Genomic DNA, 40,986 nt, shown 5'->3' with positions numbered 1-40,986 from the left:
TCCTGGGTGATCGGGCTAGCCGCGACGGGATTGCTGTATGGCCTCGTCGCCAGAAAGCGCCGCCGTGCGCAGTCCGAACATCTGACCATCCCTACCGAATTGAGCCGCTGACGTGCTCGACATAAACAGAGATTCGACGATATGCAAGTACACGATCCCTACCAGGCCCTGCTTCACTGTTTCGCCCGCTTTCCCGACCACGAGGGCCTTGTGTTTCCCGAGACAGGCCGGCGTCTGACGTTCGCGCAATGGCTGCAAGACGTGCACGCGCTTGCGTCCGCGCTGCAACACGCCGGCGTTCGTCCAGGCGAGAGAGTTGCAATCTGGGCGGAGAATCGCATCGAGTGGCCGGTTGCGCAGGTTGCGATCGCAGCGATCGGCGCCGTGATGGTCCCGGTCAACACACATTTCCGCGCTGAAGACGTACGGCATGTGCTGATGCACGCAGGTGTAGCCGCCATCCTCCTGTCGGAGCGGTTTCGGGCCAATGAATATCTGTCGATTATCGAAGACCTTCGACCGCAACTGGAACATTTGCGTGTCGTGGTGAATTTCGACGGCACTACGGCCCGGTCGCCGGATACGCTTTCGTATCAGGTGCTTCTCGACGAGCATAGCGGGCAAGCGGTAGACGTATGGCGGTGGAACATACGCGACTGCGCAAGCATCCAGTACACGTCTGGCACGACCGGCCGGCCGAAGGGCGCGGAACTGTGTTTCGACGGCATGCTGCGCAACGCTCAGGGGACGATCGAGCGTCTAGGTGTCATTCCGGGCGATCGCTGGACTTCGATCATCCCGCTTTTTCATTGCGCGGGTTGCATCATGAACTCGCTCGCGGCGCTGCTCGCCGGGGCGACATACGTAGGTATCAGTGCATTCGACGCGGAACGCATGTTGCAGCTGATCGAGAACGAGCGGTGCACTGTGCTGACTGGCGTGCCGACCTCCTATCTTGCGATGCTGAACCATCCCCGGCGCGCGGATTATGACCTCGGTTCACTGAGAACGGGCACTTGCGGCGGCGCCGATTGCGATCCGGCGCTGCTCGAGCGGTACGCGCGCGAATTCCCCATGCAGGGGCTGGTTCAGGTTTATGGCCAGACCGAAGCGAGCACGCTGATTTCTCTCGACGACGCCGCGAGTCCCCAGCGCATGCGCACGGCCGGACTGCCGCTGAACGGCATGGAAGTGCGTGTCACCGATGTCCATACCCGCGTGCCGCTCGGCAATGGTGAAGTGGGACAGCTCGAAGTGCGCGGCCCGATGGTTATGCTCGGCTATCACGATGACCCTGTCGAGACGGATCGAACCATCGACAGCGATGGCTGGATGCAGACAGGCGATCTCGGCTGCCTGCGCCATGACGGACGGGTCGAACTGGTGGGAGGGCGGCTGCGCGACGTGATCATCCGGGGCGGTGAGAATGTGTACCCGGTCGAGGTCGAGAACCTGCTGAGAGAGCATCCGGACATCCGGGAGATTGCAGTTTTCGCTGTGCCCGATCACTACTACGGTGAGATCGTCGCAGCAGCGATCGAGTCAGACGCTTTGCTGACACCGGCCGATCTCAGGCAATTCTGTCGCGGCAGGATCGCGGGGTTCAAACATCCTGCCAGGGTGTTTTCGGTTTCCGAATGGCCGATGACGTCTAGCGGGAAAATCATCAAACGTCAGCTCCAGGTAGCGGCGAAAGAAGGCCGGCTGAAGGAGCTCACATGAGCAGGGTCGAGGCAGGCCGGCATTTCGCCGGCGAGTACCTTCCGACGGATGCCGATACCGCTGCCTCAATAGGGAACACGGGCGTGGCGGCAGTCTCAACGCCGGCAACGATCGCGTTTGTCGAACAGACCTGCCATCTGAACATCAGGAACGCTTATGAAGTAGGATGGGGTTCCGTCGGCACGTCGGTGGAAGTGAAACACATTGCGGCGGCGTGGCCGGGAATCGCCATGGTCTGCGAATCGACCGTCGAATCCGTGGCAGGCCGCGTCATTCGTTTCGGCGTGCGTGTCGAACAGCGCGAACGCGTGATCATGTCTGGCTGGCATGAGCGGACGCTCGTCGACCTCGCGCGATTTTCCACACCGATAGCGCCTTCAGCCGATCGGACACCGGTCGAATTTTTCTTCGACTTTCACAGCCCGTGGTGCTATCTCGCAATCGACCGCTTCGTGCAGATCGCGGCGAAGCACGGTCGTCAGATTGTCTGGAGGCCGATGCATCTCGCGAACCTGATTGATCGCATCGACGGACGGCGACCGCTGGAGGCGTCCGACGCGTTCGTCCGCTGGTTCATGCAGGACATGCAGGACTGGGCGAAACAGCGGAACCTCGTAATCCGGTATCACCCTGATTTTCCGCTGCGCCCGTCCCGCGCGCTTAGATGTAGTTTTTACGCAGCCGAACAAGGCAAGGCGCATGAGTTTGTGAGGGCGACCATGCGCGCGTACTGGTCGGAAAGCAGTGACATCAGTGATCTGCCGACGCTCGAGAGAATTGGCGAATCTGTCGGCCTGAATGCTCGCGAACTCGCGGCTGCCGCGATTTCATCGCGATACAAGGAATTGATCGAGAAGAATACCGACGATGCGATAGCCCGAGGCGTATTCGGCGCGCCCTCGTTCCTGGCTGATGATCGACTATTCTGGGGCAATGATCGACTTGAGATGTTGGACAATTTTCTCGTTAATTCTATGACGGAAAGCTGATGTGACTCCCGGTGTCAATCGGAATGGGGTTTGCGGTTTCTCTGAGTTCATGTGTTGGAACAAGCGGAAACTGCTTCTTAATAAGAAATGCTGAGGTTTAAGGGTACTGGAGATCAATACGCCGACGACCGAACGACAAGACCTCAGAGTGATACCGCGATATGGGTAGGTCTGGGACGACGTTGTTGGATTCGACGCGAAGGATGTCGCACGCGCGAGCGACTGCGTAGCTTTCGTCCATTCGAAGCTAAGAGACGGAAGGACAGATTCGGGTCGCGCAGAGACACTCGAAACGCTCGGTCCGAGTGCTTAGCGTACGAAAAAATCCGTTTCTTGAGGGCACCCCGACCGTACCAAGCAAACCTTTTAGATAGGCTCGCGAACGCTGTCTCGGTTCAGCGCGCCTGAACAGGCCAGCCAACCTCTCATGCAATTCATCCAGTTCACGTTCCCATGCTTTAGCAATCTCTTTCATGGCCCTATACAAAGTAGTAATACTAACTTAGTATAGGAAAAATAACTACGGCTGTAGTGTTAGAGACGCTCTGCCCAAGCGGGGCTAAAGGTGGTGAAAGGTCGACAAAAGATCGGACGGTCGAGTGTGATCAGAGGGCGTTTGTCCTCACCAGCTCGATGCCCAATCACCGAATCGACTGTATGAGACGTGCGAGGCTTGGCCCGGCTTCCGCTGTCGCTACCGTTTGGTGATTAGGCGGAGCGCCGGGCAACAAGAAGCGCGGACTTGTCCGCGGACCAGACGCGGCTAGGGACGTGTTTTGCCATTTCTGGGTTCTCGTGCGCAGTTGCCGGCTCCTTGGCTATGCCGAGTGAGGGCTGATCTGGCGGAAAATAATAAACAAAGCAACACTTTTCGGCCCGAGAAAGGACGGCTCCTGTAGGAGCGGCAAGGTGACGAGTCCATTAAACCTTGCTTGCTTTATAAAGGCAAGTGCATGCCTTCCCTCGGCCTTCGTCGGAGCACTCGAATGAACTACCCGACCTGCAACAGCGGGACGTTGACGGCATTCCGCGCCGACGCGAACTGCGCCAGTCGGATGAGAGCGGGACCGACGTTACAGCCGGCAGCCTCGTCCATTCATTAGATGCCTAGATACTATGGAAGGGCCGCGGAAGTAAGCCTCCTGGAGTAAAACGAGGATTCCGATACCCGTTTTCCGAGAGGAGTACGCAAATGAATGCGCCTCGCACAGCCCTTCACGGGCAGAATACAACCATCACCGGAACGCTGTATGTCGCCTTCGAGCTGGGCGACAGGAGTTGGAAGCTTTCGCTGGGTGATGGGGTGCGCGCGCCGAGCCGCTACACAGTAGCCGCCGGCGATACGGCCGCAGTCTTCACGGCGATTGCGAAGGTCAAGGTCCGCTGTCATCTGGCCGCCGAGGCTCCGGTGCGCAGCTGTTACGAAGCCGGGCGCGACGGTTTCTGGCTGCACCGCTGCCTGGAGGAACATTCAGATCACGAACCTGGTGGTGGACTCGGCCAGTATCGAAGTGAACCGGCGCAGGCGCCGCGCCAAGACCGACCGTCTCGACAGCGACAAACTGCTGTCGATGCTGATGCGTTACTACGCGGGTGAATGCCGGGTGTGGGCAGTCGCGCGCATCCCGACTCCCGAACAGGAGGATGGCCGGCGGGTACACCGTGAGCTCGATCGCCTGAGGCAGGAACGTACCGCCCACAGCAACCGGATCCGCTCGCTGCTGGTACTCCACAACCTGCGGGTCGAGCGCATCGGTGGGCGTGCGTGGACGCATTGGTGGGCACAGAACGCCACCCGTTTGTTGCCAGGTGTGCGCGCCGAGATCGACCGCGAATGCGATCGGCTGACGCTTGCTGCCAGCCAGATCAGGACGCTCGAGGCGCAGCAGCAGCGTGAGGTTCGCAGCGGCGCTCAACCAGCAATCGCGTTACTCGCGCGCCTTGCAGGTATCGGAGCAGGCAGCGCCTGGACGCTGGTCAGGGAACTGTTCGGCTGGCGACAGTTTCACAACCGCCGCGAAGTGGCCGGCTGCCTAGGTCTGGCGCCAACCCCGTATGCCAGCGGTACCAGTGAAGTTGAGCAGGGCATCAGCAAAATCGGCAACAGGCGAGCCCGATGGCTGATGGTGGAACTAGCCTGGAGTTGGTTGCGTTTCCAGCCCGCTAGCCAGCTAAGCCACTGGTTCAAGGAGCGCTTCGCAGGCGGTGGCAAGCGTGTCCGACGCATCGGCATTGTGGCGCTTGCGCGACGTCTGTCGGTCGCACTATGGCGCTATCTGGAATTCGGTGAGATTCCCCTCGGGGCAACCCTCAAGTCACCGGCAAGTAAGGTGACGGCGACTTGAACAGCCAACGTCGAGCGGTAACAGCGTCTGAAGGTTGAGCGCGCCCGGACAGTAGGTGGGTTACCCATCGGATAACCGTAGTTCTAGATGGGGCGCGTCCATAATGGGGTGGTTCCAGCGCCTTGCGCATGCGGTATGTGGTGCCCGGTCTCGTGCCGGCACGGATAGAAGTTGGTCCGGTCAAATCTCCGGACTTGAGACACCCCAGCCTCAACTGCTGTGAAACGTTCCCTTGATACGATACGGAGGATTCCATAACATCAGACGAGGTGATCCATGGGAGATGACTGACGTAAAAACGGACCGCGAAAAGGCTTGACTTTCAATGCCCCATAGAAGCCTACAGTATCGCTGCATTAGCCGCAAGGCTGCGGCTGATTCTTCATAGCTTTCACTTGCCTTGCATTATTGTCGGAAACAGGCTTTAATGGTGCTGATGCATTTCGAATGTTCAGCCAACTAATCGCTTTCGAACTATAGCCGTGTCTTTTGTCTCGACCTTTCTCATCGCGCCGTTTTCCCTTCCAGCCCAGGCCGGCAGGGGCATCTATCGGCGCACCAAGGCGGAGGCCGTGACAGGCACCCGGAGCCGCGGTGGTCTCGCGGGCAAGTCAGCACTTCCTCCGGCCCGGCTCTTCGCTTAAAAAGAAACAGTACAGCGAAGGCCGGGCTCCCATCTCAGATGGCCGTTCACGACCGTGCGCCGTCGCGCCCTTCATAGAAGGGCCGCGAGCGCAAGCACGTCCGCGTATGCGTAGTCGTGTGCCACATTCGAATCGATACCCGTTGCGCTGCAATTGGGCCGTTTGCTGCGTGCCCGATTCAACGGGGGCTTTCTCTAGCAATTAGGAAAAGCATGGATATCCAAATGAACCGTTCAAAAGAGACACCGATGTTTGGGGCGACACGCGTCATTTCAATCACCGGTCAATCTGCCGGTGAGAGGCGGACCGTAGCTGCCCATTCGAGACGCGTTGAACCGCTCGACTGTTGTGCCGAACACGAAGGCTACCGCCTGAATGCGCTTGCAAGGCCGACGACTGACGAACTCTATGCCGCCGATCTGGTCATCGTTCGGCCGGGGTTCGCATCACGTCATTTTCGCGCGCTGGATCAATTCTACGACGCTACGCAGGCCCTGCGTTATGCGATGAGATGGGGAAGAATCTGGGTCGACCATGAACTGGAAAAGAACGCAAGAAACGTTAGCCGTATGGAGGACTTTCCGCGGCAGCCTTGAAGCGGCCAAGAATTTTTAGCGAGGTGTTTAGTCATGCAAACGATATCAATATTTCCCGGGAACCAGGTCTTGCGCTTCGTGGTTCGTGATCCTGCATGTCCAAGGGCAGCACTGCTGTTCTGGTTGGGCGTAGCTGATCCGTCGCGGCGCGCGAGTTTCAGTGAAGTCACCGAGCACTTCGGCCCGCTTATGCAAGTCGTTTTCCCGGACGAGCGGCCGGGCGCGTTCGTGAACCGTGAGGCTGTGCGCCAAATTGTCGAGGCCGGCGGCATTGACCGCATTATTTTTTTTGACGATTCCTGGCTGGACGTATGGAATGACAACCATTGCACAGACATCTGTAATCTTTATGCCTGCCCGAGACATACGTGTCCCCCGCCTAGATCTATCCGTCCATGACTGTCACATACGGAAGGTATCCCAGCATGTCACGTGTAGCGCCGGGCCTGCTTGTACGGATCACAAATTAGGTATGTTGAAGGACCGGGAGGCAGATGGATCGCGGTCGGGATATTAATCGACTGAATGGCAACGCGTAAATGACGGCAGACAGCGCCGGTTAGCAGGAGCTCGAGATGGATGAAAGGTACATAATTATGGTGATGGGATTCGCGGTCCTGCTGGCGGGCGCCATTTTCATGGTCGCCCACTATCGACGCGAGCATCGGCGGACACAACTGTTACGGCAGATGGACCGTATCCCTTGGCATCGCCCTCACGACGGGAGCTCCACATTCGACTCGGGCGACCGACGGCTTGATCCAGATCGAGCGCTCGCCGTCGCGGGAACCTTGTCAACGATCGGACGAGGATATCGGACTTGGTTCATAAAGCGCCCCGTACGAGTGGACGCTGAGGGCACGGTCTAACGAGAATGAGAGCTTTGGATCTGACGAACCGACGCCGTCTCTCGCAACGAGCAGACGGTACGGTCGTTCCGAAGGCCATCCAAACGTGGACACTTGGTAGGGCACTTTGGAGGGCCAACCGATAAGTCCACCGTGCTCCAATCGCACTCGGTGCCATAGTTATACGCGTCAGTACCGGTCGAAAGCCAAATCCCTCGGCCGCTTGTGATAGTGACGTCCGAGCGCGTCTGCTGTTGTGTCACGCCCGGTCGGGCAACTATGATGGCATTGCCACGAATAACCGCTCTATCATGCCACCGACAATCAATTCCATGTCAGAAGAAAGACAGCCGGACGGAATCCATGATCTGCGCGTCACAAAATACGGTTTCTTGCTTCTCGAGAACTTTTCGCTGATTGCGCTCAGTGCCGCCGTCGATCCGTTGCGAATCGCAAACATGGTTGTCGGACGACGTGTCTACGATTACCAGTTGATCGCACCCAATGGACACGTGGCAGTCTCAAGCGATGGGATACGCGTACTTCCCGATGTCTCGATGTCTGAGAGCGACAACTTCGACGCTGTCTTCGTGGTCGGGCCGAATCCCATTCCGCGCAGAGGCATTGGCTCGGTGCTCGACTGGTTGCGAGTCCGGGCGCGCCACGGCGCGGCGCTCGGCGGTCTCGATACAGGCAGCTTCTTCCTTGCGCGTGCCGGGCTGCTGAACGGCTATCGGTGCACGATCCATTGGGAAGATCAAGACGTTCTGATGGAGCAATTTCCCAAGCTCACAGTGTCGAATCACCTGTATGAGGTCGATCGGGACCGCTATACCTGCAGTGGAGGTATAGCGCCGCTCGACCTGATGGTTCACCTGCTGGGCATGGCGCCGGGTAGCCGCTCACTCGCGGCGCGCGTCCTCGAATTGCTCGTCGCTGAACGGCGGAGCCACGAGCAGCACCAACGCACTTCGTTGCGCCAGTACATGGGTGCCGAACATGCCAAGCTCGATGACGCATTGCAAATGATGGAAAGCAATGTGGAGGAAACGCTTTCGGTAGCCGAGATTGCGTCGTATCTGCGCGTTTCGCAACGGCAGCTCGAACGCTGGTTTCATGAACGGCTTGGCAAGACTCCGGCGCAAGCGTATCTCGAAATACGTTTGCTGCGAGCGCGGCAATTGCTTTACCGAACTGCGAAGCCGCTTGAAGAGGTCTGTGCCCGTACTGGCTTCACGTCGATGACGCATTTTGCCACCCGCTACAAAGCGCTGTTCCAAATCTCGCCTAGCGTCGATCGCCGACGCTATCAAAACGCACTCTAAAAAGCGCACTCAGTACGAACGCACCCGAGATCATTCGGCGCGATGTGTGCTCCGCTACGGGCACACACACTCTTAGGTCAACGAGATAAGTCAGGCCTTCGTGGGCCGTCCGCACGCTCGCTACGGGAGCCGCATTCGCGTACCTCTCTCCTTCTGCTCGCTTCCGCCAAAACCCTGAGCGGGTGCCATGTCATCCGGACATACCCGTATGCGTACTTCCTGTGGTTAACCCTGAATGTCGAAACGGAAAAGGGTCACGTCGAATGGAGAAATGTTCAAATTCGCCTAATCTCTACTATTCGCTCATACCCCCTGTGCTTTTACCAAGGAGCGAGCGCATGAAAATGGAAAGTCTGATTCGCATCGAGAACGGCGAGAAGGTTAAGCACACCTTTTCGGACGCGGAGTACGTCAACCGCCAAGGCAAGCTGCGCGAGTTGATGGCACGTGAGAATATCGACGCCGTGCTGTTCACGTCGTATCACAACATCAACTACTACGCGGATTTCCTCTACTGCTCGTTCGGCCGCAAGTACGGCCTCGTCGTGACGCCGAAAAAGGTCGTGTCCATCTCGGCCAACATCGATGGCGGACAACCGTGGCGTCGCACGGTCGGTGACTACAACGTGGTCTACACCGACTGGCAGCGCGACAACTTCTTCCGCGCGGTGCAAGGCGAGATCGACAACAAGGGTCGCGTGGGCGTCGAATTCGACCAGGTTCCCGTCGAAGTATTGGCCAAACTGAAGGCAGCGCTGCCTTCGGTCGAATTCGTCGATATTAGCGCGCAGACCATGCGTATGCGCATGATCAAGTCGGCGGAAGAAATCGCAGTCATCACGCACGGCGCGAATGTCTGCGACGTAGGCGGCGCGGCGCTTGCAGCAGCGGTGCACGAAGGCGTGCCCGAGCACGAAGTGGCACTTGCGTCAACGCAGGCGATGGTGCGCGAGATCGCCAAGCGTTTTCCGGACTCGGAGTTGATGGACACGTGGACGTGGTTCCAGTCCGGCATCAATACCGACGGCGCCCACAATCCCGTCACGACGCGCAAGGTGCAGAAGGGCGACATTCTGAGTCTGAATTGCTTCTCGATGATTGCCGGTTACTACACGGCGCTCGAACGCACGATGTTCTTCGACCACTGCTCCGATGAGCATCTGCGTCTGTGGAAGGTCAACGTTGAAGTGCACGAGGCGGGCCTCAAGCTGATCAAACCGGGTGCGCGCTGCAGTGATATCGCCCACGAGTTGAACAAGATTTACGCCGAGTACAACTTGCTGCAATACCGCACGTTTGGCTACGGGCACTCCTTCGGCGTACTCTCGCACTACTACGGCCGCGAAGCCGGTCTGGAACTGCGCGAAGACATCGACACCATCCTTGAACCGAACATGGTCGTCTCGATGGAGCCGATGATCATGGTGCCGCAGGGCCTGCCTGGTGCGGGCGGCTACCGCGAGCACGACATCCTGGTGGTCGGCGAGAAAGAAGCGACTAACATCACCGGATTCAAGTACGGTCCGGAGCACAACATCATCAAGGCCTGACGAGGCTACATTTCAGTCCTCCTGCGGCTTAGGCCGCAGGCATCCCATGATGTAGCAGGAGACCGCTTCAATGTTTTCCAGAGAACAAACGATTGCCGGGTTTGATCCGGAACTGGCTGACGCGATGCGCCTTGAGCGACAGCGCCAGGAAGATCACATCGAGCTGATCGCGTCTGAAAATTACACGAGTCCGCGCGTGCTGGAAGCGCAGGGCTCAGTACTGACGAATAAATACGCCGAAGGCTATCCGGGTAAGCGCTACTACGGCGGCTGCGAACACGTCGACGTAGTCGAGTCGCTGGCAATTGGACGGGCAAAGCAGCTTTTTGCGGCTCACTACGCGAACGTGCAGCCGCACAGCGGTTCGCAAGCGAATGCCGCAGTCTATTTGGCCTTAATTACGCCCGGCGATACGATTCTTGGCATGAGCCTCGCCCATGGCGGCCATCTCACACACGGCGCGAAAGTGTCCTTTTCAGGCAAGGTGTTCAATGCCGTACAGTACGGCGTCGATGCGCAAACGGGCCTCATCGACTACGACGAAGTCGAGCGCCTCGCGCTCGAGCACAAGCCGAAAATGATCGTTGCAGGCTTCTCCGCCTACTCCCGCGTGCTGGATTTCGCGCGCTTCCGTTCGATTGCCGATCGCGTCGGCGCGTATCTCTTCGTCGATATGGCGCACGTAGCGGGACTGGTTGCGGCGGGTCTGTACCCGAATCCGGTTCCGTTTGCCGACGTGGTGACGACGACCACGCACAAGACGCTGCGCGGTCCGCGTGGCGGCCTGATTCTCGCACGCGCTAATGGCGAAATCGAGAAGAAGCTGAATTCGATGGTTTTCCCCGGGACGCAGGGTGGCCCGCTGATGCATGTGATCGCGGCAAAAGCGGTGGCATTCAAGGAGGCGCTCGGTCCGGAGTTTGTCGACTATCAGACTCGCACGCTAGCCAATGCGCGGGCGATGGCCGCCGTGTTCGGTGAGCGCGGCTATGACGTGGTGTCCGGTGGGACCGATGATCACCTTTTTCTCGTGAGCCTGATCGCGAAAGGCCTTACAGGCAAGGATGCCGATGCCGCGCTGGGCCGTGCACACATCACAGTCAACAAGAACACCGTGCCGAACGATCCGCAGTCGCCGTTCGTGACGAGCGGTATCCGCATCGGCACGCCGGCCATCACCACGCGCGGTTTCCGTGAAGACGACGCTGCGCAGACCGCCACACTTATTTGCGACGTGCTCGACAACCTGGGCGATGCGCAGGTCGAGGAGCGCGTTCGCGCGCAGGTTGCACAATTGTGCGCCCGGTTTCCCGTGTATATGGGGCTGTGAGAAGCAAGGATGAACGTCAGCACTTTCGACCTCTTCAAGATCGGCATCGGGCCATCAAGTTCGCACACGGTGGGCCCGATGATTGGCGCGTGTCGCTTCGTGGCGCGTATCCGCGATGCAGGCATGCTCGATCGGGTTTGCCAGGTCCGAGCGGAGCTCTTTGGTTCGCTCGGCGCGACGGGAAAGGGCCATGGCACCGACAAGGCGATCTTGCTTGGCCTCGAGGGGAATCTGCCCGATGCAATCGATCCCGATTATGCCGAGCGCCGCCTCGCCCAGATTCGAGAGACGAAATCGCTCGAACTCGCCGGTGTGCGGCGGATCGGATTCGACGTGAAATCGCAGATCGCTTTTTTGCGTCGCGAGGTGCTGCCGCTTCATCCCAACGGAATGCGGTTCACCGCGCTCGACCGAGAGGGCGAACCCGTCGACACCCAGGCGTACTATTCGGTTGGCGGCGGCTTCGTCGTCGATGATACCGGCAAGCGGATGAACGGCGTGCAGGCGGTGAAGCGCGTGCCGTACCCGTTCAAAACCGGCGTCGATCTGTTACGCATCTGTGGCGAAAGCGGTTTGTCGATCGCCGAAGTGATGCTTGCGAACGAGTCAGTCTGGCGTACGCCGTCGGCGATACGAGAAGGGTTGCTGCAGATCCGCGACGTCATGGCCGGTGCAATTGCACGCGGTTGCTCGACGGAAGGGGTGCTGCCCGGGCCGCTCAAGGTCAAACGGCGTGCACCGGCGTTCTTTCGTCAGTTAAAGGCGCCGTTGCAAGCGTGTGTAGGCGACCCACTATCGATGATCGACTGGATTAACCTATACGCGATGGCGGTCACCGAGGAGAACGCTGCAGGTGGGCGCATCGTGACCGCGCCTACCAACGGCGCGGCCGGCATCATTCCGGCCGTGCTGCAGTACTACCTCAAGTTCGTGCCGGGTTCGAATGACGATGGCGTCGTGGCGTTTCTGTTGACCGCGGCCGCCATCGGACTTCTCTATAAGGAGAACGCTTCGAATTCTGGCGCCGAGGTGGGTTGTCAGGGCGAGGTCGGTGTCGCGTGCTCGATGGCGGCCGCCGCACTTGCCGCGGTGCTGGGCGGTTCGCCCGAGCAGGTCGAAAATGCTGCCGAGATCGGCATGGAGCACAACCTGGGTATGACCTGCGATCCCGTCGGCGGTCGGGTGCAGATTCCGTGCATCGGGCGTAACGCAATGGGCGCGGTGAAGGCGGTCAATGCGGCGCGGATGGCGTTGCGCGGTAATGGTAAGCACTACGTTTCGCTCGACAAAGTCATCAAGACGATGCGCGAGACGGGCGCGGATATGAAAACGAAATACAAAGAGACGTCGCGCGGCGGGCTGGCCGTGAACGTCATTGAATGTTAAGAGCAAAGAGGGAGAAGGAACCTGAGAGATGAGCCGCGGTTTGATACTCCTTCGTCTGCACAACAGGCAGTGCTTCACACCGGCCGCCGCGTGAACGCAAACCACTGAACGGCGTGCACCCAGTTCATCAGGCCGCAGCGTATCAGGGATGCCAGCTGTCGGCCGCGCAACGGATCGCAGTCAAACGTGGTACGAGTCGCCGGTCATTAGGTGGCGAGCCGACAAAAAAGATGGAGCCGCAATTCGCACGTGATTCTATCTGCGTGAAAAAGCGCGTCGCGATTTTGTCGGTCTTCGCGATGACATAGGCAACGCCGTTTCTGAAAACCGTCGAGAGCATGATGACGTGCCGGCCGGCCGCGAACCCAATGTGGGCCTTGGCAACGGAAATGGATTGTACTTGGGAGCGTCGTCAACGAGAGGTCTGAGATCGCATGCTCGATCCGAACAGAGCGTCGCCGCTCGTTCCGAATTGGATCGGAAACGGATATTGAGCGGGGTGTCGCGTGCTTTCCCGGATGTAGTCGAGCGTATTGCAGTTGATCGTGCTCGGGCACGCTTCAACAGCCATGCGATGCATCGATGACGGGGTACCTGACACTCCGCAACACCATGTCGCGCGGACGACTGGAAGGCGGCGGTCCCGAAATTCTGACAACGCGGTGCCCGCGTGGCTCAGCAAGGAAAACGGAACTTGAGAGATTGCATCATGCAGAAGACGAATTCCCATAATGCGGCGGCTCGATTCGCACTCACTGTGGCCTGTCCCAGTGCACCTGGACAGGTCGCGGCGCTGGTCCGGTTTCTCGACGAGCGAAGCTGCTATATCGACGAGTTCGACGTGTTCGACGACGAATTTACCTCACGCTTCTTCGTTCGCTGCGTCTTTCACGGCGCATCCGCGCAGACGCTGCAGCTCAGTTCGCTACGCGACGGGTTCGCTGCGCTCGCGAAGCGCTTCGACATGGAATGGGCGATTCACGACCTGTCGGTAAAACCGAAAGTCCTGATCATGGTGTCGAAGTTCGACCATTGTCTTGCCGATCTGCTGTTCCGCTGGCGCATGGAGGAACTGCAGATGGACATCGTAGGCATCATCTCGAATCATCCCGATCTGGAACCGCTCGCAACCGCGAACCACATTGCATGGCATCACCTGCCGCTCACCGCCGACACGAAGTCGCAGCAGGAGGCTCAGGTGCTCGCGCTAGTCGAACGTACCGGCGCTGAGCTTGTCGTGCTTGCGCGCTATATGCAAGTGCTGTCCGCCGATCTGTGCAGGCGCCTGGCGAATCGGGCAATCAACATCCACCACTCGTTCCTGCCCGGCTTCAAGGGCGCCAAGCCCTACCATCAGGCGCATGCGCGGGGCGTAAAGCTGATCGGTGCAACGGCGCACTTCGTCACGGATGATCTCGACGAAGGTCCGATCATCGAGCAAGTCGTCGAACGCGTCGATCATGCATCCCACCCGGAGCGGTTGCTGGCGACCGGTCGCGATGTCGAATGTCTCGCACTTGCGCGCGCCGTGAAATGGTTCATCGAACGCCGCACGTTCATCAACGGCAACCGTACCGTCGTGCTTCAGTAGGCCAAAATCGGCAAAGTGGCCGAAAGAGCCAGAGCCGAATCCGTAGCGATTCCCTTTGATTTGGAGACAATCAATGAATATCCGCGAAACAGTTTTTACGCACACTGCCGTTCTTGGTGCACTGCGACCACCTTTCCTTGACCGGAATCGCTTGACCATCTAGTCTCGCGAACTCGACGTCGAATACGCGAAGCTTTTTGTCGCGTACGAAAACTTTCCGTTATTTTGAGATGCCTACGATGATCCGGAAACTTACGGGCATCTGTAGCGGCACACTCATAGAAATCGTAGACAAGGAGGGACAGTTCCATGGAAAAGAGCGTGGTGATAGGAGAGTTGGCGTGGCCGGAATACGCGCGTCGGGTTGGACAGGAGGGCCAGCCCATCCTGATTCCGATCGGTGCGCTGGAACAGCACGGGCCCCATATGTCAATGAACCCGGACGTGCTGTTGCCGAGCGCCATTGCAGTGGCAGTCGGTCAGAAAATCGGCGCGTTGGTGGCGCCGGCCATCGCCTACGGCTACAAGTCGCAGCAAAAGAGCGGCGGCGGCAATCACCTGTGCGGCACAACCAGTCTTGACGGACATACGCTGTCGTCGACGGTCAAGGACGTGCTGAAGGAATTCGCGCGACACGGCGCGCGGAAAATCTGCCTGATTAACGGTCATTTTGAAAATTCGATGTTCGCGGTCGAGGGCGTCGACCTCGCGATTCGTGAACTGCGTTGGGAAGGCATTAACGATTTTCAGGTCGTGATGCTGTCCTACTGGGACTTTGTCACCGAGGAAACGATCGCGCGGATCTATCCGGAGGGTTTTCCTGGCTGGGCGGTCGAGCACGGTGGCGTGCTGGAGACCTCGCTGATGTTGCACCTGCATCCTCATCTGGTTGACATGTCGCTCGTCCCGACGCATGGGGCCGCGACGTTTCCGCCATACGACGTTTTTCCGCCGATTCCGGAATGGACGCCGTCGTCCGGTTGCCTGTCTTCGGCAGCGGCCGCGTCCGCAGAAAAGGGCGCGTTGCTGTTCGAGGTCTGCGTAGCGGGGATTTCGCGCGCACTTAACGAAGCTTACGATGCGCGGGCGAAAGCCCCGCGTGGTTGACTCGCCAGGAAGGAGACAGCAATGGGAAACTACGACAAGGGTAACGCGCACGGCGCCGTCGCAGCAGACAAGGCCTGGAGCGTTGAGCAGCACGGCATCGATCCGATCCCGCTCAAGGATCGCCACGGTACGCCGGCGGAGCTGTTCAAGATGTGGATCGGCGCTAACACCAACTACGTGGTGGTCGTGACGGGCGCGCTAGCACTATCGCAGGGATTGTCGCTGTGGCAGGCGCTCGGCGCAATTCTGGTCGGTAACCTGCTGGGTTGTTTCGTGCTCGGCTTGACGACAATCATGGGGCCGCGTACCGGCACGTCCGGCATCATGACTTCGCGCAGTTCGTTCGGGCAGTTGGGATCGTTCCTGCCGAAAGCGGTGAGTCTCGTGTCGGCGCTTAGCTGGTTCTCGATCAACTCGGTAGTCGCCACGCAGGCAATGGAAACGCTGTTGAAGATGGGTGGGTTTCACAGTCACGCCATTGTCTGGATCTCGCTCGGTATTATTCTAGCGGCGGAGATCCTACTCGCGATCTTTGGCCATGCAACCATCATCGCGGCGGAGAAATGGATTGCGCTGGCGCTGGCGATCCTGTTTGGTGGACTTGCGGCTTTCGTGCTGCCGCATACGAGTCTCGCTGCCGCGTCGGCCATCAATCACGGTGGTGCCTCTTTCAGCACCTGGCTGATCGCGATGGGGATCGTCTTCTCTTATCCCATCGGCTGGGCGAATTTTGCCTCGGACTACAGTCGTTACTTTCCCGCTGAAACGAGCTGGAAGAAGATCGTGTTGGCTGCCGGCGGCGGGCAGTTCGTCGCGCTAATGTTCTGCGAAATCATCGGTGTGCTCTTTGCGACGGCGTTGGGCGGCACGCTCGGTGAGGATCCGGTCAGCCAGCTCGGCCGCTTTCTCCCGACATGGTTCATCGTGCCGCTGCTGTTCGCGATCATTCTGGGCGGCATTGCGGCCAATGTGCCCAACGGCTACACAGCTGGTCTGGGACTGCTGGCATTGCGTATCCCGATCAACCGGGTGACGTCGCTTACGATCATCGCGCTCTTCACGCTGGGGTTTCGGGTGGTCACGGTATTTTATGGCCAGTTCTTCGACATGTACCAGGTCTTTCTGAATTACATGGTCTTCTGGACGGCGCCGTGGGCCGCTATCGTGATTGTTGACTACTTTATGCGCCGTGGCCGTTATCAGGCAGATGCTTGGATGAAGTGGGGCAGCGGTGCGTACTGGTACACAGGGGGAATTTTTTGGCCGGGCATCGTGGCTCTGTTGGTCGGGATCACGGCGTCGCTCCTTTTCTCTAATTCGCCGACCTTTGTCAGTCCCTTGATGCGCAACTACCTTGGCTGGGGCGATCTGAGCTTCGAATCCGGATTGGTCTTGTCGGCATTGACCTACTTCGTTTTGGCACGACGCCATCCGTCGTTTCGGCAGTCCGCAGTGAGGATGGCTGCTGCCGACGTGACGTCCGGTTCCGTCTGAACGGGACCGTATCATGGTGGCCCGCGATCCCGTTAGAAGTGCGTCAACGGGGCATCGCGGGCTTTCACTCTCGACGACGGAATCAAGCCACGCGTGGAGAGAGAAGAACATGACGTTTTTTGAGTGCGAACGGCGAGTCGACTCTCAACTGGGAAGTGCAAGAAAGATGATCTGCTCCTGCCAAGCGGATCGCAGGCAACGGATACGAAGCAATGTGCCGTAAAGATGCAAAGAAGGGCGCTTGTCTGAGCGTTGTCGGAACGGGTGGTGGTCGGGACGTGGGATCTCAGCGCTCGAGCCCGTTGTCATGCGCGGGCGCACCCGATGAGATACGTGTGCTGATGTTGACGGCCGCACTGTCGCTCGGAAGCGCGGTTGCACTAGGGCTCGCTCGCTTCTCGTATGCTTTGCTGCTGCCCGCGATGCAACGGGACCTCGGCTGGAGTTTCGCCACTGCCGGCACGATGAACACCGCTAATGCACTGGGATATTTGCTCGGAGCACTGGCATTCCCCCGTCTGTCGCGTCGGTGGACGCCGTGCGCTCTGTTCCGCTTTGGCTGTATTGCAACTGCGACGACGGTGGCGCTCAGCAGCGTGGTGGCTAAATGTTGCGCGTTGCATCCGGCGTTGGCAGTGCACTCATTTTCGTCGGGGGCGGCGTGCTTGCGGCGCGGCTCGCGTCAATGTCACATCGCGCCTCTGGCCTCATACTCGGGCTGTATTACGGTGGCATCGGTTGGGGTATTGTGGCTTCGTCGATTCTTGTCCCGCTCGCCATTCGTCCGATCGTGCATGGTTGGCAGTTCGCATGGTTCGCGCTTGCGTCTGCGTGTATCGCGTTCTCGGTCATTGCTATCGCGGCAGCGCGACGGATCGAATCCGGTTACATGACGCCTGGGTCCGCCTCAAAATCTTATGGGGCTTCGGGCGAATCTCTACAGTGGCGACGTCTTGGGTTTGCGCTGTCCCGGCTATGGGCTCTTCGGTGTTGGCTATATCGGCTACATGACCTTCATCGTTGCGCTACTTCGCAACGCGGGCATGAGTGCCGCGACGGTGAGCAGTTTCTACATTCTTCTCGGCGCGGCGACCGTGTTGTCAGCCCTTTTATGGTCCGGGCTGCTTGCTCACATGCGCGGCGGTCAGGCTTTGGCCATATTCAATGCACTGTTGGCGTTTGCGACGCTCATACCCGCGCTCATCGTGCATAGTTCTGCAGTATTCGCGTCCGGCGTGATATTCGGCGCGACGTTTCTCTCAGCTGTCGCATCGACGACGGCGTTTGTCAGACACAACCTTCCGCCCAGTCAGTGGACTGCAGGTATCAGCGCATTCACGATCGTGTTCGCCTTCGGGCAGATTGTCGGACCCGTGATAATTGGCTGGGTGTCTGACGGCTCAGGCTTTGGCGCATGGACTCGCATACTCCGCGTTTTTACTGGCTGCAGGCGCGGTCCTCGCCGCAAGGCAGAAACCCTTGCGAGTTAGGACAAACAGGGACTGCGGGGCATAGATACGCGTTAGCCTTTTACCGTTTGCTGGCTTCGGTGATTGATGTTCTGTGGGACGGCGACCGATCTACGCGATCTTGACCGACGGGCGTTTTGCGTTTGACTCGGCTGGCCCGTTGCCCATCTCGCCCAAACGGATGCAGCGCAATCCACGCTCGATGCCAGCGATGAACTCGCGGGCGAGGCTTCAAAAATCCCGAATGTGGCAGCGTTCGCGAACGTAATGTAGAAAGCAGTTCGCGGATTTAGTAAATACATTGAGACGACCGCTGGAGCCTCGATAGAAAGTCGGGCGTTTCTTTCTGAGGAAGAGACTTCGAGGGTCATGACGGACAACGATCTCTTTCGATGCTTCTGCTTTTGGTCAGGAATGCAAAACGTAGAATCGACTAGGCCATAAAACTTAGATTGTGCGCGGCCTGACGCCGTCGTCCCATCTCGGTGCCGTTTTTGTTCTATCAAGTTGAGCTGCGTTTTGGTCCAATGAGCGTGAAGAGAGAGAACCGGGCGCAGGCCCACCCGACCAAAACGAGGAGAACCCGTGAACGTGAGCGTCTTTGATTTATTCAAGATCGGCATCGGACCGTCCAGCTCGCATACCGTCGGGCCGATGATCGCGGCATGCCGTTTCGCGTCGAATATCGAGGACGCAAATCTGCTCGCGTTCGTCACCCGCGTTCGCACCGAACTGTTCGGCTCGCTCGGGGCGACCGGCAAGGGCCACGGCACCGACAAGGCCGTGATGCTCGGGCTCGAAGGCAATCTGCCCGATCTCATCGATCCGGACACGATCGCACCGCGTCTGGCCGACATCCGTGCAACAAAGCGCCTGAAGCTGCTCGGCAAGCACGACGTCGTGTTCGAGGAGCGCGAAAGCATCGGCTTCTATCGCAAGCTGATGCCGGGCGCGCCGGGGTCGAGCATCGTGCATCCGAACGGCATGCGCTTTCAGGCGTTCGACGAGAACGGCCAGTTGCTCGTCGAGAAAGAGTATTACTCGGTCGGCGGCGGCTTCGTCGTGAATCGCGGGGGCGATCGTGTGAACGGCCTGCGCGCGGGCAACACGGTGCCGCATCCGTTCCGCACCGGCGACGATCTGATGTGCATCTGCCGCGACACGGGTCTCTCGATCGCCGAAATCACGATGCAGAACGAATGCGCGAACCGCACCGAAGCCGAGGCGCGCGAAGGCCTGCTCGCCGTGTGGCGCGTGATGGCTGCGTGCGTCGAGCGCGGCTGCAAGGCGCACGGCGAGTTGCCTGGTCCGATGCATGTGAAGCGCCGTGCAGCTGATCTTTCCGCGTCGCTGCGTTCGCGCTCCGAAGAGTCGCTGCGCGATCCGCTTTCGATGCTCGACTGGGTCAATCTCTACGCGATGGCCGTCAACGAGGAAAACGCCGCGGGCGGGCGCGTCGTCACCGCGCCGACGAACGGCGCCGCTGGTGTGATTCCCGCCGTGCTGCACTACTACGTCAAGTTCATGCACGCCTCGAACGACGACGGCATCGTGCGCTTCCTTCTGACGGCCGCGGCCATCGGCATTATTTACAAGGAAACGGCTTCGATCTCCGGCGCGGAAGTCGGCTGTCAGGGCGAAGTCGGCGTCGCGTGCTCGATGGCCGCGGCCGCGCTCGCCGCCGTGATGGGCGGCACGCCCGCGCAAGTGGAAAACGCCGCGGAAATCGGCATGGAACATAACCTCGGCATGACCTGCGACCCGGTTGGCGGGCTGGTGCAGATTCCGTGCATCGAGCGCAACGCGATGGGCGCGATCAAGGCGATCAACGCCGCGCGCATGGCCATGAAAGGCGACGGCACGCACTACGTGTCGCTCGATTCGGTCATCAAGACGATGCGCGAAACCGGCGCCGACATGAAGACGAAATACAAAGAGACGTCGCGCGGTGGCCTCGCCGTCAACGTCATCGAATGCTGAATTCAGGACCCCACGAAGGAAGAGAAACACCATGAGCCGCTATTCCATCTTCAGCCTCTTGCGCAACGGCATGTCGTATCACGAGAACTGGGAGCGCCAGTGGCGAAGTCCCGAGCCGAAGCGCGAGTACGACGTGGTGATCGTCGGCGGCGGCGGTCATGGTCTCGCGACCGCGTATTACCTCGCGAAAGAGCACGGCATCACGAATGTCGCGATTCTCGAGAAGGGATGGATCGGCGGCGGCAATACCGCGCGCAACACGACCATCGTGCGCTCGAACTATCTGTGGGACGAATCGGCCGCGCTGTACGAGAAAGCGATGAAGCTGTGGGAAGGCCTGTCACAAGATCTCAACTACAACGTGATGTTCAGCCAGCGCGGCGTGATGAACCTCGCGCATAATCTGCAGGACGTGCGTGATACGGAACGTCGCGTGAATGCGAACCGACTGAATGGCGTCGATGCCGAGTTCCTCACGCCGCAGCAGATCAAGGAAATCGAGCCGACGATCAACCTCAACAGCCGCTATCCGGTGCTGGGCGCGTCGATTCAGCGTCGCGGCGGCGTCGCGCGTCACGATGCGGTGGCCTGGGGCTTCGCGCGCGGCGCGGACCGGGCGGGCGTCGACATCATCCAGAACTGCCAAGTCGTCGGTATTCGCCGCGACGGAAGCCAGGTGACGGGCGTCGATACGACGAAGGGTTTCATCAAGGCGAAGAAGGTCGCGGTCGTCACGGCCGGCAGCACGACAACGCTCGCCGACATGGCCGGTGTGCGTTTGCCTATCGAGAGTCATCCGCTCCAGGCGCTCGTTTCCGAGCCGATCAAGCCGGTCGTGAACACGGTGATCATGTCGAACGCGGTGCACGCGTACATCAGCCAGTCCGACAAGGGCGATCTCGTGATCGGCGCGGGCGTCGACCAGTACGCGGGCTACGGGCAGCGCGGCAGTTTCCACATCATCGAAGGCACGCTGGAAGCGATCGTCGAGATGTTTCCGGTGTTCTCGCGCGTGCGCATGAATCGCCAGTGGGGCGGCATCGTCGATGTCTCGCCGGATGCATGCCCGATCATCTCCAAGACCGACGTGAAGGGACTCTACTTCAACTGCGGCTGGGGCACGGGCGGCTTCAAGGCGACGCCGGGCTCGGGCTGGGCGTATGCCCACACGATCGCGAAGGACGAGCCGCATGCGTTGAATGCGCCGTTCTCGCTGGATCGCTTCTATACCGGTCACCTCATCGACGAGCACGGCGCTGCCGCCGTGGCCCACTAAACCGCACTGGAGATAGAAACCATGTTGCTGATCGAATGCCCCTGGTGCGGGCCGCGCGCCGAAACCGAATTTTCCTGCGGCGGCGAAGCGGATATCACGCGTCCGCTCGACACGGAAAAGCTCACCGACAAGGAATGGGGCGACTACCTCTTCATGCGCAAGAATCCTCGCGGCGTGCATCGCGAGCAATGGATGCACGCGCAAGGCTGCCGCCGCTGGTTCAAGGCGCAGCGCGACACCGTCAGTTATGAAATCCAGGGCTACGAGACGTTCGACCGTCCGTTGGCTGTTATGTCCGATGATGTGGCAAAGACGGGAGGCACGTCGAAATGAGCCAGAAAGACCGACTCGGCATGGGCGGGCGCATCAACCGCGCGATTCCCGTGACCTTCACGTTCAACGGCAAGACGTATCAAGGCTTCGAGGGCGATACGCTCGCGTCCGCGCTGCTCGCCAACGGTGAGCGCTTCGTCGCGCGTAGCTGGAAATATCACCGGCCGCGCGGCATCATCACGGCGGGTGTGGAAGAGCCGAACGCCATCGTGCAGCTCGAAACCGACGCGTACACGGTGCCCAATGCGCGTGCGACGGAAGTGGAGCTGTATCAGGGACTTGTCGCGAAGAGCGTGAATGCGAAGCCGAACATCGAGAACGACCGCATGGCGGTCAATCAGAAGATTGCGCGCTTCATTCCCGCGGGCTTCTACTACAAGACCTTCATGTGGCCGCGCAAGTTCTGGCCGAAGTACGAAGAAGTGATCCGCGATGCGGCGGGCCTCGGCGAAGCGCCGAAGCATCTCGATGCCGATCGCTACGACAAGTGTTTCGCGCACTGCGATGTGCTCGTCGTCGGCGGCGGGCCAACAGGTCTGGCTGCGGCGCATGCGGCAGGTCTGTCCGGCGCGCGCGTGATTTTGGTCGACGATCAGCGTGAACTCGGCGGTTCGCTGCTGTCGTGCCGGGCGCAGATCGACGGCAAGCCCGCGCTCGAATGGGTGCTGAAACTCGAAGCCGAATTGCGTAAGATGTCCGAAGTGAAGATTCTCTCGCGCAGCACGGCGTTCGGTTATCAGGATCACAATCTGGTCACTATCACGCAGCGGTTGACGGAGCATCTGCCGGTGTCCTGCCGCAGCGGCACGCGCGAACTCATGTGGAAAGTGCGTGCGAACCGCGTGATTCTCGCGACCGGCGCGCACGAGCGTCCAATCGTGTTCGGCAACAACGATCTGCCGGGCATCATGCTCGCGTCGGCGGTGTCGACCTATCTGCATCGCTATGCGGTGCTGCCGGGACGCCAGGCCGTCGTGTTCACGAACAACGACGACGCGTACCAATGTGCGCTCGATCTCAAGGCCGCAGGCGCGGATGTGACGGTCGTCGATCCGCGTGCCGCCGAGTTGAAAGGCACGTTGCCGGCGACGGCGCGCCGTCAGGGCATCCGCGTGATGAACAACGCGGTGATCACGGTTGCGCACGGCAAGACACGCGTGGTGTCGGTCGAGGTGGCGTCGTTTGCGCAAGGGCAAACCGGTCAGAAACAGGCCAATCTGCCATGCGATCTGGTCGCGCTGTCCGGCGGCTGGAGTCCGGTGCTGCATCTGTTCGCGCAATCGGGCGGTAAGGCGCACTGGCACGACGAAAAAGCGTGCTTCGTTCCCGGCAAGGCGATGCAGGCCGAGAGCAGCGTCGGCGCGTGCGCGGGCGAGTTTTCGCTGGCACGCGGGATACGCTTCGGCGTCGAAGCGGGCGCGGACGCGGCGCGCGCGGCGGGGCATAGGGTCGCGAAACCGCAGCCGGTGCAAGTGACCGAGATCGCCGAAGCGCCGATGCTGCCGCTGTGGATCGTCGGCAACAGGGAAATGGCGACGCGCGGTCCGAAGCAGTTCGTCGATTTCCAGAACGATGTCTCCGCCGCCGACATCTACCTCGCGGCGCGCGAAGGCTTCGAGTCCGTCGAGCACGTGAAACGTTACACGGCGATGGGCTTCGGCACCGATCAAGGCAAGCTCGGCAACATCAACGGCATGGCGATTCTCGCGAACGCGCTCGGCAAGACGATTCCCGAGACCGGCACGACGACCTTCCGCCCGAACTACACGCCTGTCACGTTCGGCACGTTCGCGGGCCGCGAGCTGGGCGAGTTTCTCGATCCGGTGCGCAAGACCGCGATTCACGAATGGCACGTCGAAAGCGGCGCGATGTTCGAAGACGTCGGCAACTGGAAGCGTCCGTGGTACTACCCGAAAGCCGGTGAAGACATGCACGCGGCGGTCGCGCGTGAATCGCTCGCGGTGCGTCAGAGCGTCGGCATTCTCGATGCATCGACGCTCGGCAAGATCGACATCCAGGGCCCGGACTCCGCGAAGCTGCTGAACTGGATGTACACGAATCCGTGGAGCAAGCTCGAAATCGGCAAGTGCCGCTATGGCCTGATGCTCGACGAAAACGGCATGATCTTCGACGACGGCGTGACTGTGCGTCTCGCCGACCAGCACTACATGATGACGACGACCACCGGCGGCGCCGCACGCGTGCTGACGTGGCTCGAGCGCTGGCTGCAGACCGAATGGCCCGACATGCGCGTGCGTCTCGCCTCGGTGACGGATCATTGGGCGACCTTTGCCGTCGTCGGCCCGAACAGCCGCAAGGTGCTGCAGAAGGTGTGTCAGGACATCGATTTCGCGAATGCGTCGTTCCCGTTCATGAGCTATCGCGATGGCACGGTGGCGGGCGCCTCGGCGCGGGTGATGCGCATCAGCTTCTCGGGTGAACTCGCGTATGAAGTGAACGTGCCAGCGAACGTCGGACGCGCGGTGTGGGAAGCGCTGATGGAAGCGGGCGCGGAATTCGAAATCACGCCGTACGGCACGGAAACGATGCACGTGCTGCGCGCGGAGAAGGGTTACATCATCGTCGGACAGGACACGGACGGCTCGATGACGCCTTACGACCTCGGCATGGGCGGCCTGGTGGCGAAGTCGAAAGATTTCATTGGCAAGCGATCGCTCACGCGTTCGGATACGGCGAGGCAGGGGCGCAAGCAATTCGTCGGTCTGCTCACCGACGATCCGCAAAACGTGCTGCCGGAAGGCGCGCAAATCGTCGCGGGTCCGTTCCAGGGCGATACCGCGCCGATGCTCGGACACGTCACATCGAGCTACTACAGCCCTATTTTGAAGCGCTCGATCGCGCTGGCCGTCGTGAAGGGCGGTCTCGACAAGATCGGCCAATCGGTCATGATTCCGCTTGCGAACGGCAGGCGCGTGAATGCAAAGATCACCAGCTCGGTGTTCTACGACAGCGAAGGAGCACGTCAGCATGTTGAATGAGATCAAAGGTTCCTCGACCGTCGTCGACCGTGCGATCAGCGGGCAAGGCCTCAGCGGCACCTGGCAAGAGTCCCCGCTCGTAGGCACGGATGCGTTGATGAAAGCGCATCAGAGCGGCTCGCCGAAGAAGTTTCGTCTGACGGAGCGGCCGTTCCTCGAACTCGTGAACGTGCGTGGCGACACGCGTAATCCGGCCTTCGTCAAGGCGGTGCAGAACGTGATCGGCTGCACGCCGCCCGACCAGCCGAACACGGTGGCGCGTGGCAACGGCTACACGATGCTGTGGCTCGGTCCCGATGAATGGCTTGTGCATTCCGATGCCGCGCACGATGCCTCGCGCCCCGCACCGCTCGAAGCGAAGCTGCGCGAGGCCATCGTCGGCCAGTTCTCGGCGGCGGTGGATATCGGCAGCGGCTACACGGTGCTCGATATTGACGGTCCCAAGACGCGCGAAGTGCTGTCACGCGGCTGCCCGCTCGACCTGCATCCGAAGCTGTTCGGCGAAGGGCAGTGCGCGCAGAGCCACTACTTCAAAGCATCGGTGACGATCGTGCCGCTGGGTGGCGATCGTTACGAGCTTGTGATTCGCCGCAGCTTCGCCGATTACTTCGTGAAGATGATCCTCGACGCGGCCGCGCCGCTGCTCGCATGAAGCCGTTCGAACCGCTTGACGTGTTCAATACGGGCGGGCAGGGCTGGCGCGTGGTCGTCGACGAGCTGATCGTAAAGACGCGCGTCGGCCTGTACGAGCATGAGCATGAAGGGCCGCAGCCCGTGTGCATCGATGCGAGCCTGCGTTATCGCGGTAAGCCGCATGAGTCGCACAATGGTCTGATCGACTACGAGGCGTGGTGCAATCGCGTGAGCGCGTTTCTCGAAGAGAAGCCGCATACGCGCTTGCTGGAGACGCTCGCGGTGGAGATCGCCACGCTCTCGTTCGACGAATGGCCCGCGCTCGATGCGCTCACGCTTACGCTGCACAAGCCGAAGATTCGTGAGGGCACAAGGCGGCTCGGGCTTGAGCTCGACTGGCGTCGCGCCGATTACAACGCGTGGCGCGCAGAGACCGCCGCGCTTCGGGCTTCTTGATCGCCGCAATTTACGGCGCGGCACGGCGGCATGGCTTTCCGAATGCGCCCGAAAACAGGGAGATGCGAATTGCGGCGCTCCTTCGCCACCAACAAACATCAGCGCCGCGATGCCACGCCGACGATTTCTCCGCGCTGAAGCCAGTGTTCGCGAAGGAGAACGTCGCTGTGACGGCCGGCAGGGGATCGGGCGGCAAAGACGCTGCGGTGGTTGTGCTCCTAATGAATTGCCCTGTTACGAGCGGCGCGCAAAGAAATTAAAAGCACGATCTTCGACGTCACCCCCGAGCGTGACTCAGTACGCGGGTTCGACAGGACATTAACTGTCTGTCGAGGTGCGGACAACTCGGTGACGACAAATTTGGACGGGCGACGAGGGCGCCAAAGCAACAGGACATGGGCAGCTGTTCTATCGATAACTAAGCTGGTTTCGAGGAAGCCGGCGACGCTAACTTGACGTAAAGGAATTTGCCTCGCACACAATAATAAGCCCATCCGCATCCGAATAAAATGGCATTGCTTAGCGCCGTCTACTACAGTCGAGAGTTTTGCCGGGACGACCTTACGTTTCCGCGTCTGGCTGCCTGCTCGGATGCGCATCCTGAAAGGGCGCCAGCGCGTTGCAGGCGGCGGCGATTGCCAGCAAACGCGGGCAATTGGAAAGATCGACCTCGAACCGGCGCGCATTAAACAGTTGAGGCACTAGACAGCAGTCTGCAATGGTGGGCTGATCGCCATGACAGAACCGCCCGGACGAGCCCCTATCAGCCAGGAGGGTCTCAAGCCCTTCGAGTCCGACCTTCATCCAGTGGCGCATCCATGCAAGGCGTGCCGCCTCGTCCGTGTGTATCTCGCGCTCCAGATATTTGAGAACTCGCGGATTGTTCAGCGGGTGGATTTCGCAAGCGATCGATAGCGCCAACTCCCTGACCTGCGCACGCGCAAAGGGTGTGTCTGGGAGCAACGGCGGTTCCGAGTGGCATTCGTCGAGGTACTCGATGATGGCCAACGATTGACGGATGGTCCGACCGTTTTCCCGGTAGCTCGGAACGAGCCCCACGGGATTCACCGCTCGGTACTCTGGTTGATGCTGCTGTCCGCCGCCACGAACCAAATGAACCGGAACAGCACAGTAGTTCAGCCCCTTCAAGTTGAGCGCGATACGCACCCGATAAGCCGCAGAACTGCGGAAATATGTGTAAAGGACGCGGTCCGAGTCCGCCGCTTCCAAGTTGATGGAATCTGTCATCGACGTTCCTTCCTAGGCGAGGACGGTGCCGCGGACTTCGCCGAAACCGATTCGAACCACGCCGGGACGTTCGCACCAGCCGCGCAGAATCAGTGTGTCACCGTCCTCCAGGAATGTCCGCTGCTCGCCATTGGCCAGCTGGACGGGACGCTTGCCGCCCTCGGTGAGTTCGAGCAGCGAGCCCGCTTCGTTAGCCGCGGGACCCGACAACGTACCGGAACCGAGCAAATCGCCTGACTGGAGATTGCAGCCGTTCACCGTGTGATGCGTGAGCAGTTGTGCGGCCGTCCAATAGGCGGCGGCGCCGGCATCGCCCAACGTGAGGCGCTCAGGAGCGAGGCCCGCCTCGGCCATGCGCTGCGTCAGTATCAGGACTTCAAGCATGACGTCGAAAATCCCAGACTTGCGATTGAAATCGCCATCGAGATAGGGAAGCGGCTGGGGGTCTCCTTCCGGACGCTTCAACGGTGCACGGAAGGGTGCCAATGCCTCGGTTGTAACCACCCAGGGCGAGATGGTGGACGCGAAATTTTTTGATAGGAACGGGCCAAGAGGCTGGTACTCCCACGCCTGGATGTCGCGGGCCGACCAATCGTTAAGCAATGTCACCCCGAACAGATGATCGTCCGCGTCTTTAATGGAGACCGGTTGCCCCAACTCGTTGCCGCGACCGACGAAATAACCCAGTTCCAGCTCGTAGTCCAGTCGTCGACTAGGACCGAAGCTCGGTTGTGCAGCATCTGGCGCCTTCGTCTGCCCCTGCGGCCGCCTGAATTTCTGACCGCTCACGCGAATGGATGAGGACCGGCCGTGATAGCCAATGGGCACCCATTTGTAATTCGGCATCAGGGGCTGATCGGGCCGAAACAGCTTGCCGACGGACGTGGCGTGGTGAATGCCGGTATAGAAATCCGTGTAGTCGCCAATTCGGCAAGGCACGGCCATTTCCACCGCGTCTTGCGCGCTCAGCAGCTTCGACCAGGCTTGCTGTTGTGGGCTGCCCTGAGCCAGACCCCGGGAGATGTCACGGCGCAACGTCAACCGCGTCGTTGAATCAAGTGCCATCAACGCGTTCATGTCCGGGCTGTCGATCAAACCGGTGCCTTGCAGATCCAGGATCTGGTCGCCAATAGCGACACCGATCTTGAAGTCCTCATCCGCGCCAATGGATCGATAACGACCGAACGGAAGATTCTGGATCGGAAAATCGCTTCCCGGCTGGTTTGCTTGCTCAACCCAACTCTTCAATGCCGGGTCGTGCGACTCGTTGATCAATGACATACGATCTCTCCAGTGTGCGGATTCAGACCTGCGCGGGATTGAAATGCTTTTTCAAGCCTTGCCAGCATCGGTAGTACTCGCCCTGTAACTGGGACGATTCGAGCGCGTAGCGCGTCGGCCGGATGACGGCAGGCGTTTCGAACATGAACGCCATGGTGTCCGTGATGTGGTCGGGCCGCGTCGTGTCCGCGGCCGTCGCCTTCTCGAACGTTTCGGCATCCGGGCCATGGCCGCTCATGCAGTTGTGCAAGGATGCGCCACCGGGCGAAAAGCCTCAGTCTTCGCGTCATACGCGCCATGAATGAGTCCCATAAATTCGCTGGCGAAGTTTCGATGGAACCAAGGTGGGCGGAAAGTGTTCTCGGCAGGCAACCAGCGCGGCGGGAAAATCACGAAGTCGATAGCGTCGACACCAGGCGTATCGGTAGGCGACTGAAGCACCAAGAAGATCGATGGATCGGGATGGTCATAGCTGATCGAACCGATCGTGTTAAAGCGCCGCAGGTCGTATTTGTACGGCGCATAGTTGCCGTGCCATGCAACCACGTCGAGCGGAGAATGGTCGATCCGGGCGCGCCACAGATTGCCTTCAAATTTCGCGACCAGTTCGAAATCGCCCTCGAGGTCTTCATACGCAGCCACTGGTGTGAGGAAGTCGCGCGGATTCGCCAGGCCGTTCGAGCCGATCACGCCGAGGTCCGGCAGCCTGAACAGCGCGCCATAGTTTTCGCAAACGTAGCCCCGCGCCTCGCCGTCAGGCAATTCGACGCGAAAGCGCGCGCCTCGCGGAATGACGACGATCTCCTGCGGCTCGACTTCCAATACGCCCATTTCGGTGGCCACTCGCAGCCGTCCTTGCTGGGGCACGATAAGCAATTCCCCGTCGGCGTTGTAGAAAAAGCGGTCGGTCATGGAGCTGTTGGCGGCATAAAGATGAATCCCGCAGCCTCGTCCCAAGTCGGGGGCGCCGTTGCCTGCCATGGTCACCAGCCCCGATACAAAGTCGGTCGGTGCATCGGGCATCGGGAGCGGATCCCAGCGTAGCTGATTGGGTGGCGTTGGTAGCTCGTCAAAGCGGCTCAAGAGGCGCGCGTTCTCGATACGCTCGAAGGGCAGGTGCATGGCCGCAGGGCGGATCCGGTACAACCACGAACGACGGTTGTTGTGCCGTGGTGCGGTGAATGCGGTGCCCGAGAGTTGCTCGGCATACAGGCCATACGGCGCCCGTTGCGGGGAATTACGCCCCACGGGCAGCGCGCCGGGCAGGGCCTCGGTGGCGAACTCATTGGCGAAGCCGGTTTGATAGTCGAGTGTCATTGTTTCGATCTCTTACAAAGGACGTCGGGTGCTTGAGGAGCACGGCTATAGGCGCCCGTTCGCATCCATGGCGCATGGGCCCGGCACTTACTCAGGCAACCCCTCGCTGGCATCGTCGATCAGGTTGAGTGCGACGGCGGGGTCGTCGATCTTATCGATGGCAAGCATCGCAAAACGCGCGAGAAAAAGCGAAGTCGTCGGCTCGCCGAGTTCGGTCATGATTCTGCAGAGTCGGGTATAGACGAGGTCAAGGTCGCGATCGGTCATGGCGTTCTCCTTTATCGGTTAATCGTGGTCACTTTTGAAGGGCGCGGTGGATCGCCGCCGCAATGTCTGCAGCGGCTGCCGTGGGCCAGCGCCCCAGTACATGACCATCCGGACGAACCAGGTACACGGTGCCAGGTTTAGCGCCGTACATCGCAAACAGCCGACCGGTGTGGTCCCAGTTGTGGTCGTTTTTGGTCTCGGGGTGCAGATGCGAAGTCACAGGGATCAGCTTGAAAGGCAGCTTCTCATCTCGAAGTGCTGCTTCAAGATCGGCGAATTCCGCAGGTACCCGACCGTCTTCGCTAAAGTGCAGGGCAGTGAAGCAGGGGGCGATCAGGTCGGTCAGATGAGCTTCCCTCGCGTTGCCGCCCTCGACGACCGTCAAAGGGCACTCGGGCAGCACGGCCCCTGGCACAGGACCGGCCTCAAATGCGCTCGGTTCTGCTTCCGTCGTATTGAGCGGCGACGCCGTATAGGCGATGGCCGAAGTCTGCCGCGGGTTGATCAAAGACCGCAGGCGCTCATGCTTAATCGCTAGGCTCAGCACGGCTTTGCGCATCAATTCGAAGGCGAATGAGGGCGGCGCCATGAATTCGGTGCTCTTGGTGCCGTAACTGAGGTTTTCGTGGGCGGCAAAGACACGCTCGTCCGAATAGCTGTCGAGTAGTGCTTCGGAAGCGAGGCCGCGCACCACGAAAGCCAGCTTCCATGCAAGATTGTCCGCGTCATCGATGCCTGAATTTGCGCCGCGTACGCCAAAGATCGGGACCAGATGGGCTGCGTCGCCCCCGAACAAAACGCGATCGTGACGGTAGCGCTCCAGCGTCAGCGCATTGGCCTTGTAGATTGTGATCCAGATGGGCGACCAGGCGCCGCGCTCGCCCATCATGTCCAACAGGCTCTGCACCCGGGGCATGACATTTTCCGGCTTTACCGCCTGTTCGGCATCCTCGCCGTCACGCAGCTGGTAATCGATGCGCCAGACATTGTCAGGCTGCTTGTGCACCAGGACGGTGGAACCTGGATTGGACGACGGATCGAAGTAGGCAAGACGTTCGGTCGGCCGGTCGCTCTCCAGTTCGATATCGACGATCACGTAACGGCCCTCGTAGCTCGTTCCTTTGAGCTGGAGACCCAGCGCCTCGCGAAGGGTGCTACGTCCGCCGTCGCAGGCAACAACCCAGTCCGTGTTGAGCGCATACTCGCCTTCGGACGAGGCGAGGCGAAGGGTGGCGCCGTCCGCGCGCGAATCAATGGCGCTCACCCGCGTCTGCCAGCGGATGTCAATTAGATCCGATTTCTTTTCTGCGGCGTCCAGCAGGAACTGCTCGATATGATATTGCGCAAGGTTCACCATCGGCGGCAGTTTCTGATTATCATCCTGCGGCATCTTGAAGTGCAGCACTTCGGTGTCGCGGTAGAAGCTGCGCCCGCCTGCCCACGGGAGTCCGGTCTTCAGAAACCCGTCCACTGCCTCCAGGCGTTCGATGATTTCGAGGCTGCGGCGTGAGATACAGATGGCCCGGCTTCCGTAGCAAACGGAGTCGTCCGCTTCGATCAAAACAGAAGGAACGCCATGATTGGCGAGTCCGAGCGCCACGGCCAGCCCGACCGGACCACCGCCAACGATTGTCACCGCGTGTCGCTTGGTCTCGATGCCGTTGTCCAGCTTCGGCACAGAGGGCGCGTATTTTTGTGCCGTGAATGGATAGGTTTTGAATTCCATCGTGTGCTCCTAAACGAATTTTTGGAATTGGGTTTCGAACCATGCATTGGCTGCGCTTCGGGGCCCCATTCGACCATCGTTCGGGCCGAAATCAGGGCGACGAGCAGTCGTTAGCCTTGCTGGATGGTTTTTCTGTGGCGTAAGCTCTTAGTTTGGATCGGCAACACCGCAACCACGACAGCGCCCACCACGAGCAATGCCGCTGCATAAAGCAATCCGGCCGAAAAACTATGCGTCAGGTCTTTGAGCCATCCCACCACCAGCGGATTCAAGGCCGAACCGATATTGCCCGTCGCATTGATGACGGCAATGCCGACTGCGCGGGCCCGAAAACTCAGCGCGTGATCCGGCGTCGTCCAAAAGATCGACATCGCGGTGTACGATCCTGCCGACGCGAAACAGATGCCCAGCATCTGCACGACGGGAAGTGCCGAGTACGCCGTGCACAACCAGCCAGTAGCGGAAAAAAGCATCGGCAGCATCAAGTGCCATTTGCGTTCCTGTTTGCGGTCCGAACGCCTTCCCCACCAGATCATGGCGACGATTGTGCAGATTTGCGGGATCGCCGCGAGCAGTCCAACGGTGCGGTTGCTGGCGTCGGCGCTGAAGCTTTTAACGATCAGCGGGGTCCAGACAGCAACCATCGCGAGCGTGTTGACAAGACAGAAATAAGCGAGCGCGAACTTGATGACGGTCGGCGAGAGGAGTTCGCTGAGAAGACTCCTTTCTTCAACTGCCGACGTATGCGGCACAGGATCGGCTTTGTGCTCGGCCGCGAGCGTCTGCGAGAGTGTGCGCTTCTCATCAGCGCTGAGCCAGGTTGCCTTCTCTGGGCTATCGCGCAGATAAGCAAATACGACCAGACCCAAGATCGCCGACGGCAAACCTTCCAGAAAGAACAGCCATTGCCAGCCTTTGAGCCCAAGCGTCCCATCGAGTGCCAAGATGTATCCTGAGAGGGCAGAGCCGACGGCGGCCGTCACCGGCATCGCGATCATGAACATCGCGTTCGCTCTCGCGCGATAGGCGCTCGGAAACCAGTAGGTCATGTACAGCAGGACGCCTGGCAGAAAGCCGGCCTCCGTCACGCCGACCAGGATGCGCAACAGGTAGAGCGTGCCTGGGCTCGACGCAAACATGGTCGCTGTAGATGCCAGGCCCCAGGCGATCATGATGGTCCCGATCCATCTCCGCGCCCCGATGCGTGCCAGCACGATGTTGCTCGGAACCCGGACGGTCAGTTGAAACTCCCCCAGTTTTGGTCGCGTAAACTCCCCCACCGGGTGAAGCAGGACGAGGTCGAGTTTTATTCCTCTTTCGTTTTCTGTGCAAGGGCCTCGGCGGCTTCCTTGAGGCGGTAGCTCCGGCCGTTGAACTCGAGCTGATGGCAATGATGCATGAGGCGATCGAGGATCGTGGTGCTCATCGTGTTATCGCCCAGATACGCCCCCCAGTCCTGTACAACGCGATTGGAGGTGACGATGATGCTTCGGCGCAATTTGTAGCGCTGATGGACCAGTGTCTGTAATAGCGCGCCGGCCTCGTCCGGTATCGAGCGGGCCAGGAACAGATCATCGAGCACCAGCAGGTCAGCCTCGAGTATCGCGCGCAGTCGCGTCTGTCGCTGCTCCGCCGCGCTGAGCGCGTAGCGGTTAAAGAAGTCGTCGGTTTCGAGATACTGTACCTTGTGGCCTTGCAGAACTGCCTGATACGCGACGGCCTTGGCAACGTGCGACTTCCCGGTGCCAGGTTTGCCGATGATCAATCCGTTCTCGCCGGCGGCGATGAACTTCAGCGCGTTGAGCTGGAAGCAGGCCTGACGCGGGATTTTCGGATTGAACGACCAGTCGAACTCGGCCAGCGTGAGCTTCTCCTCGAGTCCGGACTGCTGATAGCGCCGCTCGATGAGCCGCGACTGACGCCGGTCGAGTTCGTCCTGCAGGATCAGGGCGAAGGTCTCGAGGAACGGCTGCTGGGTGCCCTGTGCCTGCAACACGCGGGTTTCGAGTGTGTCGCGTACGCCTGACAGGCGCAGCAGCCTGAGCGCCCGCTCGATGTCGGGTAGCGTGGTGTTCATGCTGTTTCTCCACTTGTTGATGGATGAGAGCCGGCGCTGTGCTGCGCGCCGACGTTGAAGAACTCGCCGTATTCGTCACCCGGACGGATCAGGGGGTGTTCCTGTGTGAGCGGCAGGGCCAGCTGTGGCGCACGATCGAGACGCTCAAGGGCTTGCTCGAACAGCCGCTCGACGACGGCACGTACCTGCCGGTATCGATAGAGGTGGTGACGCAGGGCGTGATCGCAGGCCTGCTCGACGAGCCAAGCGGGATACTTCTTCGCGAGCGCGACGATGCCCCACATGCCGCGGTGGCCGACGCGACCTTCGGCGTCGAACAGGTGCTGGCACAGCGCCTTCGTTCGTGGACCGATGTCGGTGGCGCTGGCCAGCGCGAGACTGGTCTGGCGCGATGGATTGAACGGGCGCTCGCTCTCGGGCAGTTCGAGGGAACCGGGCTGAGTGTGGCGTGGATGGGTGCGCAGCAGTTCCTGCGAGCGGCGATCACGGATCTCGATCGTGGTGTCGTAGATGCGTACGCACACGAGACTTCCAATGGGCGCGGGCCGCGCCGCATAGTTGCTCCGATCAATGCTCACCGTGGTGTCGTCCCAGACGGTGCGCACGACCTCAGTAAAGTAGCGGAATGCCGTGGTCGGCAATGGCTTCAGGTGCGGCTTCTCCTCCTGGAACATCGCTTCAACCTGTCGCCGTGCACGACCATGGATGCGTTTGGCGGCCCAGTTCTCTTCCCAGTGCATTAGGAATTCATTCTGGGCCTCCAGCGACTCGAAGCGCCGGCCGGTGAGCGCGGTATTCTGCGTATGCTGGATGGCGTTTTCAACAGAACCCTTGCGATTTGGATCGCGTACGCGGGCCGGGTCGGCGACGACGCCGTAATGTTCGAGCATCGCGGCGTAAAGGCGGTTGATCTCTGGCTCATACAGGTCGGGCGTGATCACGCCCTCCCGTAAATTATCGAGGACGACGTAGCTCACGCTGCCACCGAAATACCGGAAGGCTTCTTCGTGAAGCTGTGCCCAGACCTGTTTGCTGGACTTCCAGACTACGCGCCGGAAGCTGCGCCGCGAATACCTCAACGTCATGACGAACAGGCGTGGCCGGCGATAGCGGCCCGTCTTCGGATCGCGGGTCGGCGCGCCTTCGCCGTAATCCACTTGGGCCTCTTCACCGGCGGTGAACTCGAGACGGTCGAACTGTTCCGGATCGACGTGCCGCAGCGCTCGGACGAAACGTTTGACGCTCTCGTAACTGGCTGTAAAGCCATACTGGTCAACGAGGTCCTGGTAGATCGCCTGGGCGTTGCGCTTCAAACGCACCTGCTGTTCGATCCATTCCCGGTGGGGCTCACTGGCCGAACGGGCGAAGTTGAAGGAACTGATCGGCACTCCGCCTGCAGTCGGCGGTCGCGGAAGTGGAGGATTTTGCGGCGGGGGAGTCTGCGCGACCACCGGATCGTCGGAGCCGGTGGTCGCGGCGGTGGAGGATTTTGCGCCATCCGCCCGCCGCGCCTCATACAGCGTTTGATAGCGGCGAATCGTCTTGCGATCGATACCCGTGAGCTCGTGGATCCTGTGCTGGCTCACGCCGCGCTCAAGCAGCGTGAATATCGCGCTTTGCAGATGCTGCTTCAAGACATTCACTCCCTGGTCTCCTTCTTCTCTGAAGGAGACGACAATAAATGTCCTGCAGCACCGCTAAGGACCGCTCAGCCGGCGGTCGCTAACTGGGGGATTTTGAAGTGACCATACATGGGGGAATTTGACCGACCGCCGGGGCTTACAAGAAAGCTGACGCAGGTGAGCTGACCGGATTGCTGAAGGCAGTGGCACATACGTCTGCGACTGACGACATGCAACAGATCGCGGAAGTGTTGCCCGATTCCACGCCGTTTGTATCAAATGGAGTGGATTGCCTCTCCAGTGTCGACATCGTCCTGCCGATGGTGCTACGCGCAGCAGACTTTGGACGGATCGCCGTCAACCATGCGCTCGGCGATATCTATGCAGCATTTGGCGTCCCGCAGTTCGCGCTTTCCATTTTAGGATTGCCTCATGGATTGCAGGCCAGCGCTACTGACGTCGTGGAGTTGGTGCGTGCAGAAGCGAGCGAGTTGAACGAAGCCGGCGCTTAGCTGATCGGCGGTCATACATTAGTGAAGCAGGCGGACTTATCACAACTATCCGGGGATAACATCGTTCCGTAAGGCTACACGCATGTCTCCGGACAGGTTGGGTATGGGATAGGGGGGCGCCCAACTGTGATCTTGGAAGTCACTACCACCCCAGCGCTCAGCCTCGAACCAAGCGTGCTGAGGCGCGCGTGACGAGAACCCCGGGAACCACCACGGCTCTTCGCTTGAGCCAGGGCGCCTCACGTCGCGTCGAGAAAAGGCGAACTGCCTCCGCAGCGAGTTGGTCCACGTGCTGTCGTGTCGTGGTTAGCTGATAGGTGGGCCGTCCAGCCTCCGGTCTATCGTCGAAACCACCGATCGAAACGTCCGAGGGAATTGAAAGACCCAATTCGAACCGGCATGCGTCAAGCTCACCGAGCGCGATCTGGTCGTTTGCACAAAATACCGCTTCGAACGGGCTTTTGACGATGCCCCGTGCTTCAGCATCGTTGCACGCCCTTGATCATAGGAGGAGTCCGAATGGACGAGATGGAAGAGTGGTGCCATCGCGCTCGTGCAAGCGTGCGACAAAAGCGTCGACGCGAGCATCGCTAACCGGTGCCCCGGCGGGCCCTCCAGTGCATAGAAAACGGCGATGACCCGCGTCGTGTAAGGCATCGGCTATGTCGCGCGCGCTCGCAGCATTATCGGTCGAAACGCTGTCGACGCCTTTGAAGGACGACTGCCGGTTGATGAGTACGACTGCCACTCCATGGCGCTGAAAACGTTCGATATCGGCAACTTTCATCGACGCACACGTGATGAGGCCATCCAGCGGAAAGTCAACCGTGTCGCGTAGCGCATGATGAAGTGATGCGTCATCATAAGGAGCAGTTTTACGCCTTGCGTAGCAAGCGCTTCACCGATAGCGTATAGCACGTCCGGGTTGAAGCCCAGGGTGTATTTCGTGACGATCACCCCAATGACGTTTGACTGCCCGAGAAAACGTCAAGGCGAAATAAACATCACTCTCAATTGGGAGATCGTTATGCGAAAGTGGGCCGTTTCCGTAGGATTGTGCGGTGGGCGTTTAACATAGTCAGAAGACCACCGTTCATTGCGAGGGAATGCTTTGAAAGCGCTTTGTCCGGAGACGTTGGAAAAGCTCGCCGATCGCTGGGCGGTGCTGATGAATCAGGTAAACCGCCACGTCGGCCCGTATCCTGGCCAGCTCTATCTTGAAGTCAAGGCGCTGATTCGTCAGACGGAGGGTGTTGTCCAGCCCGATCCGTTTGAGCATGATGTGCTGCAGACCGCCGAAGCGCTGGCCGGAGACGGTAACTTGAAGATGGCGCTGTTCCGATTACATGAAGTGATTGAAGCCCGTCTTGGAGGCGGGCGTCTTGCGTAAATCTTTCATTGCCATTCGGTCTGCGCTTCGTAGTCCGAGTTCAGCAAGTCGGCACGTTACTTCTGAGACTGGCCAAACGACCTACACCTTCCGAAACAAGCTTGCGCTGGGTCAGCATGCCGTTGCCTGAAATCAGGTTGTACAAAATGCGCCGCCGGGACTCAGCTATTCGACTTCAGGTCGAGATCGCCACAGCTAGAGCCCTGACCGCTCGTGCCGAATCCGGAAAAAGCGCTGCAATATATGGCAATGTCGCCCAATGTTGAATCACCGCTTCGCTGACTTGAGATTCTTTACAGCGGCAATAGCCAGTTCCCCACCGCCATTCACTTGATTGCCGCCTAGATCGAGCTCGCCGTGACGTTGACGCTTAGCGGATGCGCCCCTTCGTCTTATAGATTCGTCTGCTGGCCGCGTAGCGGTGCGGCGCTCCGCTTGGCATCGCGATTCTCGTCGCCTGTTTGGTTGTTGTCATTGTCATCGCGGCCGACGAAGGGGGAGTCGGTGTCGCTGCCACCTGCACGGAGCGCGGTCCGCGCTTCTTCCGCCAGCTTTTCGTAATGTTTTCTGAAACGACTTAAATCTTTTTCCTCTAGCTCTTCAAGATCGAGAAGAGCGTTATGCGCGCCTTCCATTGCGCGGATCAGTTCATCGAGCTTGATTTGCATTGCCGCCGTGTCGCGATTCTGCGTGTTCTGTATCAGGAAGACCATCAGGAACGTGACGATCGTGGTCGACGTATTAATCACGAGTTGCCATGTGTCGCTATAGTGAAAGAACGGGCCAGTAACCGCCCAAACGATCACAAGAGCGACGGCCATCACAAAGGTGGCGGGCCTACCGGTCATCGTTGAAAGGTAGCTCGCGAACTTGGAAAACCACTTGCTGCTCATCACGACCTCCAATACTGATCAATGTACTAATGATGGCATAGACCGCGGATTCGCTTCCGCCATCATGGACACGCTGGGAGCGGCCCGCAGGTATCGTTGCGGCTATTTTCGTGCGCGATCTGAACGCGCCACGACGGACATATGGATGCACACCACGGCGAGACGGGAGCCGGTGTTCTCGACAATCCCGTCCGCCGCCGGGACGGCAAACTCGGCCCGATAGCCGCACCTCAGGAGTGGTAAGTCGTGTTTGCACGCTTGCGTTTCAATAAGCTTTGCATAAGGTGGAGGCTCCGCATTCCTTGGGCGAAGCGGCGGGAAAATTGATTGGCGATGAAGGCACTGCTAAGATCGGCACGCTCGTTGCGCTCGAATAGGAAAGTCGAGGAACTCTCCAGTGATGCAACCTGCCGCGTCGCCGATGCCCGGCCTATGGGCAACCCGCTCTTTTGATGCTGTCAGGCCCCCTGTGGCGGTGCTTGTCGTGGACGATGACGAAGCTTTGGGGATGGCACTTGCCGCGACGTTTGATGCTCATGGCTTCCGCACGCACCTCGTCAGGGGCGGCACAGCGGCCTTGCAGATTTCGCAAGCATGGACGCCACACGTCATCGTCCTCGACATCGAGATGTCGGATTGCGACGGTTTCACCGTCGCGGAGGCGCTGCGCGGGACGACGAGATTCTCGAAGGTCCCGATCGTTGCGCACACATCCCTTGCAGAAGACGACGTCATCGATAAGGGCAAGGCGGTCGAAATCGATACTTTCTACCGAAAGGGCGCCCCTTTGCATGGGCTATTTCGGATGATCGAGCATCTGGCGCCTTCACAACCGATTCGACAGGCTACTCAGTGGTGAGCTTTCCGACTTTGTATAATCGTCGCCTTCCGTGCTCAGGGGAACGGGGACGTGCGCATCAGCGTTCACGGCTTGTCCGAGGTGACGCGTATTTTTTGGCTTGCGATGATGCGTAGAATCGGAGGCTCGACAGGTGATCGTATTTGAGCGGGGGCCATCATCTTGGTCAGGAAAGACAAATCACTAGGCGCCGTGCGCGACACGGAAGACCAGTTTCGTATCCTCGTTCAGGGGGTCACTGACTACGCCATTTTCCTGCTCTCGCCGACGGGCATCGTGACGAGCTGGAACGTGGGCGCCGAGCGGATTAAGGGATACTGCGACACCGAGATCATCGGCCAGCATTTTTCATGTTTTTATACCGATGACGACCGCGCAGCCGGAGCGCCGGCGTACATTCTTGCGACAGCCGCACGGGAGGGACGCGTCGAGCGCGAAGGATGGCGGGTGCGCAAAGATGGCAGCCGCTTTTGGGCACATGTAGTAGTGGATGCGATACGGGATGAAACCGGCACGCTCATAGGCTTTGCCAAAGTAACACGGGACATCACGGAGCGTAAGGAGGCGGCCGCCGCCCTTGAAAGGGCGAACGCGGCGCTGTTTCAGGCTCAGAAGATGGAGGCCGTCGGGCGCCTGACAGGCGGCGTGGCGCACGATTTCAACAATCTCCTCGCGGTGCTGTCCAATGGTCTTCAGGTGCTCGCCATGCAGTCGCGCACGCCGCTCGACATGAAAATGATCGAAGGCATGCGACGCGCGATCGACCGCGGCGCCGCACTCACGCAGCAGCTCTTATCCTTTGCGCGGCAACAGCCGCTTCAATCCGAAGTACACGATCTCGCCGCATTGATTCGTGATTTCGAGCCTATGCTGGCGCGGGTCGGGACGCGCACGGCGTCTTGCGAAGTAAGGGCGTCGCATCAGCCGGCCTTTGCCTCGGTCGATGTGCCTCGCTTTGAGGCAGCGCTGCTTAATCTCGTGGTGAATGCGGTTGATGCCATGCCCGACGGGGGCACCGTAACTGTCGCGACCGACGTCGTCGAGTCGGGCAAGGCGCTGAGCCCGGTGTTGCCAGCCGGCCGCTACGTGAAAGTATCAGTGTCGGATACGGGAACGGGGATGCCCCAGGATGTGTTGGCTCAGGCATTCGAGCCGTTTTTTACCACGAAGCCGCCGGGCAAGGGAACGGGTCTTGGGCTGAGCCAGGTGTACGGGTTCATTACGCAATCCGGTGGAGATGTCGTGATCTCCAGTCAGATAGGCGTCGGTACGACCGTTGACCTCTACCTGCCCTTGGCCGAACCCGTCGACGCGGTAAGCACGGTCTCAGCACCAAAGGTCGAGACGGTGCTCCTGGTCGAAGACGAGCCTGAGGTGCTCGGTCTTGCGTCTGAGCTTTTTCGTAGCATTGGATACGAGGTCGTGGCGGCGAGCTGCGCCTCCGAGGCGGCCGGAATCCTCGACGAGCGACATGACGTCGACGTGGTCTTCACGGATATCACCATGCCTCACGGGATCAGCGGCTTGGAGCTCGCTCGCATGGTCAGGTCCCGGTTTCCCGACATAAAGGTCGTCTTGACTTCTGGCTACCCACGTCCCGCACTGCGAAGCGAGCACGGCGCGTTAAGGAAGCTCTGCAGAATGTGGTTTCAAAAGCGTGCGCACCATATAGGCGTTGGGCAGATTGTTCTCGCTCAGCAGGGCTGTGTATGGCAGAGGCG

At 59.8% G+C, this 40,986-nt stretch carries 32 protein-coding genes and 4 pseudogenes; 24 read left to right on the top strand and 12 right to left on the bottom strand.

Features of this window, described 5'->3' with window-relative positions; genetic code table 11:
• Window positions 1–141 precede the first annotated feature (141 nt).
• The 5 genes from QCE73_RS33815 to QCE73_RS33795 all read left to right on the top strand — a co-directional run bounded on the left by QCE73_RS33815 (window position 142) and on the right by QCE73_RS33795 (window position 6,296).
• On the top strand, window positions 142–1,722 hold the full coding sequence (locus QCE73_RS33815; protein ID WP_309885259.1) for an AMP-binding protein: 1,581 nt from the start codon (window positions 142–144) through the stop codon (window positions 1,720–1,722).
• Complete coding sequence (locus QCE73_RS33810) at window positions 1,719–2,711, top strand: thioesterase, FlK family (RefSeq protein WP_309885258.1); 993 nt, start codon at window positions 1,719–1,721, stop codon at window positions 2,709–2,711. The genes QCE73_RS33815 and QCE73_RS33810 overlap by 4 nt, the downstream gene beginning before the upstream one ends.
• Before the next feature lie 1,192 nt (window positions 2,712–3,903).
• A complete protein-coding gene (locus QCE73_RS33805) occupies window positions 3,904–4,308 on the top strand; it encodes a hypothetical protein (RefSeq protein ID WP_309885257.1) in 405 nt (134 codons plus the stop codon).
• Window positions 4,202–5,056 carry an IS110 family transposase gene (locus QCE73_RS33800; RefSeq protein ID WP_008345011.1) on the top strand — a complete coding sequence of 285 codons (855 nt, stop codon included), beginning with the start codon at window positions 4,202–4,204 and terminating at the stop codon, window positions 5,054–5,056. The genes QCE73_RS33805 and QCE73_RS33800 overlap by 107 nt, the downstream gene beginning before the upstream one ends.
• Window positions 5,057–5,912: 856 nt before the next feature.
• Window positions 5,913–6,296 carry a hypothetical protein gene (locus tag QCE73_RS33795; protein ID WP_008345009.1) on the top strand — a complete coding sequence of 128 codons (384 nt, stop codon included), beginning with the start codon at window positions 5,913–5,915 and terminating at the stop codon, window positions 6,294–6,296.
• A gap of 45 nt (window positions 6,297–6,341) precedes the next feature.
• On the opposite strand, the gene QCE73_RS33790 is transcribed toward QCE73_RS33795, so the two are convergent.
• Window positions 6,342–6,623: a hypothetical protein gene (locus QCE73_RS33790; RefSeq protein ID WP_144403842.1), complete on the bottom strand. Its 282-nt coding sequence runs from the start codon at window positions 6,621–6,623 to the stop codon at window positions 6,342–6,344.
• 832 nt (window positions 6,624–7,455) lie between these two features.
• On the opposite strand from QCE73_RS33790, the gene QCE73_RS33785 reads away from it, so the two are divergent.
• The 15 genes and pseudogenes from QCE73_RS33785 to QCE73_RS39495 form a co-directional block, all read left to right on the top strand.
• Entirely contained in the window at window positions 7,456–8,469 is a 1,014-nt protein-coding gene (locus tag QCE73_RS33785; RefSeq protein ID WP_008345005.1) for a GlxA family transcriptional regulator, read from the top strand.
• A gap of 338 nt (window positions 8,470–8,807) precedes the next feature.
• Window positions 8,808–10,019, top strand: a complete 1,212-nt coding sequence (locus tag QCE73_RS33780) for a M24 family metallopeptidase (protein WP_008345003.1) — start codon at window positions 8,808–8,810, stop codon at window positions 10,017–10,019.
• 70 nt (window positions 10,020–10,089) lie between these two features.
• Window positions 10,090–11,349: a serine hydroxymethyltransferase gene (gene glyA / locus QCE73_RS33775; protein ID WP_035504533.1), complete on the top strand. Its 1,260-nt coding sequence runs from the start codon at window positions 10,090–10,092 to the stop codon at window positions 11,347–11,349.
• A 9-nt stretch (window positions 11,350–11,358) separates the two neighbouring features.
• A complete protein-coding gene (locus tag QCE73_RS33770) occupies window positions 11,359–12,735 on the top strand; it encodes an L-serine ammonia-lyase (RefSeq protein ID WP_309885255.1) in 1,377 nt (458 codons plus the stop codon).
• A 709-nt stretch (window positions 12,736–13,444) separates the two neighbouring features.
• Complete coding sequence (purU, locus tag QCE73_RS33765) at window positions 13,445–14,326, top strand: formyltetrahydrofolate deformylase (RefSeq protein ID WP_008344997.1); 882 nt, start codon at window positions 13,445–13,447, stop codon at window positions 14,324–14,326.
• Window positions 14,327–14,635: 309 nt separating this feature from the next.
• Window positions 14,636–15,433: a creatininase gene (locus tag QCE73_RS33760; protein ID WP_033537181.1), complete on the top strand. Its 798-nt coding sequence runs from the start codon at window positions 14,636–14,638 to the stop codon at window positions 15,431–15,433.
• Between the two features lie 21 nt (window positions 15,434–15,454).
• Complete coding sequence (locus QCE73_RS33755) at window positions 15,455–16,927, top strand: cytosine permease (RefSeq protein ID WP_008344992.1); 1,473 nt, start codon at window positions 15,455–15,457, stop codon at window positions 16,925–16,927.
• A 341-nt stretch (window positions 16,928–17,268) separates the two neighbouring features.
• A pseudogene (locus QCE73_RS33750) lies at window positions 17,269–18,442 on the top strand (YbfB/YjiJ family MFS transporter).
• 539 nt (window positions 18,443–18,981) lie between these two features.
• Complete coding sequence (locus tag QCE73_RS33745) at window positions 18,982–20,376, top strand: L-serine ammonia-lyase (RefSeq protein WP_309885254.1); 1,395 nt, start codon at window positions 18,982–18,984, stop codon at window positions 20,374–20,376.
• A 31-nt stretch (window positions 20,377–20,407) separates the two neighbouring features.
• Window positions 20,408–21,652: a sarcosine oxidase subunit beta family protein gene (locus QCE73_RS33740; protein ID WP_008344986.1), complete on the top strand. Its 1,245-nt coding sequence runs from the start codon at window positions 20,408–20,410 to the stop codon at window positions 21,650–21,652.
• 21 nt (window positions 21,653–21,673) lie between these two features.
• Window positions 21,674–21,985 carry a sarcosine oxidase subunit delta gene (locus QCE73_RS33735; protein ID WP_008344984.1) on the top strand — a complete coding sequence of 104 codons (312 nt, stop codon included), beginning with the start codon at window positions 21,674–21,676 and terminating at the stop codon, window positions 21,983–21,985.
• Window positions 21,982–24,984, top strand: coding sequence for a sarcosine oxidase subunit alpha family protein (locus QCE73_RS33730; protein ID WP_034474307.1), 3,003 nt, complete (start codon window positions 21,982–21,984; stop codon window positions 24,982–24,984). The genes QCE73_RS33735 and QCE73_RS33730 overlap by 4 nt, the downstream gene beginning before the upstream one ends.
• On the top strand, window positions 24,974–25,636 hold the full coding sequence (locus tag QCE73_RS33725) for a sarcosine oxidase subunit gamma (RefSeq protein WP_008344981.1): 663 nt from the start codon (window positions 24,974–24,976) through the stop codon (window positions 25,634–25,636). The genes QCE73_RS33730 and QCE73_RS33725 overlap by 11 nt, the downstream gene beginning before the upstream one ends.
• Window positions 25,633–26,073 carry a dihydroneopterin aldolase gene (locus tag QCE73_RS33720; protein ID WP_008344979.1) on the top strand — a complete coding sequence of 147 codons (441 nt, stop codon included), beginning with the start codon at window positions 25,633–25,635 and terminating at the stop codon, window positions 26,071–26,073. The genes QCE73_RS33725 and QCE73_RS33720 overlap by 4 nt, the downstream gene beginning before the upstream one ends.
• 96 nt (window positions 26,074–26,169) lie before the next feature.
• Window positions 26,170–26,297, top strand: a pseudogene (locus QCE73_RS39495) (acetyl-CoA C-acyltransferase); the annotation flags it as partial.
• A 337-nt stretch (window positions 26,298–26,634) separates the two neighbouring features.
• Here QCE73_RS39495 and maiA read toward each other — a convergent pair.
• The 8 genes and pseudogenes from maiA to istA form a co-directional block, all read right to left on the bottom strand.
• Window positions 26,635–27,321 carry a maleylacetoacetate isomerase gene (gene maiA, locus QCE73_RS33715; RefSeq protein ID WP_008344977.1) on the bottom strand — a complete coding sequence of 229 codons (687 nt, stop codon included), beginning with the start codon at window positions 27,319–27,321 and terminating at the stop codon, window positions 26,635–26,637.
• Window positions 27,322–27,333: 12 nt separating this feature from the next.
• Window positions 27,334–28,602 carry a fumarylacetoacetase gene (gene fahA, locus QCE73_RS33710; protein ID WP_008344976.1) on the bottom strand — a complete coding sequence of 423 codons (1,269 nt, stop codon included), beginning with the start codon at window positions 28,600–28,602 and terminating at the stop codon, window positions 27,334–27,336.
• 22 nt (window positions 28,603–28,624) lie between these two features.
• A pseudogene (gene hmgA / locus QCE73_RS33705) lies at window positions 28,625–29,919 on the bottom strand (homogentisate 1,2-dioxygenase).
• Window positions 29,920–30,006: 87 nt separating this feature from the next.
• A complete protein-coding gene (locus QCE73_RS33700; RefSeq protein WP_035504529.1) occupies window positions 30,007–30,186 on the bottom strand; it encodes a hypothetical protein in 180 nt (59 codons plus the stop codon).
• Window positions 30,187–30,214: 28 nt separating this feature from the next.
• The gene (locus QCE73_RS33695; RefSeq protein WP_309885253.1) at window positions 30,215–31,912 is read right to left on the bottom strand and encodes an FAD-dependent oxidoreductase; all 1,698 of its coding nucleotides are present in this window, start codon (window positions 31,910–31,912) and stop codon (window positions 30,215–30,217) included.
• Window positions 31,913–32,022: 110 nt separating this feature from the next.
• Window positions 32,023–33,192 (bottom strand): MFS transporter, encoded by a 1,170-nt coding sequence (locus tag QCE73_RS33690; RefSeq protein WP_309885252.1) that lies wholly within the window; start codon window positions 33,190–33,192, stop codon window positions 32,023–32,025.
• Window positions 33,193–33,218: 26 nt separating this feature from the next.
• Window positions 33,219–33,989, bottom strand: coding sequence for an IS21-like element helper ATPase IstB (gene istB, locus QCE73_RS33685; protein ID WP_045450426.1), 771 nt, complete (start codon window positions 33,987–33,989; stop codon window positions 33,219–33,221).
• A complete protein-coding gene (gene istA, locus QCE73_RS33680) occupies window positions 33,986–35,632 on the bottom strand; it encodes an IS21 family transposase (RefSeq protein WP_045450427.1) in 1,647 nt (548 codons plus the stop codon). Before istA ends, istB begins: the two co-directional genes overlap by 4 nt.
• Window positions 35,633–35,841: 209 nt before the next feature.
• On the opposite strand from istA, the gene QCE73_RS33675 reads away from it, so the two are divergent.
• The gene (locus tag QCE73_RS33675) at window positions 35,842–36,123 is read left to right on the top strand and encodes an AIR synthase related protein (protein ID WP_045463257.1); all 282 of its coding nucleotides are present in this window, start codon (window positions 35,842–35,844) and stop codon (window positions 36,121–36,123) included.
• 157 nt (window positions 36,124–36,280) lie between these two features.
• Here QCE73_RS33675 and QCE73_RS39490 read toward each other — a convergent pair whose 3' ends face one another.
• Window positions 36,281–36,592, bottom strand: coding sequence for a substrate-binding domain-containing protein (locus tag QCE73_RS39490; protein ID WP_083973473.1), 312 nt, complete (start codon window positions 36,590–36,592; stop codon window positions 36,281–36,283).
• Window positions 36,593–36,625: 33 nt separating this feature from the next.
• A pseudogene (locus QCE73_RS39485) lies at window positions 36,626–36,952 on the bottom strand (hypothetical protein); the annotation flags it as partial.
• A 306-nt stretch (window positions 36,953–37,258) separates the two neighbouring features.
• Between QCE73_RS39485 and QCE73_RS33670 the strand changes: the two are divergent.
• Window positions 37,259–37,513 carry a hypothetical protein gene (locus QCE73_RS33670; protein WP_045463260.1) on the top strand — a complete coding sequence of 85 codons (255 nt, stop codon included), beginning with the start codon at window positions 37,259–37,261 and terminating at the stop codon, window positions 37,511–37,513.
• Window positions 37,514–37,905: 392 nt separating this feature from the next.
• Here QCE73_RS33670 and QCE73_RS33665 read toward each other — a convergent pair whose 3' ends face one another.
• Window positions 37,906–38,406 (bottom strand): low affinity iron permease family protein, encoded by a 501-nt coding sequence (locus QCE73_RS33665; RefSeq protein WP_045463554.1) that lies wholly within the window; start codon window positions 38,404–38,406, stop codon window positions 37,906–37,908.
• Between the two features lie 484 nt (window positions 38,407–38,890).
• Here QCE73_RS33665 and QCE73_RS33660 point away from each other — a divergent pair, with 484 nt between their 5' ends.
• Together QCE73_RS33660 and QCE73_RS33655 are read left to right on the top strand one after the other, a co-directional pair.
• Window positions 38,891–39,265 (top strand): response regulator, encoded by a 375-nt coding sequence (locus QCE73_RS33660; protein WP_175585742.1) that lies wholly within the window; start codon window positions 38,891–38,893, stop codon window positions 39,263–39,265.
• A 162-nt stretch (window positions 39,266–39,427) separates the two neighbouring features.
• Window positions 39,428–40,986, top strand: a 1,559-nt coding sequence (locus tag QCE73_RS33655) for an ATP-binding protein (protein WP_309885249.1), incomplete at its 3' end; no start/stop codon positions are given.

Source organism: Caballeronia sp. LZ029 (assembly GCF_031451275.1).
Classification (GTDB): Bacteria; Pseudomonadota; Gammaproteobacteria; order Burkholderiales; family Burkholderiaceae; genus Caballeronia; species Caballeronia jiangsuensis.
Note: the sequence above shows the minus strand (reverse complement) of the source record. Positions and strands in the feature narration are given on the sequence as shown.

Bases quoted from the DNA above. Each gene is read 5' to 3' on its own strand.
- QCE73_RS33735 (WP_008344984.1), top strand. From the start codon at position 21,674: ATGTTGCTGATCGAATGCCCCTGGTGCGGGCCGCGCGCCGAAACCGAA.
- QCE73_RS33675 (WP_045463257.1), top strand. From the start codon at position 35,842: ATGCAACAGATCGCGGAAGTGTTGCCCGATTCCACGCCGTTTGTATCA.
- QCE73_RS33780 (WP_008345003.1), top strand. From the start codon at position 8,808: ATGAAAATGGAAAGTCTGATTCGCATCGAGAACGGCGAGAAGGTTAAG.
- QCE73_RS33755 (WP_008344992.1), top strand. From the start codon at position 15,455: ATGGGAAACTACGACAAGGGTAACGCGCACGGCGCCGTCGCAGCAGAC.
- QCE73_RS33720 (WP_008344979.1), top strand. From the start codon at position 25,633: ATGAAGCCGTTCGAACCGCTTGACGTGTTCAATACGGGCGGGCAGGGC.
- QCE73_RS33770 (WP_309885255.1), top strand. From the start codon at position 11,359: ATGAACGTCAGCACTTTCGACCTCTTCAAGATCGGCATCGGGCCATCA.
- glyA (WP_035504533.1), top strand. From the start codon at position 10,090: ATGTTTTCCAGAGAACAAACGATTGCCGGGTTTGATCCGGAACTGGCT.
- QCE73_RS33695 (WP_309885253.1), bottom strand. From the start codon at position 31,912: ATGGAATTCAAAACCTATCCATTCACGGCACAAAAATACGCGCCCTCT.
- purU (WP_008344997.1), top strand. From the start codon at position 13,445: ATGCAGAAGACGAATTCCCATAATGCGGCGGCTCGATTCGCACTCACT.
- QCE73_RS33700 (WP_035504529.1), bottom strand. From the start codon at position 30,186: ATGACCGATCGCGACCTTGACCTCGTCTATACCCGACTCTGCAGAATC.
- QCE73_RS33805 (WP_309885257.1), top strand. From the start codon at position 3,904: ATGAATGCGCCTCGCACAGCCCTTCACGGGCAGAATACAACCATCACC.
- maiA (WP_008344977.1), bottom strand. From the start codon at position 27,321: ATGACAGATTCCATCAACTTGGAAGCGGCGGACTCGGACCGCGTCCTT.
- QCE73_RS33725 (WP_008344981.1), top strand. From the start codon at position 24,974: ATGTTGAATGAGATCAAAGGTTCCTCGACCGTCGTCGACCGTGCGATC.
- QCE73_RS33790 (WP_144403842.1), bottom strand. From the start codon at position 6,623: ATGGTTGTCATTCCATACGTCCAGCCAGGAATCGTCAAAAAAAATAAT.
- QCE73_RS33815 (WP_309885259.1), top strand. From the start codon at position 142: ATGCAAGTACACGATCCCTACCAGGCCCTGCTTCACTGTTTCGCCCGC.
- QCE73_RS33740 (WP_008344986.1), top strand. From the start codon at position 20,408: ATGAGCCGCTATTCCATCTTCAGCCTCTTGCGCAACGGCATGTCGTAT.
- istB (WP_045450426.1), bottom strand. From the start codon at position 33,989: ATGAACACCACGCTACCCGACATCGAGCGGGCGCTCAGGCTGCTGCGC.
- QCE73_RS33795 (WP_008345009.1), top strand. From the start codon at position 5,913: ATGGATATCCAAATGAACCGTTCAAAAGAGACACCGATGTTTGGGGCG.
- QCE73_RS33730 (WP_034474307.1), top strand. From the start codon at position 21,982: ATGAGCCAGAAAGACCGACTCGGCATGGGCGGGCGCATCAACCGCGCG.
- QCE73_RS33810 (WP_309885258.1), top strand. From the start codon at position 1,719: ATGAGCAGGGTCGAGGCAGGCCGGCATTTCGCCGGCGAGTACCTTCCG.
- QCE73_RS33665 (WP_045463554.1), bottom strand. From the start codon at position 38,406: ATGAGCAGCAAGTGGTTTTCCAAGTTCGCGAGCTACCTTTCAACGATG.
- QCE73_RS33785 (WP_008345005.1), top strand. From the start codon at position 7,456: ATGCCACCGACAATCAATTCCATGTCAGAAGAAAGACAGCCGGACGGA.
- QCE73_RS33760 (WP_033537181.1), top strand. From the start codon at position 14,636: ATGGAAAAGAGCGTGGTGATAGGAGAGTTGGCGTGGCCGGAATACGCG.
- fahA (WP_008344976.1), bottom strand. From the start codon at position 28,602: ATGTCATTGATCAACGAGTCGCACGACCCGGCATTGAAGAGTTGGGTT.